The organism is Bacillus sp. ISL-34 (assembly GCF_018613325.1).
Lineage (GTDB): Bacteria > Bacillota > Bacilli > Bacillales > DSM-1321 > Peribacillus.
The window spans coordinates 115344-173014 of record NZ_JAGGQJ010000025.1; the positions used below are offsets into that span (position 1 = coordinate 115344).

The following is a 57671-nucleotide window of genomic DNA, read 5'->3' on the forward strand; positions in this document are numbered from 1 at the left end:
GTCACGTGTTTTAGGATCAAAACAACGGACAGTCCCTTCAATAACGGCATTTTCTGCAATGACATTAAATCGTGTGCCAACGGCCATTTTTCCAACGGTCAAAACAGCGGGATTTTGTGGGTCTACCGTTCTTGATACGACAGACTGTACATTCATGACGAATGAAGAAGCAACAATAGTTGCATCGATACAATCCTGCGGCATTGCACCATGTCCCCCTCTACCTTTAAACCTTACTGTAAAGATGTCTGCAGAAGCGAATGAAGGGCCTGGAGTACAAGCAACCTTGTTTGTTGGCATTTGCGACCAGATATGTATGCCAAAAACATTATCAACACCTTCGACAGCCCCTTGTTTAACCATTTCCCTTGCACCTGTTGCTACTTCTTCAGCTGGTTGAAATATTAATCGCACATTCCCAGGTAATTCTTCTTTTATTACGTTTAGTGCCTTCGCTGCAATTAATAGCATTGATGTGTGTGCATCATGACCGCATGCATGCATTTTTCCTTCTTCTTTTGAAGCATACGGCAAGTCTTTATTTAATTCTTCAACAGAAAGGGCGTCCATATCCGCTCTTAATGCTACCGTCTTTCCTGGTTTACCGCCTTTAATTTCTGCAATGACACCTGTTGGTTCTGCTTTGCGGTAAGTAACCCCTAATTTCTCAAGGTATTCACAAATAAAGGCAGTTGTTTTTTCTTCTTCCCATGATAACTCAGGTTCGCTATGAAGTTTTCTGCGTATTTCTGTTAATTCATCACTATAATTTTGAATCGCTTCTTTTATCGTTTGGTTAATCATTCTTATTCTACCTCCGTTAAACTTTTAGCCACTTCGTAAAATATTTGCACTCCATTTGCTAAATGACGTGCATCAGACCATTCCTCTGGACAATGACTTAGTCCTGCTTTACTTGGAACAAAGAGCATGCCAACATCAGTCACATCGGAAAAAACCATCGCATCATGACCTGCTCCACTATTAATGGAACAGTATGGAATTTCCAAATCAGAACTTTTATCTTTTAATAAAGCTTTAATCTCATTACTCAATACCTTTGGCGGCATATATAACAGCTGTTCCGCCGTTGTATGGATCCCCTGTTCATGATGGGATTCGATTAATACTTTCATCCGCTTGATGACATTGTTAATATGTTCTTCCTTGCTGGATCGAATATCTACCGAAAATACCACTTTATTCGGGATGACGTTTGCCCCATTTGGTAAAACATGTAGTCGTCCTGTCGTGATAACCGTTCCTTCTCCTTCCTCTATTGCAAAGCTCGGTAATTGAGAAATAATTTGGGCGGCAGCAACCAATGCATCCGTCCGGCGATCCATTGGGGTTGTGCCTGCATGTCCTGCCTTTCCTTCAATGGTTACTTCGAATTGAGTTAAACCAACAATAGCTTCAACGACACCAATGGGGATATTCTTCTCTTCAAGGATTGGTCCTTGCTCTATATGCAATTCGAGAAATGCTTTAATGTCTTTGGGGTTTCTCCTTTTGGGAAGAGAGAAATCCAGTCCGATTTTTGACATCGCTTCAATTGTTGTGATACCTTCTTTATCTCTTAAGTTTTTAAAACTTTCCTCACTAAGTGTTCCCACTATTCCTCTCGACCCCATTAATCCTCCGCCAAAACGGGCACCCTCTTCTTCAATCAGGGCAACGATTTCCAATGGATATTTAGGTGTTAATTGATTTTCTGCAAATAGGGCAGCCACTTCAAGAGCAACAATTACACCTGCTGGTCCGTCATACGCACCCCCATTTGGTACGGAATCAAAATGTGAACCGATCAAAACGCTTGGTGCATCTTTTAAAGCACCCTCAAGCTTTCCAAAAATATTTCCAAATCCATCTTCCTGTACTTTTAGACCGTATTCCATCATTTTATTTTTAATATAATTACGTGTAAGTAAGTCTTCCTTGCTAAACGTAAGCCGTGTAGTCCCTTTTCCTGGTGTTGAAGTAAATTCGCTCAAATCATTTATTTGCTTTTCTATACGTTCGATAAGACTCACTAAGAATCCCTCCTACTTTACAAGAATTGTACGAATATTCCTGCCAATATAACCGATACGATTGTAACCGATATAAATCCGCCTACAAGCATTGGCGGCAGCATATGGCTTAGCAATGCTTCTTTTTCATTTTCATCTTTTGTTAATGAATTGACGACTTCATTGGTGATGATGTAATCAGCCGGAAACCCGTATAATGCTGTTAAAGATACAGCAAAGGCCATTTCTTTGCTGACTTTCAACAATTTCCCTGCTATGAATGAGAATATATACATGCCAATAACAGCTAAGAAAATGCAAACAACAAGTGGGTAAAGAATCTCCATCATCATACTTGGTGTTGCATTTTTTAATCCATCAAAGACGAAAAGCATAAGGGCCATGATGGCAAATCCAAATCCATTTGCTTTTTGAAGAGTCTGTTTTTCCAAGAAACCTATACTTTTTCCGACAACCCCGAATAATAAGCAAAGAACAAATGCATTTATTGATATAATCGGCGCTAATCCAGTCGAAACAAGGTAAGCGAGAAAAGCAACGACCGCAAGTCTTAAAAATTTAAAATAATCCGTATTATATTTTTCAGGAAGTTTTTTAAACAGTTTTAGTTCCGTCATACCTTCTGCAGCGGATGCAGTATCACTCTTTTTTACCGTTAATTTTCCATTGCGATATTGCTCCAAAAGCTTCTTCCCTTCTTTCTTCAAGACAATTGAAGTTAAAGGATAACCAGCAAAACCTTGCATTACATAAATAACGATGGCAAAAACCGATAAACTCGTAAGTCCTGCATCTGCCGCTCCTTCTGACATGATTATTGAAGATACCATTCCGCCCACTAAAGGTGGAATCGCTACAAGGACAGTTTGCAGATCAAATATAAATATGCCAATTCCGAATAATAGTGCAACAATACCAAGAATACCAGATAAGGAGATGACAATCGTTTTCCATTGATTCACCAATTCTCTTATTGAAAGCAATGTCCCCATATTCGTGATCAATAGGTACATCATCATGGTTGCCACTACCGGTGGAACACCTGCTATTGAAACGATGTCTTTCGGGAAGAATGTCCAATAACCACATAGAAATAGGATCGCGGAAATGAAAACGGAAGGTACCCAGGCTTTTGTTCGAACCGCCACTATGTCTCCTACAAATAAAATCAGAATAACTATAACCAAAGCCAGCATCTGTGACATATGAGTTCCCTCACCTTCCAATTTAATAGTTTAAATATTCTTATAATATAATAACACTGAATAATTTAAATTTAAAGATAATTCTATATATTCGGGTATTTATACACAAATAACAGGAAATGTAAGTGTTTTAATTCCGATTTTACACACCAAATATTCTCAAATAAATAGATGGTTGGATATATCGAAATAATTTTAATCTAAAAAATATCTTAGACTTTTTATCTCCTAAAGTGACTGAATTATTTAAACACCGACTAAACTAACCTGTACCTTTTATTTCAAAAAGAAAAAGCCGTCTATGGACAGCTCTCAGTTTTGTAACCAAAAGGGGTTCGGAATTAAAAAATAAACATGGAAGAAAGTGGAATTACAATATATTTTCATGAATGGGAAATGGATTGCAGATAATGTTCAATTAATCGGGTAATAAGGGGGAAATTCTCTTAACTTTTTGTTTTCAGGAATATTATTCCGTTCGGAACTTGCGTAAAAGTAAATGTAGGTCGTGAACGTTTGGACGTTTCTCACTTAAACGAACGTTGAAACTGGCTTTTCAAGAAATTGCACCGTTCGTGAAAGATACTTTTACGAACGGTAAATTTGTTCTTTTGATATCTGATTTGATGCGTTGGGAACTTTTCGTGTCTTATAATTAATCATATTTGAAGAGTAAACCATGATACTTACCATTCCTCCTTGCGTTGTAGCTCGGATTAGAATAGGTTGATTGTATGTGTTTTTAAAACTAAAATCAGGACCATACCAGCTTACTGTAGCATCGCGGCCAGATGGAACATACGGAACGCTCCTAGTATGGGAATAGCGTTGAATGGTTTGCAACCCTGCATTGTCGATAGCATTAAACAAGGTGGAAGACACCTGACAAATCCCTCCACCAATTCCTTCAGAAAATTCTCCTTTAACGATAATTCGAGCGAGCAAATATCCTTTATCTACTGATCTCTTGCCAACGGCTTGGTTAAACGAAAACATCTCTCCTGGAAACACGACATAATTATTAATGGCTTCTGTAGCAAGTGAGATATTATTAGAACGATTTTTATTGTTCACATTAAAATAGGTTCTATATTCACCGATCTTTTTTTCACGGATCTCCGCAAGTAATTCGCTGTCAACTTTTGGATGAATAGCAAGCAAAGGTACTTCTAGTTTGTATGCTCTACTACTGTACAAAAAGGAATAAAAGTGCTCTTTAAATGCTTGATGGTATAGCTTGTAACCTACCCGCCCAGGAAGAATATTACCTTGTTTGTCTATTGTGGCATTTACAGGTTTTTGGTACACTTGTCGGTCTATTTTTTCGACAAATGGATTGTATTTATCCACGTCCATGATCGGAACATCTAGAAAGGGCATAGTAATATCAGCATGGTTGACACTGGCAATCGTTTGTCCTTGGTGAATTACCGATAAGCTTTCAGAAATATTCACTTGTTGAACGAATAGTAAAAGTCCGGCAATCCATGATAATCTCATTGAATGCACCCCACACTGGATTAGAGTTTAATTTTTAAATCTTCATAAATCTTATTTTAAGTCTGCATGAATGGCATCTTGATCAATAAACCAACGATCAGTCAAACTCTCCCTTCGGATCATAAAATGGATGATCTTCTTTTCACTGCCTTCTCTCTTTTTATAAATTTTCACTTGAACCGGTACATCCACGAGTATTAAACCGTTAGCGTCTTCAAGTGGTTGTCCTGAAAAATCTCTAACCGCAAAGTATGTAATTTTTTTTGCAAGTTTATTGAAACGATCGGAATGATCATGATTTGATAAGGTCAGTGTTAATAATTTTCGATCTCCTTGATTTATGGCAATGGCAAAAATATGAATAAGTTCGTAGGGACCTACCGTGCCTAAATATTCATCAAGCTTACCGGCCGCTTTCAATATCATTAATTTATGAGAGGGATCTTCGTTTTTTAAACGATGTGTTAAACTTCCATAGAAATGAATACAGAAGTGACCTGAAAAACCATTTTGAAGAGAACCGGCACCATGTGGCATTCCATTCATAGAGGCAGCGATCATTTGATTATTAATTAATACAATAATGGCTCTTCTTTTCCAACTCCATTGATTATGATAAATTTCCTTCATAATCTGAGTATCTTCCTTGGTTAGTGGCTGAGCATCGACATGATGACTACCTGCTCTCCGTTGAACCTTAAATGATAATCCCGTTTCAATGTCTATAATGGTGAAATTTGTTTTATTAGGAATAGTGTTGTTTACTATTTCCCAAGGTAATATCTCAATTTTAAAGTTTATAGGCCCTTCTTCATCTTCCCATTCAAGTGCATAGACCGAGTGATTCATCATTAAGACAAATATAAAAATAGCGATACATATTTTATAACATTTTTTGCTGTTCATATGGCTTCTCCTGCGTTTTTCTTATTATTTCAGGACATAACCAATTGAATACATTCAAATAATTGTAAATTTATGTTGTAAAGGTTTGGTGAATCAGCTATAAAGGCTTAAAATGGCTCAAGTTTCTTAGGAAAATTGTTACCGAACTTAATATCAATGTTAGTAAACCCACGAATACCACGTATTGTGTGCCTAATTCTGATATAAAAACCATTATCTATTTAAGATCAGAATGGCTCCTCAAGGATAGGGGTTTATCGAAAAGCAGTCGCAGAATTGCAAGTACTTCCAATAATTATGTATTCAAAAAAAGGCATGCTCCCTTCTTCGGGAATCATGCCTTTATGTTAGGAAAATAGATGTTGAAGCAAGTAACTGCCCTTTTTCTTTTAACTAATTCTAATTTAAATTAAATGTTTGACTGTGTATAGTATACTTATTGATTTTTTCCAAGCTTGGTTCATAGCCAATTCCAGGCAATTCCGGAACTTTGATTATTCCGTTTTCCACTGTAACTTCAGGGTCAATGATATCTTCTGCCCAGTAGAGGGAGGAAGCTGCGGTATCTCCCGGAAGAGTGAAGTTTGGCAGTGAAGTGATTGCAATATTATGCGCTCTCCCAATGCCTGATTCCAGCATACCCCCACACCATAGCGGAATTTCATGTTCAAGACATAAATCATGGATTTTCTTGGATTCAGTCAAACCTCCGACACGGCCAATCTTGATATTAATAATTTTACAGCTCCCTAATTTAATAGCTTTCCTTGCATCCTCTAAGGAGTGAATGCTTTCATCCAGGCAAATAGGTGTTTTTAACCTTGACTGTAAATCTGCATGGTCAATGATATCGTTATAGGCAAGCGGCTGTTCAATCATCATTAATTTATAATCATCCAAGACGGATAGCCGGTCTATATCTTGTAAGGTATATGCTGAATTTGCATCTGCCATGAGGGGGATTTCAGGATATACTTTTCGGACCTTGTCTATTAATTCAACATCCCAGCCCGGTTTGATTTTTAGTTTAAAGCGTTTATAGCCTTCACCGAGACGAGCTTCAATCATATCTAGGGTCGAATCGATCGAGTCCTTTATTCCGATGCTTACTCCCACTTCAATTTTCTTTTTTGTTCCACCTAACACACTTGAGAGAGAAGCATCTTGCTTTTTAGCATACAGATCCCATACAGCACCCTCTAAAGCTGCTTTTGCCATATAATTACCGCGAATATGGGAGAAATATTTTTCAGAGAGTTCATCCGGATGCTTGATTTCATTTTTAAGAATAATTGGAATTAGATAATCCTCGAGTATATGCCAATTTGTTTTTAAGGTCTCTTCATTATACAGAGGGTCGAGCATCGCAACAGATTCAGCCCAACCGGAAATGCCATCATCGCTTTTGGCTTCTACAAGGATAAAATCCCGATTGTATTCCGTCCCAAAGCTAGTTGTAAAAGGTTCAAGCAAGTCTAACTTAAGATGCCTTAGAATAACTTGTTTAATTTTCACTTGGAAATTCTCCTTTTGGGGATAAAAACTATTTAACCCAGTCTTTTTAATAGTTGACGCAGCTTATTGTTAATTCATATTTAAAAATAAACATGCTTATTTCCTTGATAGCACATAAAACTGAACGGGAATTTCCGTCATGGAATTCTTTATGAAATCTGTTACCTGCCATCCTTGCTGAAATAAAGCGGTAAAAATATCCCTGGTTTTCATCCGCCATTCATTGGCCGCTTGACTATTTGTGACTCTTATTGTTTGGAAGTCCTTTGGGATGGCCACTAAAGCTGTATCACATTCTTGTTCAGGCAGCGGAAGAGTGAAAGAAGGAACAGGCAATCCCTCTTCAATGTTATCCCATTGAATAAGCGAGTTTTCCATCACAAAGTCCAGCGGTATTCCCTGTCCACTAGAATCCGTTTTCTCCTTTTTACCAATATGCCATTCGACAAGAAAGCGGTCAGAAGGAATTCCACTGTTTAAAAGATCTTCCATTTCACCATAGCAGTTTGCAATATATGTGGAACATCCCCCACCAAGCTTGGCTATATTCAAATACCCATTAATACTTTCTAAAGGATCGTATGTCCAGGTAATAAGGGAATAGCCGAGTTTTAACGCTTCCTCACGTTGTGCTAACTTTAACTTCTCCCCTATACCTTTGTTGCGAAATTTCTTATCTATTCCTAGAATATGTGAACAAAGATAGACTGATTGCCCATTGAATCCCGGAAAGCTGTATTGAAATCCAATCAGCTTCTCCTCGCAATATGCTCCAATAACCAAACCGCCGTTTTTCACAGCAGTTATGGTTTGGTGTGAAGGGATTGAGTCGGTTTCTCCCCAAATGGCGGATTCTAGCTTTCTTACTTCCTCTAGCTCTTCAATTCGATGAAGAGAACGAATTGCAATTTCATGTGTATTCGTCATGGTTAACCTCCTATGAAAAGCACAAGCGCCTTGATCGACCCAACATAAGATGGACAAGTAAGTTCCACAGCTGACGGCTTATCGTTGCTAGGCACTGGAGCTATCATTTAAATACTTTATGTTTAAAACGAAAGACTCTCCTATTTTTTTAAAAAAGATATCATTCCACTTTACTGAAATCAGCTTCTTGCAATGGAATCATTTTTGTTCGCTTTACGATTTTATAGCCTAGAAAAGCCAGGAGAAATAAAGGAAGCCCGATATAAGAAATTAAAATTCCATACCAGTCAATCTCAGGGCCAAAAAAAGCAGAGTAATTTTGTCCCAGGATAGCCGTAACACATAAAATTGTCGCTAATATTGGACCGAAGGGGTACCATTTTGATACATAAGGCAAATCTTTTAAATCTCTTCCTTGTGCAATATATGCCTTCCGGAATCGATAATGTGTAATCGAAATTCCTAGCCAGGATAAAAAGCCGGATAATCCTGCAGCATTCAATAACCAAGTATAAATCGTGCCTTCACCGAAAAGAGAGGTCAGGAAAGCTGCCATCCCAACGATGGTAGAAAAGTACACAGCGTTCACTGGTATGCCGCCTGAATTCACTTTTTTTAGAAACGAAGGGGCTTTGCCTTCTTTCGCCAGCACCCAAAGCACACGAGAAGCTCCGTACATGGCGGAATTGCCTGCAGAAAGAACAGAAGTAAGAATGACTACATTCATAACGGAGGCAGCGATGGCAAGCCCAGCGTTTTGAAAAACTAAAGTAAAGGGACTTACCGCAATATCTTCAATATCCGAGCTTAACAAACGCGGATCATTATAGCTGATTAAAAATCCAATCACAATTATCGCCAATACATAAAACAAGAGGAGTCTCCAGAAGATTTGCTTAATGGCCTTGGGTATATTTTTTCTCGGATTTTCACTCTCGCCTGCCGCAATTCCTACTAACTCGGTGCCTTGAAAGGCAAATCCAACCACCATAAAGACACTTATAACGGATAAAAAGCCTCCTTTAAACGGTGCCTCACCTTTGGTGATATTTTCAAAACCTACGGCTTCCCCTCCCATGATTCCTACAATCATTAATAACCCCACTGCTATAAAAATGATAATCGTGAAAACCTTTATAATGGCAAACCAGAATTCTGATTCTCCATATCCTTTTACCGATAGAATATTCAGGCCAAATATGACTGCAAGAAATAATGCGCTCCAAATGATGCCCGGGACAGAAGGCAGCCAATATTTCATGATCAGGGAGGAAGCTGCTAATTCCAACGCGACTACGATTGCATTGTTATACCAATAGTTCCATCCGATCGCAAAACCTAAAGCCGGATCGACAAACCTTGATGTATATGTACTGAAAGAGCCTGTAATAGGAATAAGGGCAGCCATTTCGGCTAAGCTTGTCATCAGAAGGTAAACCATGATTCCGGCAATTATATAGGCAGCTACAGCTCCTCCAGGACCCGCAGTATGTATAATGGAACCGCTCGCTAAAAATAGTCCCGTTCCGATGGTTCCGCCGATTGCAATCATGGAAAGATGCCTTGGTTTGAGTTTGCGCTCCAGTTGTTTTTCATCAGTAGCTGTTTGGTCCCTGGTTTGTGATGTTTGTGCGGTATTTTCCATAAAACACCCCTTCAGTAGATTTTTCATTGAAAAATTTTATTCTCCTGCCGTCATCATTACTGTGGTAATTAAAATTTTCGTTCCATAGATAAGTGCTTGTAAGTTAAACTTCATATCCGGATGGTGCAGACCAGGCGTTAAATCGCAGCCTAACCCTATCATGGTTGCTGTTAGATCAGGATTTTTGGCTGTATAAAAATGAAAATCCTCGCCTCCTTGAGAAACACAGACTGGAACGACATTTTCCGTCCCGAGGATATCTCCTATTGCGGCCTCAGCCAGCTTTATCGCTTTTTCATGCAAGCTCGCAGCTGGGACAAATTCTTCCGAAGACCAGGAGATCGATGTTTCCGATTGTTCCATTGTTTGGTCAAAAGCTTCCTTCGTTAAGCGATTTAGTTCATTCATTACATCATTTGACTGCGCTCGGGCATCAATAGCAAAGACAGCTGTTTCAGGAATAACGTTTGATGCTTTGTTGTTTGTTTCAAATTGAGTCATTTTGATGGAATAAGGAATTTCGGTTTCCAGATTAATCTGCTGTAATTTTTGGACAAGCAAAGCTGCTGCCTCGATTACATTTATTCCATCTTGCGGACGGGATGCATGGGCCTGAATGCCTTTGATTGTTCCCCTTATTGTTTCGGCAGAGCCATGGACAATGACGGGGGAAGCCTTCATATAAGGAACCTCCGTACTGGGTCTTACATGTACCCCGAATAAATATGTAACATTCTCCAACGCGCCATCATTGATCATTTGAAGAGCGCCTTCTCCTTTTTCTTCCGCAGGCTGAAATATAAATCGCAGAGTGTGTTTAGGCCGGATTCCGCTGGAGGCAATGGCCAATGCTGTATATAAAACCATTGTGCTATGTGCGTCGTGTCCACATGAATGATTGGCCTTTACAATTCCATCTACTTCCTGAACAAGCGCATCCATATCAGCCCTTAATGCCACAACCTTTTTTGAGATGCCTGGAATCTCGGCAATAATTCCATAATGGCTCTGAAATGTTTTTAGGGTTATTCCCGCTTCCCTAAGACATTTTAAAATATAGCTAGACGTTCTTTCCTCCTGCCAGCTTGGCTCAGCCAAGGAATGAAGGTCATGGTAGGACGTTAACAATAATTCTTGATGCTGATCAACATATTGAATCGGGTTCAAAATGATGCACCTCCTCCATTACATTTAAACTATTCATTAAACACTTCATAACTTGAATACAGCCTTTCTAATTTTTGCTGATGGGTATATATCCGTTTTGCGTCTTTTTGATTTATGCCTGCAATAACCAAGTCCAATAAGCTAATGACGGAAGCGATTGAATTCGTTCCGGTTTCTGCGTTTTCTTCAGTTGTCAGTGCAATATCAGCGATGCGGCCAACAGGTGACAGAAGGCGGTCTGTAACTGAAATTAAACAAACTCCTTGTTCTTTGGCACACTCAGCAACTTTTAATGTTTCATTCGCATACCTCGGAAAGGAAAAAACAACCATCACAGACTTGTTAGTGAGGTTACAAAACTTTTCATAGAAGTCACCAGTTGGTGAACATAAACTTACATTTTCCCTTAATGAACTTAGCGTATAGGAGAACCAATAGGCGGCGGCATGGGAAATGCGATGCCCTGCAATTAATATTTGGTCAGCTTGGATCAAGACATCAACAGCTTTCCATATATCCTGGACGTTCGTATGATCTAATAGATGTCTTAAAATATGTACTTCGTTTTCTATCACTTTGGTAAATGGATCTTGCTTGTCATCAACGCTAAGAATGGAATCACTATTGGATAAATCCATTTGATTTTGGTGCAGCAGCTGTTTTTGAATTCTGTCCTGCATTTTACTAAACCCTTCAAATCCTAATGAATAGGAAAACCGAATGACCGTCGTTTCACTGACCTCCGCTTCCCGACCTATTTGAAAAGCCGTTTTAAAGGCTGCTTCATCCATATTTTCAATCAGATAAGCGGCAACTTTTTTTTGACCTGTCGATAAATGGTCAAATTTTTCTTTCACTAATAATTTAAATGGGAGATGTTCCACAATATCACTCCTTTCTGATGAATTAAATACTTCTTATTATTAAAATGATGAAGGATATACTTCTTTGTTTTATACACTATCACAATTTAATTAGAAAAAGAAGAAGATTTTTGACTTTTTTGATAATTATTGATTTCATATTCAAGGCCGCAATTTTCCATCCAGATAGGAAGCAAAAAAAGACTATAAGAAGGTAGACTGTAGACAAATATGAAGAATCGCCAGTTTGCCTACAGTTTTTTCTTTAAAAAAACATTCCAGTTTTGATTTCAGAAATCCGCTCCCTTTCCGCCGACTGTCTGCCAAGCCTCATCATAGCAAGCGCCTGCGGGGTCTCGGCTAGCCAGTTATTCGGCAGGAGTGTCGCAAATTTCTTCAATCCAATAAAGGTTTCATCCATATAAAAAAGTAAAATAAGATGAAGGATAATCTAGTGTTGTTTTAAAATCATGGTTCGAGATGAGACCGTTCCGAACCCCCTTTTTAGACAAAAGGGCCTCTATCTGATTTTTTCAAAAAATGTTGATTGGAACGGAAGGTGCGAGACTCCTGCGGGAAAAGCGCGTCTAGGGAGACCCCGGAGGCGCAAGCCGAGGAGGCTCCCGGGACCGCCCGCGGAAAGCGAGTACCTGGAGTGGAAATAACGCTCAAACATTCCAGTTGATTTCATAAATCCGCTCCCTTCTTCATTTTTAATTTACTTTATTTGTAAAGTTAACAACTTCATTGACATCAAGATATATGTTAGAATATTCAGTAGTTTCAATTTATTAAAGGGGGGCTATTTTATGGGGGAATCATTTAAAGGAAACGAACTTTTACAAGTATTAACAGAGGGAAAACAGCCTCCGAATTGTGATTTAACATTACAGATTGAAGCAAATTATGCCCAGGATGGAATTGCTAGGGGACTATGGAAAGTAGATGAAAAATTCATCAACGGAAATGGGGTAGCAATGGGGGGATTTGTCACTTCTGCAGCAGATATTATAATGGCTTATGCGATTTCATCTAAATTAAGTATCGGACAATCCTTCGCATCCATTGATTTACATACTACCTTTCATCGGCCAGTAAGATTAGGAGACGTACAGGTTGAAGCAAAAGTGGACCGGATCGGAAAAAAAACAGCTTATGTACTTGCAGATTTATTTCAAAATGATAAAAAAGTGGCAAGCGTTGTATCATCAGTTATGGTCCTTTAAACCGGATAAAAAAGCATGTTGCACAAAAAAGCCCTTCGTAACATGCTTCTTTCATTTAGATAATTCGATGAAATCTCTTCACCGGTTGCAATTAGATAAACTTAATTCTTGGAATTAGTAAACTCTGAAGAATGGCTCACACAATTCACCGCTTCGACTAATCACTTCATTGTAATCTCCAAACTCCCCTCCTTTTGACATAGCCATAATTCCTTATTAATTTTATTTGCCCTTTTAAAATGCCACTTTTTCTTCAACTAACCTACAACTGTTAGTTGAAGAGATTATTACACTGTCCAATATGGTAAAGATCAGATAGGAGCAAGTTATAAATTAAAAAGGAAAGAATTGCAACCTAATTTCACTTCCCTATTAACTAACTATTAAATTATTTCATGTACTATTCCTAAACTCAATCCTTCGTCATTTGCAAACATGTACCATTCTTCATCTCCCTTTTCAGTATACAATTCTTCTGAAATGTTGGTATTTTCCACAATAAAGTTCTTAATACGATTATCTAAACGATCATAGAAATTCATTGTATTTTTAGCCTTCTTAGAAGTTGATTGAACAGACATACTTCCATCATGAATAAGAATTACTGTATTGGGATATGCTTTTCTATAATGTCCACTAATCAACAGTAACGCACCCATAGAAACACAAGATCCCACACCAATGGTTTCAACTTTCGTTTTACTTGATTTAATAGCATCAATGGCAGAAAAACCTGCCACTACATCCCCACCATTAGATGTTATATAAATTTGTATTGTCTTTCTTTTATCTATTGGAATATTTAATTCTTCATCTTCTTGATTCCATTCTTGAATCCAATAAACAATTTTATTGACAATGGTTGTATCCACATCAAAATTAAAATAAATTTTCCGTTCTTTCAGTCCAAGGTAAAACTGATACTCCTCAAGAGAATCAGGTAAATTTCCGATTAATTCCAAATATTCTTTATTGAATTCAACTTTTTTCATTATAAAATCCCCCTTAATAATATGTGGATATACAGGAAGGAAAAGGGTAATTGCACAATCATATCTATTTATTAATTTATTCAGCAATCACAATCGCTGCAACAGCATTCATCATCATTTTAAGTCCATTATTTCTTAGAACATAGTTAAGTGAACTAAGGAAACAAAACAAAAGGAATTAAAAGAGCTATTCCTTATTTTCTGGTATGATTATTCAACATAAGTGAAATTAACTTTGTATAAATTGATAATTTTTTTATTTTTTTATGCAACTTAACCAAAGACTAAGAGGAATGCAAGCGGTTTATTAGCAAAGGAAGTGAAAACTTCTCATTATTTTGGCTTTCGAAACTTCCTCCATAAACCTCTCACAAAATCCCCAACGAAACCCATCCTTTCAAAGCTTATTAAATTTGTTCCTTTTAGTCCATTTGCTATGCTAGATCCCAGGATTTTAACCATAGGAGCATTGCCTTAGGAGTAGCATTCATTGAACAGATATTAGATCGATGGGGTGCGATTGATATTGCAGATCATTTTGAAAAGGTGATGCGTATTATTTTGCCTGTCACATTTTATGGAGCCTTACTTTACTTCTTTGCGACATTCATGTTTTGAGGGGGATTCATATGTTCGACAAAGTTGATTGGAACGAAAGATGCGAGACTCCTGCGGGAATAGCGCGTCCAAGGGAGACCCTGCAGGCGCAAAGAGCGCCGAGGAGGCTCCCGGGACCCGCCCGCGGAAAGCGAGTGCCTGAAGTGGAAATCAACGTTCGAGTGTGTCTACAGTCTTAAATAAGATAAAAGGAATCTCTTGTTCTGCTTTTTATAAATAATTAATATTAACAGTCATAATTAACAATTGATGTTTGTTCTGGTCAGCAATCATTCTTTTTTAGTCTTTAATAGTTTTTTCTATGTCACTATTTTTTATAGACTGCTGCTTCAACAATTCTGTAACGGTAATTCAAGTTCCTTTTTTTTGCTACGAACAGTTTTGTTTTATAGTGCAAATCAGCATTTAATTTTACTACCTTTGTTACTCGAGCTTTTGCCTTATTTAAGAAGTTATCGTTTTGTTTTCATCTAAAAAGCTCATAATATTTCCATCTTTTTGTACCATTTATTCACCTTAAGGAATAATGGATTTGAATTCTCAAAAAAAGACTGCCATTAGCAGCCATAATTTATCAATCATATATTTGGATAGAACCATATCAAACTAACCAGCGCAGCACAGGGCTTTTGAGATCCATGGTGAACAGACCATAATCAATGACAACCATTTCATCATTCTCATTATATCCGACATTATCTAAACGCAAATCTATTGGTATAATACCGTACCTCAGGAATTTTAATTCCAACTTGATCAGTTTCGTATATTCCTTGATTGCAAACGGCACTTTCGTGTCCACCTTCTTCATGATAATCCAGCCCGTCCCATGCTCCTTAACCGGACAAATATACTTTTTGACTTCCTCATTACAGTTATTATATATATAAGCCTCATTTGCATTGCTTATTAAGCCTACTTCCGAAAATGCAACTTTTAATATATAGCCATTATTTAAATCATAGACAACTCGGTTAAATCCATGCCCAATGATATTATACTTGAACTTTAGCGTTTTTCTGGCAGTAGACATTTTCTGTCCAGCTGTTTTATAAAATTGGAATTTCCCCATTTGAGATATCCAGGACTCAATGGCTTTTATCTCTTGCCGGGACAGCATTGTACTTTTATTCGGCTGATGTATCCTTTCCTTACCATTGTTAATTGGCCATAACATTCCCTAAACGTCTCCTTTTTTAAAAAATTTGTTACTAGAGAGATGGGTTTCCAGGGATGAAAAAACGAGTACATAGAAGAATCAATAAAGGAAAAGATTCAGCTCAGGTTGATTTTATTGATACAAAAATAATGTCCTTGAAAGAGCAATTGCAGCAGTTTCATGAACGGCAAATAATATAAGTAAAGAAATTTGTCGTTCCCAAGCCGTATTCATCATCTCTGAATCCATTACCAAGCATGTTTTCAATTTCCCAAGATTTCCCCTTCGTAATATGATATGACTATAATATAAAACGGCTTGTACTGTAGCTGAAAAATCATTATCATGGACAGGGAACTTCGAATTAAATGGAGGAACATGGCAATTGTACTAGAATCAAAAGGGTCATCCTTCAGGTACTCTTCTTTCCTTCATTTGCAAAAAAAAATGGTATATTATACTTTGACATCAATGGTTTAAGACAAGGAGTGATGAAGTATCCGGAAAAGAGCGATCATTTCAACAATTGTTGGATTATTGCTTATTTGTTTAAGTGTAATTGCCTTCAATTATTTCGAGATCGAAGCCAAGGTGTCCAAAATTCCTGAGGTGGAGGAATATGGCGGGACCCATCTTAAAAAAGTCGGCGATACGGTTCGCCAAAAAGATTGGGGAACATTCACATTACTGGAAACGAAGTCTATTAATGAGTCATTTGAATTGGCACCGATGGTCATCACAATCAAGGATATCCGCAGGATTCAATTATCATCACTCACAGATGAAGTAAAGGAGGAGCTCAAGTCCTATACGGGATTGAGTTTTGAAGAGGCCTATTCGATATATTATAAAGATAATTTATCCATGGAGGAAATCGATCAATAGGCTGCGTTGTCTAAAACGGATATCGATGAAGAGGTTTCTTATCTAGAGATAACTTATTCTGTGGAAAATAAAGATTCAAAGGAACTTCAGTTCTTCAGCATGGAAAATGTTACTTTCAATGATGATCTTACATATGATGTGCCTTCTAAAAATTTCATCCATTCCGGAGATACTTTTATAGGGACAAAAAAAGTAAGCCGGTCAGATTACCAACCAGGAGAAATGGGAAAAGGCACAATTGGTTTATTGGTTGATCCCGAGGCAAACTTCGAGGGGCTGGATTCCTTTTCATTCACTACCGATGATATAGCGGATGGTGAGTCTCATGAATTATTGGTGGATGGGACTTCATTGAAATTCCCCTAAAAGGAAAGTAGTTTTATAGTCTTTAAACCCTAAATAAGGGGAACCTCGAAAAAAGGTTTCACTTATTTAGGGTTTCATATGAGTTCCCTAACGATAAATGAAATGCTTATCTCTCCCCGACAGTAGGGTTCTGTGTTACTTCCTCCATTAATATTCTGCGCAATATTTTCCCGACAGCTGATTTTGGCAGTTGTTCCCTGAACTCAAAACTTCGCGGCACTTTGTATCTGGCCAATCGTTGGACGCAAAACTCCCTGATTTCCTGCTCCGGGACTGACTTTCCTTTCTTTAAGACAATGGCCGCTTTTACCGTTTCCCCACGGTATGAATCCGGAACCCCATATACACATGTCTCTTTTACGGCTGGATGCTGATAAATAATATCCTCGACTTCGATTGGATAAACATTATAACCGCTTGCAATGATCATATCTTTTTTCCTGCCTACGATATAAAAATATCCGTTTTCATCCATCGTCGCGATATCCCCAGTGTAAAGCCATCCATCCCGCAAAGCTGTTGCCGTTTCCTCTGGATTTTTCCAATATCCCTTCATTACTTGCGGACCTTTAATGATCAGTTCGCCTCTTTCACCTGCTGGCAATTCATCAATGCCTGTTTTCAGGTCGACGATTTTAGCGTCGGTATTTGGATATGGGATTCCGATGCTTCCTGGTTTTTTCTGTCCTATGACTGGATTGCGGTGGGTAGTGGGTGAAGTTTCCGTCATTCCAAACCCTTCGAATATTGTAACCCGTAATTTTTTTTCGAACTGATGAATGATTTCTATCGGGAGCGGGGCTGAACCACAGCTGCAGTACTTAAAGCAGCTTAAATCGTCCGCCGTTAAATCCGGGTGATTCAGTAAAGCAATATACATGGTCGGGACACCTGGAAAAATGGTTGGCCGATGTGTTCGAATCAAATCCACCACCTTGTTTATTTCAAATTTCTCTAATGTGATAAAAGTCGATCCGGCATATATGGCACTATTCAAACGTCCATTACCAAACACATGGAATAATGGGGTCAATCCAAGCATCCGTTCCCCAGGCCTTTGGATTTGAAGGGCATTTGCCGTAAAGGCAAAATCTTGATAAACATTCGAGATCAAATTAAAATGCGTGAGCATAACCCCTTTTGATTTCCCTGTAGTTCCCCCTGTATATTGAAGAACAGCCACTGCTTCCTTGGGATCGATAGCCATATCAGGAAGTTCCTTATCTTTCCTTGATAAATCCGTTCCAGTTTCCGTTAATTGTTCGGAGGATATGAACGTTAACCTATCAGAAAAACTTGTTAGCTCTAATTTTTCCCGTTGTTCCTCACGCCCAATGAACCAATTGGCTTCGGAATCCCGTAATATATAATTCAATTCACTCGACTGATACAGTGGGTTCACTTGAACGACCACACCTCCCAAACGAAGGATGGCATAATAGGCAATGATATATTCTAGACAATTTGGCAGCATGATTGCTATACGATCGTCTTTTTGAAATCCACGGTTGTCTAAATTCACAGCAAAACGATCTGAGGCACTTTTCAATTCCATATATGTCATTTCACGCTCCCCATCTATAACAGCTTTGCAGGTCGGGTAAAGTCGGGCTGAACGTTCAAGGAGTCCATATAATGACAATGATGGAATGTCAATTACAGCAGGAGTTTCTTTCGGATAAAATCCATGCCAAGTTCTAGTCAATTTTTTTCACACCTCATTCTTTTCTATTAAAATGGAACATAGGCAAGCCAACTTTGATCATCCTTGCCTCATTTATCACGAATGATTTTGAAAATTCCTGTTCCCTTTGCAATGATGCTGCCTTCAGTATCTTTTATTTCTCCTTCAGTAAAGGCAATTTTGTATCCTTTTTGAAGAACTTTTGCTTCCGCAAATAGTTCACCGCTTGATATGCTGGCTAAATAATGTACAGTTAAGCTTGTCGTCACGACTTTGGATTTTGTAACGGAACGAGTCACCATTCCTAGAATGGTATCCAGCATTGTAGCATGAATGCCCCCGTGCAGTGTTCCATTAACATTAAGTAAATGTTCTTCAATGCTTAGCTTTATCGTTACATTCCCTTCTTCGAACCGAATGATTTCAAACCCTATATGTGAAAAGAATGCACTACTTTCGAATTGATTCCGAATATCCTCCACTTCAACTGGCAATCTTTCTCCCCCTCACTTATGCGCGATTCAACTTATATACGGAAAGGAGCAGAAACGTATGGGGTTTCCACTCCTTTATCGTTGGCCTATATCGTTTCAATCATGATAGCCATTCCCTGTCCGCCGCCAACACAAAGTGTAGCGACTCCATATCTTTCTTTCCTGCGAATCAGTTCATATATTAGCGTTGTCACGATTCTGGCACCCGTCGATCCGACTGGGTGCCCAAGTGCAATGGCTCCCCCATTTACATTAACTTTGCTTTCATCTAGCGATAAATCCCTGATTACTGCCAATGCCTGTGAAGCGAACGCTTCATTTAATTCGAAAAGCCCAATTTCTTCGACTTTTTTCCCGGTGCGCTCCATAAGTTTTCCAACGGCTGGTACTGGACCAATTCCCATCACATCAGGAGAAACTCCTGCAGTCGCCCAATCGACAATCTTTGCGATTGGCTGTACTTGCAACCGTTCTGCTTCACTGGCTTTCATTAATACCAATGCAGCTGCCCCGTCATTACGGCCACAAGCATTCCCTGCAGTGACGGTTCCATTTTCCCTGAATGCCGGTTTTAAGCTTGCTAGCTTTTCCATTGTGGTGTCCGGACGTGGATATTCATCCGTTTCAATGGTAACCGTACTCTTCCTGTCAGGGACATGGACAGGAACGATCTCATCCTTGAACTTTCCTTCTTCCATCGCTTGCGCCGCTCTTCGTTGACTTTCCACTGAAAAGGCATCTTGTTCTTCCCTGGATATGTTGTATCGCTGTGCGACATTTTCAGCGGTGATACCCATCCCCAAACTTTTTCCATAAATCTCCTTAGGCTGCTGTCCAGCTTCAGTATTAGAATCCACTAGTTTGGTCCTGTCTCCCCCAAAACGGGCACTTCTTAAATAAAGCGGTGCGCGGCTCATGCTTTCCGTACCGCCTGCAACGACTATATTTGCTTGACCTGAGCTTATCTGCTGTGCTGCTGAGGCGATGGCCTGCATTCCGGATGCACATAACCGGTTTACCGTAAAAGCCGGTGCAGAATCGGGAATTCCTGAGCGCAGTGCTGCCACTCTCGCGACATTCGAGGATTCGGTCGTTTGCCTAACCTCCCCTAAAATGACTTCATCCACTTGTTCAGCTGCAATATTCGCCCGCTTGATCGCTTCTTTAATGGCAATGCTCGCCAAATGACCGGAACTAATCTCTTTAAATGCTCCACCGTACCTTCCAATTGGTGTTCGTACAGCACTCACGATCACGATTTCTTCTCCCATTTTGTTCCTCCCCCTTAAAAAACCGGATACATGGGCAAAGTACTACCTGCCCGAATAAAACAGTAAACACTTAACACTCTTCCAAGACGTTCCTTGCAATGATTAAACGTTGGACTTCATTCGTTCCTTCATAGATTTTCGTTATGCGGGCATCCCGATAAAAACGTTCAACTGGATATTCAGCCATATATCCCATCCCGCCATGAATTTGTACCGCTTTATCCGCGACCCGATTAAAAACATCTGAAGCGAACAGTTTTGCCATTGATGCTTCCTTGATCACTTTTTTCCCTTCATCAATCTTTTGTGCCGCCATCATCGTCAATGCCCTTGCGGCTTCCGTTTCGGTCGCCATATCTGCAAGCATCCATTGAATTGCTTGGTTGTCCGCGATTGGTTTACCGAATTGAATGCGCTCTTTTGCGTATTTGGCTGACAATTCAATTAATTTCCCGCTTGATCCCACTGCTCTTGCAGCCAAACCGACACGCCCTTCACCTAAAATTTTAAGGGCAGAGATATATCCCATTCCCACTTCGCCGATAACATTTTCTTCAGGTATGATACAATCCTCAAAAATGACCTGTGAGGTATATGATCCTCTCAACCCCATTTTTTTGTCCTTTTTGCCCACAGTCAAACCGGGAAAATCTCTTTCTACTAAAAAAGCGGTAATCCCTCCCTTTGCCCCTTTATCTTTATCCGTTAAAGCGAATACGGTATAAACATCAGCTATCGGCCCATTCGTGATGAAATGTTTCGTCCCGTTCATCACCCAGTAACCACCCTTTTTTTCTGCACTAGTTGCTAAATTGGTTGCATCCGATCCCGCGCCGGGTTCAGATAAAGCAAAGGCCCCAATTTTCGTGCCTGCTGCCATTTCAGGCAAGTATTTATTTTTCAAATGTTCGGATGCTAGCTTAACCAGACCTGTACTGCCAATCCCGGTGTGGGCGCTTATTAATGAAACAAAACCATTATGGGTCCTTCCTAACTGCTCCAATACGGTAGCCTTTCCCACCGCATTTAAGCCAATTCCACCATATTCTTCGGGAATGCTTATCCCGAATAAGCCAAGGTCTTTTGCTTTTTCCACCAAATGCTCCGGGATGGCATCTTCTTCTTCAATTTGTATGGCGTACGGCTCCACTTCCCTTTCAACAAAATTACGGATCATTTCCTTCATTTGCTGCATTTCCTTGGTTAAAGTGATTGTCATGAGTTTATTCCTCCTTAGGTCTGGGCATGTATAGCAGCCATTGACAAGTTTTCTTCATAAAGCATATAGGGCTGAATGCTATGTTTTCTAATCATTTAACGAAATTCATTGTATTCTGGTAAACACATTTATAAAAATCAGGCTTCACGCTCAAGTATCGTAGCAATTCCCTGTCCGCCTCCAATGCAAGCTGTAATGAGAGCAAATCTTCCGGCAGATCGCTTCAATTCATAAACCGCTTTCGTCATGAGGATGGCACCCGTCGCACCTAGTGGGTGTCCGTGTGCGATGGCTCCCCCGTTCACATTCACTCTGGAGGGATTCATGTCAAGCTCCCGATTGCAAGCAATGACTTGAGCGGCGAAGGCTTCATTAATTTCAATGATGTCCATTTCATTTAAGGAAAGCCCTGATTTCTCCATTACCTTTCTTATAGCGGGAACAGGTCCTATTCCCATATAATTTGGATCTACCCCTGCAACGGCCTGTGCCCTAATCAAAGCTAAAGGCTTAATCCCCAATTCGACCGCTTTTTCCCTCGACATTATGACCAATGCTGATGCGGCATCATTCAAGCCCGAACTATTGCCTGCAGTGACGGACCCGCCTTCTAAAAACGCAGGTGTTAATTTGGCTAGCCCTTCTTTCGTTATTTGCGGCCGTGGATGTTCATCCAATTTAAATTCGATATCTTCACCTTTTCTGACGGGAATGTAAATAGGAGCAATTTGCTCATTGAAACGGCCCTCTTCCACGGCTCTGGCCATATTTTTTTGGCTTTGTAAAGCGAATTCATCTTGTTCTTCCCTGCTGACCTCATATTTTTTTGCTAAGTTTTCAGCCGTGATTCCCATCGGGGGATCACCAATCTCTCTCGGGGACAATCGTGACTTTCTGAACTGCGGTGGCTTTGCACTGTATGCTTTTTCCGGACGATCCATCAAATATGGCGCCCTGCTCATGCTCTCGACCCCACCAGCGATATAGACATCGCCTTCGCTAGCCCGGATCGCTTGTGCAGCCAAGTTGACAGCATTTATTCCCGAGCCGCATTGACGGTCGACAGTCAATCCCGGAAGATGAATCGAGAGACCAGTTTCCAGCGCAGTTAACCTGGCAATGTTTCCACCCCCGCTTAATACATTTCCCATGATTACATCATCAATCATTCCAGGTTCGACATTCGCTCGTTTCAAGGCTTCTTTCATCACTTCTGCTCCAAATACGTGGGCAGGAACCGATGCAAGTGCACCTCCCTGTTTTCCAATTGCTGTTCGAACTGCAGAAACTATTACGGCATCTCTATTCATTTCCCATCCGCTCCTTTTCCTTTATTCACACCATTATTTGAGAGCATTCCTTCTCTTCACTAGTTCATTGAATGTAAGCAGGTTCGACCCTTGCTTATGAGGATTTAAGGTCAAAGTTATCCGAACTTTTATTTTTATGTTTCCCTTTTGATTTGACAGGTTTAACGAATATCGCAAACAATATGCCAAAAGCCAGGACAAGGATGGCCATGAACAATATGGATAAGTTATAACCCAATACTTCATTTCCTCCTGCTAAACTTATGATATAGCCAGTTAATAAAGGTGCAATGATGCCCGCTATATTACCTGATGATGTTAAGATGCTTGTCATCAATCCCCCCCGTTCCTGCATTTCATTGATCATGATCGTTGGTCCAATCGGTAAAATGGCATATGTAAAGCCCTTTGCTAAACACATGGCGACTATCACCCAGATTGGATTTTGAAATACCATGATTGAAGAAAAGAACAATGCACCAAGAATCATGGCGCCCCCGACGACGAATACCCTTGATGACCGCCAATTCTGATTCTTCTTGAATAAATGATCTGACACCATCGAAACACCCATATAAATACATACGGAAACGACTCCGATTATCGCTACGCTGGTTCCCATTTGACCTGGAGTCATTTTTACGGCTTCCACTAAATAAATCGGGAGCCAAACAGAAAACCAAACAACTAAAATATACGTTGAAAAATAAGCGAGTGTAGTAAACAAAGCAGTAGGTGAAGCCAATAGCAACAAAAAGTCTTTCACTTTTATTTTTTCTAGTTTTACTTTCTTTTTCTTTTGTACGTTTTCGTATACTTCAACTGGATTTTCCTTTGTTAAAAATTGAAAGAGGAAGAACCAAACAAGGCTTGCTGCACCAAGGGCGGCAAAGGCAACCTTCCAGCCGAATATCGTAATTAAGGAAACGAGGATCGGTGCCACGATCATCGCACCAACGGTTCCTCCGCCAACCACTACCGAATTGGCAAAGCCTTTCAGCTTCGGCGGAAACCACTTATCGGCATGACTGTAAGCAATTGGGCTATAAGGCCCTTCGAATGCGCCCAGTAAAATCCTGTATAGAATTAATAATGGAAGAGCGGTAATGGCTAAGACGCCGAATTGCAAAACAGTCCATGTCAGCATGATGAACCCAAGCACTTTTTTAGCCCCCAACCGATCAGCCCACGCTGCCCCAAAAATCCCTGTCACTGGGTAGAGCCAATAATAACTGCTCCCAACAAGCCCCCACTCCGCATAAGAAAGATTGAATTCCTTCATGATGGGAACAGCTGCGAGACCCACGATCGATTTATCTGCAAAATTGATGACGGCTCCAAAGAATAATAGAATGAGAACAACCCAACGCATATGAATCCCTCCTCTTCTTTATTTTTGTTCATAAACTGGCATACCATCCAAAGTAGGTTTCATCATAGATGGTTGAATCTACATTCCCCCTCTTTCAATCCTTTTCCAATTCCTCTTTAACTAACAATCTTTTTAATAGTTTACCCACCGTATTTCGCGGAAGTTCTTTTCTCAATTCAAATACTTTAGGTACCTTATAAGGCGTCAATTGGGAATAACAATATCCTTCTATTTCTTCAAGATCCACGGAAGCGCTTTCTTTAGGTACGATGAAAGCTTTCACAATTTCGCCTTTTTCTTTATGGGGGATGCCCACCACAGCTGCCTCTTTAATTGCCGGATGTTCATACAGAACCCCTTCTACCTCCTGCGGGTAAATATTGAATCCGCCGACGATGATCATTTCTTTTTTCCTGCCGACTATATAGAAATATCCTTCGTCATCCATCACCGCAAGATCGCCAGTATATAGCCACTCATTCTGTAAGGCCTTTTTGGTTTCGGCTTCGTTATTCCAATAACCCTTCATGATTTGCGGGCCTTTTATGAGCAATTCCCCGACGCATGTGTTAGGCACTTCATTATTTTCATCGTCAATGATCATACAGTCCGTGCCAGGAAAAGGGATGCCAATGCTTCCTATTTTCCTTTTTCCGAAAGGCGGATTACGATGAGTGGAAGGTGAAGCCTCCGACAAACCGAAACCCTCTCCGATTTTGGCACCTGTCAGCTCCTCAAATCGCTTAATTACTTCAACCGGCAGGGGCGCCGATCCACAAGAACAACTCTTTAAACAATTCAGTCCATAGTTTTCAATTCCAGGATGATTGACGAATGCATTATACATTTTTGGAACTCCTGGAAAGAAAGTCGGACGATACTTTTTTATTTTTGCAAGTACATCTTCAAGTTCGAATTTAGGAAATAAGAGGATGGCAGCACCAGTATAGATACCTAGATTCATTGCACTTGTCATGGCATAAACGTGGTAAAGAGGCGTAGCTGCCAAAACGATTTCTTCGCCAGGTTTCAAGGAATCCCCATACATTTCAAAGCTCTGCACAACATTGGAGGTTAAATTGTGGTGAGTGAGCATGACACCTTTCATCTTCCCAGTGGTGCCCCCAGTATATTGGATGACTGCAGTATCTTCATGCGGGCTTATCATTTCGGGCTTCTTAATGGCGTCCCCGGTTTGAATCATCGTTTGAAGGGAATAAGAGCCGTTTTGATCATTTTCTGTATCAATGCAAACATCAAATTCATATATCGCTTTCGTTTCTTCGATTGTATTTGCGGCCGTATGGTCAAAAACAATATTCTTGGTATCCGAGTCTATTAAAATTTGCAATAGTTCCCGCGGTTTATACATGGGATTAATTTGTACTACTAACAGACCAAGTGCCTGGGCCGCGTAATAACTGATAATGAAATAAGGGTGGTTGGCCATCATCAGACCAATCCGTTCACCTTTAACAAAGCCCATTTCTCTCCATTTACCAGCAAGTTTGTCTACCTGCATTTTTAAGTTCTCATAATCCATTGACTGGTCTTCATAAATGATGGCTGTATGGTGTGGAAACTTACTTGCCGTTATATCAAGCAGTGAATAGACGGATATTTCCGGCAGCTTCATAGATTTCATTCTTTCAACATACCACTGCTCCCATGGTTTATTTATCGTTTTTCGCACCATTATCCCTCCACACATAAACGAATTTCATATCGTGCATGTTTGATTTATACCTATTATTATGCAACTCGCATGCCAAGTCCTACTTTGGTGTAATATCGCTTAGTATCAAGAGCATTCGATTCATTAATGAATTTTATTCACATATAATGCCTTTCTGTAGAGGATTCACCGAAATACCGATAATTCATTTTTGAATTTTAAACAAACTCTGATTGGTTTTCTAACGATAGTGCAAAATAGGTTTTTACCATATTATAGATTATAACTACTGACAAATCGAAAAGCCCATCTGGCTAAGGATGGGCTTTTGCAATATTTATTGAGTGAATTATTTATCAAGTATTCCTAAAATTGCAGTTCCCCGGGAATTTTTGATGAGCCACATTAACGAAAATCAGGCTGCCGTTTCCCCGAAATACATTGGTGAAACGGCAGCCCCGCTAGCCTACTAATCTACGCTTTCATTTCTTTTAATAAGTTCGTCATGGATATGGAAGGAAATAAGATTTCATCGTTTTTCACATCGTATAGCCCAAAGGGATTTAAACGAAGCCCAGGAAGAAAGTCGCAAGTTAAAAATAATAATGTATACAAAATGTCGTGAAAAGGATAGCCTCTCGCTTGAAGCGTCTTTAATAATTTATCATTAAATTCTACTGCCCTATCAAATGAAGGATCATAAGTCATCATTCCCGTAAGCTGTAATGGAATTTCAAGTATTATTTCATTGCCATCGACAATTACGATTCCTCCTCCCAGTTCATGGACTCGAGAAGCCGCTTTTGCCATCGCCTCTGGATTTCTTCCGATGGTGAGCAAGTCAGTCGTAGTATTAAAAGTCGAGGCCATCCCATCTAAATCCAACGCAAACTTTTCTAAAATACCTTTTGTAACCCACTCTCCCTTTCTATCGATAAGAGCTGCATACAATAGACCCTCTTGCGCCGAAAGATCGACATAACCATCCCTGACTGGGAGCACCAAATTTTTCCGTTCGGTAATTACATTACTAACAAAATGAATAACAGGGACGAAATCATTTGATGAGGTGTGTGGATATAGATACAAATCATGATTTACCAGAATTCCTCTTGAAAAGGAAAATGCATTTTCAGGTATATGCGTATCCCAATCCAAATCTGGCAGCTGGATCGTCAATTCTCCATTTTCTGCAACAATTCTCCCGTTTGAGATCACTAAGTCTGGACGAAACTGCACCAAATCAGGCAACAATAATATATCCGCTTTTTTACCCGGTGCCAATCCGCCAATATAATCGTCCTGTTTAAGGTATGTAGCCGCATTGATGGTGACCATCTGAATAGCTTCCATAACCGGGACTCCATGTTCCACAGCATGCCTGACAAGTCCATCGACGAATCCTTCTTTTTCAATGAAAGACGGATGCGGACCATCTGTAGTCATCAAAATCCTGCCCGTACTTACTTGTCCATCTGTAATCAGCTTAATTACTTTTGACAAGTCCGGACGAAGCGAACTATTTCTTAGGACTGTCCATAAACCCAGCCGTAAACGATCCAGGGCCTCTTCAGCCGTTATCGCTTCATGACAGGCACTTATACCAGAAGCTGCTATAGAATTTAATTTTTCATAAGAGCACCCCGCATTATGCCCATCAGCTACTTTCCCCATTTCTTTAGCTGCATCTATAATATCGAGTAAAACTGGATCCCCTTTGTATAGTAAAGGCCAACGAGTCACTTCTGCCGTTCCAAGTACTTCTTCAATCGAAAGAAGGTCGATTATATCCTCTTTGTTGAACCAGTCCCTTTCACCTGGATATCCAGCCTGTGAAACTAATCTTATTAACCAGAAGAAATTTCCTGGCAGTTTCTTCAACTCGCCTAGAAGCCTTTTAAAGCCCGAGTGACCTAAGTGCAAATAAAAAAACAAATTATCATTTACTGTAGTGGTAGTCCCCAACGGCAATACTTTTGCGGTGATACTTATAGGATTGTATATAACCCAGGGATGGGCATGAGTCTCGATGAATCCTGGAGACACATACATACCATTGGCATCTATTACGGTCGTGTTTTCATTTATCTTCACTTCATTTTCCCCTATATATGCAATGCAATCTTTATACAGCGCAATATTTTGCTGAAGAAATTCACCAGAATAAACATTAATAACCGTTCCGCCTTTAATGAACATATCGGCGGGTCGTTTTCCTTGCGCCACTTCGACCAATTCATTCCGGGATGCTCTTGCCTTCACTTTTCTCGCCCCCACCATTCAAATGACATGAACATTTTTTCATGCTATTACTGTGGACATTCATTTTGAGTCCACATTCAAGGAGATTGAAACTTTCTTCTTGTTTACGATTGTGAATTGATCTCTGGCTCTCTTAATTTAAATCTTTGGATCTTTCCTGTCGTAGTCTTTGGCAACTCGTTCACGAATTCAATGTCGCGAGGATATTTATACGGCGCTAACACTTTTTTGACAAACCCTTTTATTTCTCCTTTTACTCCTTCACCTGATTCCGCACTTGCTTTTAATACTATGAAGGCTTTTGGCTTTATTAAACCATTTTCATCCTTTACAGCTACAACAGCAGTTTCCAGTATATCGGGATGTGATAAGAGCGCGTTTTCTATTTCTATTGGCGATACCCAAATTCCATTTACCTTCATCATGTCATCATTGCGGCCCGCGTACCAATAGAAGCCATCTTCATCCTTAAAGTATTTATCTCCTGTCACCAGCCAATTACCGATAAACTTCTTTTTGTTTTCCTCATTAAGATTCCAATAAGAGGCTGCAATGCTTTCTCCCTTAATTAAAAGGTCTCCCACTTCATTCACCTGAGTTTCATGACCTTGTTCATCCACTATTTTAGCTTCGTAACCGGGAACGATTTTTCCTGTGCTTCCTTGCCGAATATCATCTACTTGATTGGAAAGGTATATATGAAGTGATTCGGTCGAACCAATTCCGTCTATAATATCCAATCCAAAAACTCTCTTCCATTGTTCAATATAAGAAGCCGGCAGTGCCTCTCCTGCTGATACGCAAAGTCTGACTGAAGAAAGATCAAAGGCTTCCTTCGTCTTCTCAAGGTAATTGAGCATCGATCCATACAGAGTCGGGACACCAAAAAAAATGGTTGGTCGATACTTCTCTATCGTCTCGAACACCTTTTCTGCAGTCGGTCGGTCCGGCATTAAAACAGTGGTAGCCCCGGCTCCAAAAGGAAAATACATCGCGTTTCCCAAACCATAAGCAAAGAAAAGCTTAGAAGCCGAAAAAGTAATGTCATTTTCGGTGATTTGCAAAATGTTTTTGGCGTAGTTTTTGAAAGCTTCTTCCATATCGGTTTGAAGGTGTATAACTCCTTTTGGCTCACCAGTGCTTCCTGATGTATAGAGCCAGAACGCTTGATCATTAATGTTGCTAAAACAAGGAGGCAGATCTTTATTTTGTCTGCGAGTAAGATCCTGGAAAGAATGTTCATTACCTTCCTTGAAGTTGTGATCATCCCCATCAACCAAGATGACATGCCTTAAGAAAAGTAATCTATTTTTAACAACCTTTAGCTTCCCCCACTGTTCACAAGTAGTGACCAACACTTTTGAACGGCTATTATTCAAAAGATACTCATAATCCTTTGTGGGCAAAAGCGTATTGGATGGAATCGGGATTGCCCCAACTTTTATTGCACCGAAGAAACTAATGATGAATTCTGGAGAATCATGTAATAAAAGCAGGACGCGCTGTTCCATCTCCATGCCCAGTTCTTTTAATGCCGCACCAAATTGATTGCCAAGGGTATCGATTTCTTGATAGGTATAAGATTGATTTTCATAATAAATGGCGGTTTTATCCCCTCTGCCTGCTACAATGTTTTTCTGGAAGAAATTATAGGAAGCATTGTACATCGCGCCCAATCCTCTAATTTTACATTCGGTTTTTATCACACATTTACCCTCCTCAAAAAGCTACTGGTTTTAAAAGCGTCATCCCACCGTCTCCTTTATTCCATAAAGAAGACGGCTGCCATTACAAAGCCGGATAAATTCCCTAACCTTCCATTTTCAAAATCTCCTTTTGTGGAAAAAGGCCATTCATTTGGAAACGCTATACGAACTAATTTGAGCGAATTCCCTTACTGGCAATTCTCTTTTTCATTCAGTAACCGCTTTCAAATCAGTCAAACCTCCAAACAAGGGTAAGTGATTCCATGAGGCTATGAAACTTATATTCTGATATCCACCCCAATATTTTACACATTCACAAGTGCAAAATGCACTTGAAAGGCTTCTGATAAGCCATCCCCCTTAACAAGTAATGATTACCGGTTCAGATCAATTGGCTCATGAGGTCGATCAGTAGAGGAAGAACCTTTCCATCGTATACTTTCAAAAACCGTTTTACAGTTTAAGCAATAGTATTGCCTAACGAGCTGTGCAGTTCCGAAGGATGAATATAATTCCACATTTTTTCCATCACAAAATGGACATGTCGGATTTTCCTTTTCAACGGGCATTTATAATCTCCTCATCCCTTAAACGCGGAATCAAAGCATCCTTATAGGAATTCACTAGATTACTATTTTCAGGAAGGATTTCGTTTTCAATAAGCACGCTATTGTTTTCCACTTGTTTCAACCAAGTGATTACTTCTTGTTCACAAAGTTTAAAAGCTCTCCCGAAACGGGCAGGAATTGAGCCTTCATCATTCAGTAACTTGAGGGCCCAGTTTTTCGAGTACAAAATATGCTCTAACTGTTCTCTTGCCAATTTATTGAATTGCAGTTCGATTTCACTGCCCTTTTGTTGGCTGGTCAAAGCATTTATCAATATATTGAGTGCCGTATTCATGGAATAAAGTCCCGCAATAAGTTGTATCCACTCCCCGATTTGAACAATGCTGTCAAACGCTTTTCCCGTTTGTTCCTTTACTTCCTTTTTGCTGCCTTTTCCGCTCTTCAGATTCGTTCCCCAGTTATAGAGAAGGCGGGCATGACCTAGTTCCGACTGGGCCATTGCAATTGCAGCAAGGGTTGCTTCCAAGTCTGGACCACTGACACCCACCTCAACAAGACGATCTCCTAAAACGAATTTATTATCAGCAATCGTTTCTATTAAGGTAATTAATTCAGTGTTGCCATTTGTTGAATTCACCATATTAAATCACCCTTTTCTTAAAAAATGGTTCTGCTTCTCTAATGCAAATCATGTTTTCCCGCTTGACTATAAACATCTCCATCCATTTTTCTTCATCATAAATATAACGGGCATATACTCGTGCCAACTCATCGCTATTTGCCTCGACTGTTCCAATATGCATTAAGTCATCACCTCGATTGATTCTTGAAAGCACTTCATATTCAAAGTTTTGGACATTATCACTCATTTTGAACTGACCCCCCAGGACTTTAATGTCTGCCTGCCTGCTTCACTCATTTGGTCGACCGTCCAAGCAGGACTCCAAACCACCTCTATTTCCACAGCATGAACATCTTCTTCTTGAAGAAGCCTGTTTTTTATATCGCTCTCAATCCACTGCATGCATCCGCATCCTGTTGAAGTATAAGTCATCGTTACATACGCTGTATGCCCTTGCTTTTCTACGCCATAAATCAACCCCATTTCCACGATGCTTATAGGGAATTCAGGATCGGAAACCTCTTGTAACGCATGAATTAAAACCGGATCTTTATATAACACCTCACCCATCTATATCGCCTCATTTCGATATGCATCCAGTAGCTGGTATCCTTTTTGAATCCGGTTAACGAACTCCTGATTTTGTGGACCACGCTGCTTAAATCGCTTGATGACGTTGTCCCAGGTATCCGGTTCATCATATTTCCACCGCTTGTTTTCCACATCGAATTTACATGGAAAGGGAACATTCAATTCATACCTTCCAGTCCCTTCATTGTAATGAGCAGGTAGTTTAAGTCCAAGGGATTCACAGAAAGGAACGGCGGTCGACATCCATTTCTGCCTTAATTCATCATTAGTCTTTCCTTTCAATTTGTAATCCAGCTGGGCTGACCTGCTTTTTAAATTATCGGCTACACCGAAGAATTCCAGGGACATAATGAACATCCAATCAATCGCTTCTTGAACCTGCTTAGCCGTTTCAGGATCTTTCATGGCTGCCTTCATTATGATTTCTCCGTTTCTTAGATGGAATAGTTCTTCCTTATCAACTTTTACCAATGCACGCTTCCAAGGTCCGTATGATGTATGTTGGTGCGCATCCCCCAATAAGGTGTAACCTGCCCGATCAAATAATCCGTTGAAAACTCCTAGTTCAACCCAATTATCCAATTTAAAATCAAATGCATATGGATTCTTCCACCTATTTGGTGATCGCTCATATAACATGAATTGAACATTTTCTCCTAAATCCTTTAATAACCTGTACGCAATATGAGCATGCCCGATTTCATCCTGCATAACTGCAAGTGCTGTGATTTTGTAATTTAAGTTAGGGGCATCTTTATAGACAGTCAGAAGTGGCGGAACACTTAATAATTCTGTATCCGCAACTATCATCAAAGTTTGCTTCAATGCCTTTTTATAGTTTTCATCCATATCTTCCAGTCTCTCAACCACAAACCCGGCTTGGATCTTTCCCATCAAATCATTTGTAAATCCTGTCATCTGTCCCGCTCCCATCATATTATGTTTTTTAAACTATCGTCTTATATAAGTAATATAATAATTTACTTTATCTGGTTAGTCAACACTTTATCAGATTTTTCAGAAAACAAGTAAAGCGGGATGCACAAAAGTGCATCCCGCTTTATTTGTTATAATTCGTATCTAAACATTCCGTTAATTGAAATTTTTTGTATTCTTTTTTCTTCAACTAAATATTCCAGATGCGCTAACGTTTCCGCAATGGCGAATCGCCATTGATGATCAGTGAGCTTCTTATGTTGAAAAAGCTTTTCCGTAATCTTATACGCCACTTTATTTGATTCCAGAATGGTTAAAATGACAGCTAAACGTTCATTATGGTGTTCAATGATTTCCTTAGCCCGATGGGCAAGATTTACTATTGGTGTTCCATGGGCAGGATATGCAATGCTCACATCCTGTTTAACAAGTTGAGACAAAGTTGAGAAGTAACTTCTTAGTGGATTTTGATCGGAATTGGGCCAAAGACTAATATTCGGAGTGATCTTATTCAAGACTACATCGCCTATTAACATGATTTTCTGGGTCTCTTGATAAAAACATAAATGTCCCTCCGCATGACCACCATATGTTTTGACGCTCCATCTTCCTCCAGGACTATCTATATAGGATTCTTGAAAAGCCTTAATCTCAGGAAGTGGATTCACTTTATTCGAGAGAAACAATACGTTTTCTTTCACTTTAGTCAACAAAGGCTCAGGAACGGAATGTTTACCAAATAATTCATAAGTTGCTTCAGCCTGTTTCGTATTACCGCCAAAGACAGTTTTAATCATCTTTGCTTCCACATCACTCATATAAACGCGAGCACCGGTTCTTTGCTGCATCCAGCCGATTAAACCAGTATGATCGGGATGAAAATGGGTCAGGATAATCTTTGATATATCTGTTGGTTTAATGGACAACTCTTCAAGGACTTCTTCCCAATACTTCTTGGCGACTTCTGTTGGAAACCCAACATCCACCAGTACGACTTCTTCCTTCATTCGAAATAAATAACAATAAACATGCTTCATGGGGAATGGAACTGGAATGCCTATGCGAATTAAATAATCCGTTATTTGTTGATAGTTCCCTGATGGCTCAGTAATGATCATCACTCCCTAAAACTGGTGTCCACCTTTGTTGAATGGCAAGCATTGCTTCCTTTCTATCCCCGGTTCCGATTGTTAATCCATGCGATTTTTGATTCAATGGCAATGCCTGTCCGTAATTCAGAGCATCCCCCTTATTTATCGCAAATTTCTCATGATCAAGGCCATTCAACTCTTCCAAACCTTTTTCTGTAACATGGATTTTTTGCTGCATAAAAACCTCTCCTCTTAATCATGATAGATTCCTGAAAAAGGGTTAATGGCCTTCTCACGATTAACAAATCCCGCTTTATCAGGAGGATATTCCATGATCGATTCAAAGTATTTCACTGCTTTGACCGAGGTAAGCTGATGAATATTCCAAAAAAGCTCCCTAGCCTTGATCCCATGCCAGTCTTCAGGTAATAAATCTAGCGGGAAACCAGGGTCCAGAAAAAGGAACTTCCTATATTCGTGAACAAGCCGGGTTCGTTCATAAAAACATTCTTCATTTGAAATGCTATCCTCCCATACAGCCTGCTGCATGTCATGAAGCTTCGTTTCATATTGCTGTATGAAAGTTAAATAGTTTTTGTTAATTTCGTTTAAATTCCAACAAGCACGTAAAATCTCTTCATTTGAGTGGGTGATGACTTGACTGGAACTGAAAATAATCAAGTAGTCCTTTAAATCATATGTATCCATCAAGGTCAGAACCTGTTTTTCCAATGGATTGGGACTGACCCAAATACTATTGGACAAAAGCCCGAAACCTGTCCAGCTCAATTCCTTACGCACTTGATTCCTCAGCACTCGCTTCTCCTCAGGGATGGAGTATGTAACCACTCTCCACAAACCATCCCAATGATTATTCCGGATCGTATAAACACGTTTGACACCATCATCCATATTGCGTTTCCCTTTTTGAGTTAATGAATAATAGCTTTTATTGCCTATTTTCCGTCCAGTTATCAAATCCTGTTGAACGAGACGCAGAATCGCTCCACGAACAGAGGATTCAGAAACACCAAAATGCCCCATCATTTTAATAAGTGTCCCAATCCATACTTCCCCACCGTAGAATTGGACGAAATCACCAAAAAGAGTATACAATAATGACCTTGGTTTCATGTTGATTCTCCTGTTCTCATAAAGCCTTTTCTTCTTAATGTAATCTAAATTGGCTCAATTTTCAAACTTGTTGGAGATAACTTCTTATCGCTATATAACTTTTAATATTCTTTTTATATTTTCTGGAATTGGTACAGCCTTAAACCCATCATCCCCGATGGAGGTCCAAGCGCGAATTTCATAACCATACCCGGTCCTTTTTTCCCCACAATAAACTTCATGATGAAACCGAATGGTCTTTGTTTTCACCTCATTCACATGAGTATATACTGTCACTTCATCGTCATAGTACAGCGGTTTTTCAAAAGTGCACTTCGCTTCGAGTAACGGAATGATGATTTTCTTCTCTTCTTCCAAATATTTAGGGCTCATTTCTATAGAACGAAAAAAATTATGCCCCGCTAAATCGAACCATTTATAATAATTCGGATAATAGACAATTCCTGCCCGGTCTGTATCACCCCATTGAATTTGAAATTTCGTTTCGTTCACGCGCCTTTTCAAATGAGTTTCTTCCATTATGAATACACCCTCCTCCTGAGCAGCATTCGTAGTAAAAAAGCAATATCGGCAGGAACCGATATTGCTTTTTCTTTTTAAAGGACAAATCAATCATTTACCTTTCCACTGTGGTTCACGCTTTTCAAGGAAGGAAGCTAAACCTTCTTTAGCATCTTCAGAGCGGAATAAAAGATTCTGTATTTCCCCTTCATAACGGATCGCTGCGTTTAAAGGCATTTCTTTACCGTTCATTATCGATAGTTTAATGTTTGTTACTGCATAACTAGCTTTACTTGCGACATTTTTGGCATATTCCAATGTTTTTTCACGTATTTCATTTTGCGGGAAAACCCGATCCACTAATCGTATTTCCTTAGCTTCCTGAGGTGAAACAGACTCCCCTGTGATATTCAGGTCGATTGCCTTGGAGTGCCCAACCAATCTAGCCATACGTTGTGTCCCCCCTGTACCTGCAAGGACCCCAAGGTTAACTTCCGGTAAACCGATTTTCCCTGCTTTATCACCCATAAAGCGAAGATCACAACCCATCGCCATTTCCAGTCCCCCACCTACTGTGTGACCTTCCAGGCATGCAATCCAGATTTGCGGTGAACGGGCAATTTTATCAAGAGTTTCATTACAGAATAAGCAGAATTGTGTTTTAAAAACGGGATCAGCCGCTTTAAGGAAGTTAATATCCGCTCCGACCGAGAAAAATTTAGGCATATCACTCATTAATACAGCTACTTTCATATCTGGATCAAAACGAATATCATCAATTGCAGCATTTAATTCTTTGTAAAAATCAAGCGTATAGGCATTGGTCTTATTAATATGAAGATGTACCTCTGCTACCCCAGTTTCTTTGTTCTTTCGGATTGTAAGCGTTTGCTTCGTTTCGACTGCTGTACTCATTCATCAACACTCCTCTGTTTTAGTATTACGTTTTATTTCCTTCCGTTTATATTACATAATATACTATTAAATTTTCAGAATTGCAATTATTTTTGGTAAATTATTTAAAAAATACATTTTATACGTCCGCTATAATTGTATTAACTTTAATGGCAGTAAGGTACGAGCATAATCGAACAACATTATGATTTATAAAAAAAGACCAACTCATTTTGAATTGGTCATTACTTTTATTAACTTCCCTTTAATCCCCACAAACCCATCGTTTCTTTGCTTTGATTACCTTTCTAAATGCATTTTTTGAACCACTTTTCCGGAATCTTTTTATCATCATCAATTACATTTTTTCAATCACCATTCTTCATGCTCCAACATATAATACCTCAAAGGAAAACCGGGGGTATCAACATGCAAGACAATCAACATGGATCGCAAATGAATGAGGTTGAAAAGTTTGATGAATGGGTAAAAAGTTTTTTTCTGGATCCGGAAACTTGTGCGTTGGATCATCAACTTTTTTCAATTGATATATACGAAAGTGACGATGAGTATATGGTGGAAGCGGTTTTGGAAGATCATGATGTGAAAGATATTAAAGTTTGCCTAAGTGATAATGAGCTATCGATCATCGTTGACGATACTGATAAGCCATTTCTTGAAAAAAAAGAAGATAAATTACCCACACAGAGAAAAATCCCTTTCCCCTTTTCGATTTGCTCACGAAGAATTACCGCTGAATTCTCGAATCCGATCTTGGTGATTCGCATCCATAAGTTTTCCCCCGGAAAAACAGTTGAAGATATTAACATTGAGTAGTCCGTTCATTAAAAATAAAAAGAATGGCCAAGGGAAACTAACCCTTAGCCATTCTTTTTTCTTGATTATCCAGCAAAATAAAAGGACGTGCGACTTCCTTTTTGTGTCGAAATGACTTGAAGCTGGGCATCGATTCTTTCTTTCAATTCAGGGACATGGGAAATTATCCCAACCAATCTCCCGGTGCTTTGTATATCCATTAATGCTTCAATCGCATGATCAAGAGATTCAGGGTCGAGCGTACCGAAACCTTCATCGATGAACATCGTTTCAAGTGAAATTCCGCCCGCATTCTGCTGGACAACATCCGCAAGACCCAAGGCAAGTGCAAGGGAAGCCTTAAAGCTCTCGCCTCCCGAAAGGGTTTTGACATGTCTCTCATGTCCTGTATATTGATCATACACAGATAACTCCAGACCGCTCTGAATATTCCTGCGTGTAGGATCAAGCTTTCGCAACAGCTGATATCTGCCGCTTGTCATTTTCAGCAGCCTTGAATTGGCTTCTTTGAGGATATCATCTAAAAAGGCTGCCAGTACATAACGTTCGAAAGTTATTTTGAAGGAGTTTTGACCTTTGGAAATCTCAGACAGATGACCGACGATACTGTACCTTTCATCCAAACTTTTCTGATCTTCCCTGATTTGCGCCAATTTCCTTTCGATTTCTTCGTTCGTCCGTTTTTCAGCCTGCAGCTCATTCTGATTTTGGCGTAACGACTCCAATTCTCCATCTATGAAATCGAAAGTCTTTTTCAATCCTTCAAGATCCGGTTTGGTCACATCTTTTAACTTCATTTCCAAATCATGAAACAGACTTAAAACACTTTGCCAATTTTGATTATACTGCTGTACCTGGTCCTCCAAATTTCCAAGAGCCGCTTCCGATTTTTTTGCTGCCGTATATTCTTTATAATTGGAAAAGCCTTGATTGTTCATATCCGTAATAAACTTTTCCCGTTCCTCTTTCAATTCTGTATTGAAAGCCTCTATATTACCACTTAACGATTCTTTTTTTGCAATGATGGCCGATTCTCTTTCCTTCACAAGTTGAAGGGTTTTTTGTGCATCTTCCAAGGCCGATTGTAAGTGTTTCTGTGTTTTTACAGCCATTTGGTAAGCTGCATTATATTCTTCCTCTGTCCGTATTCCGTCTGGCAGGGAATCGGTTAATCCTGTTAGTTTTGTAGAGTTTTCAATATACCTGGTTTTCCCTTCGTCCTCTTTTCTTTCTAAAGAGATCAGATTCTCCTTAAGCTGAGAAGCTTTCTCTTTTAATTCCAGCAACCTACTTTCCAAATCATTGAATACAGACTTTTTCCGCATCAATTCTTTGAGCTGCTCTTGCAGCACTTTTCCTTTTTGTACATACTGTGTCAAATGCTCATCAATATCCTCAAACCTAAACTCCGGCATGTCATTTTGTAAGTCACTAAGCTTTTCTCGTGAAGACTCTGCCAGTGCATCATATTTGGATTTCACTTGATAGTATTCACTTTCCGCTTGGCTTTTTTGTTGTTCTGCAGTTTTCAGCTTGTTTTCTTGCTCTTTCAGTTCCAAATCCGTCGGCATATGCTCATGCATTTGCGCAGGTTTTGGATGACTTTGCGAACCGCATACAGGACAATTTTCGCCGGAGTGCAGCATGGAGGCAAGCATACCCGCTTGCCCTGATCGCCAGTTTCGGTTCAGGGTTTCCAGTTTTTCCTTCTCCTGAATTTGTATTTTCTGTATTTCTTTGAACCGAATATCCTTTTCATCCAGAACCCGTTTCGTATTCTGGATTTCATGAAGAACTTCTTGAAGCTTTTTAATTTTCGATAACGATGAATTATTTCTTTCTGCTTCAATTTCCATATCACGATAAAGGACAGCCGCTTTTTCCGCTTCTGTTTTTCCTAGAGCGACTTTCTCTGCTTCCGCTTCAATCGACAGATGTTCCGAAACAGTTTTTTCACGAAGCCGTTTACTATTTTGCCACTCTTTTTCATCTAAAGTAACCTGTGCTTTCAAGCTTGCAAAAGTCATGACAGCCTCTTTTACCTGCTCAAGCTGATGAACAGTACGTACAGCCTGCTCTCTTTCATATTCCTTCAACATTTCCTTATCATAGGAATCCTGCTTCTCAATGCGCTCAGCCCGTAACTTCTCGGACTGCTCACTTAACTTTTGAAGTTCGGCATTCGCATCTTGTACTTGTTTGCCAATTCGTAAATAGTATTGTTCCTGCTTTTCAAGGGAAGCCGCTTTGTGTGCCATTTTTATTTGTACTTTCATTTGTTCCATTTCTGGGAGCTTTGCTTCAAGGGCTTCCTTTTCTTTTCGCAGTTCTTCTTTTTCCGAAAATCGATTTAATAAATCGACGGCTTTTGAAAGTTCTTGATTTACTTGATCACGAGCCTTTTGCTTTTCCTGTATTTGTTTATTTATATACTCATTTTTTTCTATTGCTTGCGAAATGACTTCCTGTAACAATGGTAAGACCTGCTGTTCATTAGGCTCTTCCCCTTGTAATTGTCGCTGCAATTCTTCATGATTGCCAGGCTGGATGCCTTTCATTAATTCAATTCGCCGCTGGGCACTTTTTTCGCTTTGCTTTCTTAGGATGGAAGCCTCTTCTTTTAATTTTTCTTCTATACGTTTATAAAGTTCAGTATGAAATAATTTCTGGAGAATCTGTTCTTTATCCTTGCTGTCGGAAGTTAACAGTTTTCGGAATTCATTTTGTGGAATCATCAGGATTTGCCGGAATTGATTCGCATCAAGTCCAATGAGTACTTTTATTTTTTCTTCAACTTCTCGTACATTTGCACCGAGCAATTTTTTTCCTTCGGCTAATATCTCATATAATTCAGCCTTTGCTCCAACCGTAGTTGTTCCTTCACCTGCTTTTTTCTTGCGTTCCTGCTGCGGCGACCGGGTCACCAAATACGTTTTTCCTCGCAGGGTAAATTGTAACGAGACTTCCGTCAACATATCATCTTCAGCAAACTGACTTCGCAAATCTTGCCCGCTACGATCTTCACCGCTGGCTTTACCATATATCGCAAAACTAATCCCATCAAATATCGTTGTTTTCCCTGCGCCTGTCTTTCCAGAAATGACAAACATGGTCCGTTCTCCAAGGGAATTAAAATCAATGGTTTCCCTTCCTGCATATGGTCCGAATGCCTGCATCGTTAAAATATCCGGTCTCATTTCAAAGCCTCCTCTTTCTTAACAGCTTCAATTACTGAAACCATCAAATCCTGCTTTTTGGAATCAAAGTCCCGATCTGTCATTTCTTGATAAAACGTCTCGAACAGGTCCAATTCTGATTTACGTTCATCTTTTATAGAAGTGAAGGAATTTTTTCTCCTAAGGTCAGTCAAATCCCATTTTCGCTCCAGATGAAGTACGTTCGGATAAATCTGGCGCAAACGATTAATAGGATCGATGAGTGCCCCCTCATCATTTAGTGTTATTTTTAAATAGTCATCCCTTTTTTGCGATTGATAGAAAGAGGAATCAAGCAACTCTTCCATCGATCCGGTTATTTCCCTCATATCGAACTTGGGTGCCAAAGAACGATAGCGTATATCAAAGCTTCCATCTTCTTGCATATCGACGATGGAAAGCGACTTATTTTGCTTGGCCTCGGAAAAAGAATATTTTAATAGTGATCCAGAGTAAAACACCTTAGGATGACGTATCGCGTCTGGACTATGTAAATGCCCAAGTGCCGTATAATCGAACGCATCGAATAAGTCGGATGTAACACAGCCGGAACCACCTACCGACAAGACCCTTTCCGAATCGCTCGTTTTTCCGCCTAATACAAAAGCATGTCCTACGAAGACATTCGGCTCATCCTTATTGAAATTCTCAGCAATCGTTCCGGTTATCCGCTTCATCGCTTCTTGATGGGAATGGATACTATCATCTTCAAAAAGATGGCGAACCGTCCCAGGTTCTGCATATGGAACACAATAAAAGTTCACGCCCTTGATGCGAACCGGCTCACATGTTTTTGTCAATTTCCCATGAATGTATAACTGACTATGACGATACCATGATGAACCGAATGCAAGCCTTTCCGCGGAATCATGGTTTCCCGATATCGCAACGATCGGAGTATTCATTTTCACATTGATTGTATAAAGGATTTCATCAAGAAGCTCTACCGCTTCAGTCGGCGGAACGGAACGATCATATAGATCACCGGCGATCACAACCGCATCCGGTTTTTCCTCTTCGACAATTTCTATGAATTGCAAGAGCGCATGCCTTTGGTCATCTGTCATATGTACCCCGTGAACGATTTTCCCTAAATGCCAATCAGCCGTATGGATAAATTTCATAGTTTCACTCCGTCCTAATTTTTACTTACTATTATTATATCAAAAATTTTACGAATAGCATGGTTTGGGTACAGACGTTCTAATTTTTACCACACTGCACCATTCTTTTGAATTATTCAGAATAAAAAAAGCAAACTCCAAAAGAGTCTGCTTTTTTCATCATTAGCTGAATAAGTGTTCATATGGACCCATATTCACCTTTCTTTCAGCTAATTTTTTTTGTAAAAATTTATGGTCACGTTTTGGTGTGGCAATGATATAGCCGCGTATCACTAAATCTTCCGTAATATCGCCCGCTTTTTCCTTTAACGCCAACTCTCCGATTTTCCCCGCGATTTTATGACGTGCAACATCACGAAAAAGTTCTGGCACAGGGCTCACTAAATCTTCTAATAATTCCTTTTGCTGCTTTGACCATAAGTGCTTTGTTTGTTCCAAATAGTATTCTTCCCAATCCATATCGGATTTCCCATCTTCTTTGGGAAATCTTTTCAGGAACTTCCGAAACATGAAAAAGCCACCTATGCTCATCAATATAATTAAAAGGGCTACCCAAAATAGAATAAACCATAAAAACCATCCGCTAAGCAAAGTACCACCTCATATGTATAGAATGATCGACACTATTATTATAGACAGTAACCCATATCTTTACAAGACTGGCAATGGAATCATTCTTGACCGTTCACTTCCAGCAAGACGAGCGAAAAATCCCCCACCGCATTTTCTTCATATAGATTCGTGACCGAAGTTGCATAGTTAAAGATCTCTGCTCTAAACTCCTCGTTTGACTGTGGAATCTTTAAATCAAATACCATTTGATAAAGCAATGTAGTAATATCATGATATTCACTATGTGTAACCTTGAAATTGAAACTGACTTTCCTGATTTCCTTACCTTCAGAATCCTTTACATTTTCAGAAAGAAAATCAGTAACATGAAGTGGAACATCGTTTATAATGACCTCGTCTACCATTATCAACATCTCCTTAAAAAAAGTGGTTAAAGCCATGTTATCACTAGGAGCTTCCAGCGCCAATCATTCAACCTTGTAAAATAAAAAAAACGTGCACAGGAAACCCGAGCACGTTTTCTTCCAATCAATTCACTTTCCCTTTTTCACGATTATCCGCCATTTAGCGTCATCGATTTGCTCAAACTCAGTGATTTCATGACCTTCGGTTGCAGCCCAACGCGGAATGCTCTCCGTTGCTTGTGTGCAATCGAAATTAATGATCAATTCCTCTCCTTTTGCCATATCCACTATCGCTTCTTTTGCTTCCACTAAAGGGAATGGACATACCATTCCAGTCGTTTCCAATACCTTTGCCATTTATATTCCACTCCTTGATTTTAAAATTTTCGACTTCTATCTTAAGCCGCTTTGGATGCAGCCGCTGTCTGCTTTTGTTTACGGATGATCGTAAAATAAGTTGCCACCCATGTACCCAGCAAGAAAAAGACAATCGCGATCCAACCTTGCCAAGCAAATAGCGCCGAGTTCACAAGACCATTTCCGATTGTGCATCCCCCAGCAACACTTGCACCGAATCCCATGGTTATACCGCCAATTGCATTGTTACGTAACGTTCTCATATCAGGCAAACGCCAACGGAATTCCCCGCTCCCTTTGGCAGCAATGAAAGCGCCGAGGAAAATACCCAATACTAAAAACGTACCCCAATCGATTAACGCATCATCTCCCGTTATAAGGAAAGTTAAAATGTTTGCGGAAGGCGCTGTAATTCCAAGTCCGAACATTCGGCCTGTCATTGCACTTAGCGGCCATGCCATGATTGCAATAAGGCCAACCAATAATGCAGTAACAAAAGGATGCCATCGTTTCTCGAATAAGATATGGTCCAATCCCGTTTTTTTCGGTTTCATTTTAAAGATTGGCAGTTTCGATTTTCTCAATTCACGAATCACCAATATGCCAACCAAGAGTGTCACAATAATCACAAGCACCCAAGGCGAAACATTTAGCGTTTCATGAATATACGTATCATTTGTACGATAAGATAACAGATTATCTCCAGCCACTTTCCATACACCATATTTCGTCATTGCTGCCCCTAGCATATATCCAAAAAGGGCAACCCAACTTCCGATCATGCCCTCTCCTGCACGATACCATGTACCAGTGGCGCAACCACCTGCCAGAACCATACCAATACCAAAAATAAATCCGCCCACGATTGTTCCCAACCATGGAAAACCATCATTTCCAAACTGAATGACCCCTGTACCATTCAATGCATAAACACCAATACTCTGTATCGCTATAACAACAAATGTAGCCAAGAACATCCGTCCATCTTTAGCTAAAATCAAATCACGATATGCACCAACAACACAGAAACGGCCTCTTTGAAGCACAAATCCAAGCAGTAAACCACAAATAATTCCGAACATAATCATTTGTAACATGAACCGTTTCCTCCTTAAGTAAAATATTATAATACTAATATAATATAATCCGGATAAAATTACTAGGTTTTCGGATGAATTTTTTTCCCCTCATAAAAAGTTCCCAGGCAAATGAAAAACCTGAGTCATTTATCGACTCAGGTTTATTGATTGTTCCTTTGATTAAATCCTACAGTACATGTATTACACCATGCTACTTCTGCCGAAACTGGCTGCTTTAACTTTCTTATATTGGTAAAGCATGGCGATTCTCCACGGAACGATCATCGCAAAAGCAAGTAAGAAAAACATTCCGCTCAATACACCGATTTCAATCGTACTTCCCAGCATCAGTTTTGCCACCAGTCGAATCACCATGAGACCAATCAATATGAATATGAACGCTTTAGATCGCAGAATATAAATTTTTTCATCTCTTACTTCAAATTTAGATGTTTTAATCAATAAGATGGAAAATAACATCCCTGCAACAAGAGCCTCCAACAATTCGTATCGAGTCACACGGAACATCGGGAAAATAAACATCAAAGCACCCGTACTCATAAACAGCGGCGGTAAGATGATTTTCTTTTCATTCACTGGTTTTTTCGTTTCCTTCATCCGTAATATGAAAACACCTATAGCCATCACAATCGCTATACCTGTTGATATATATATCATCTCTTAACCATCCCTTTAAACTAAAAATAGGTAAGTACCATTAAAAATTATATATGACTTCAATTTATAAACAAAGTATATATTACCTATTAGAGATAAACAAGGAGGTGTTATTAATTAAGCGCCCTTTTGATGCTTCCAATACCCTGCCCTCGTCAAAAGGCTTGACGATAAAATCTTGCGCCCCGGCTTCCATAGCTTTCTACAACCATTTTTTGCTGACCCATGCCAAGAGCACATTATAACCTTTACAGCCTGAAATTCCTTCTTGACCTGACATTAGACCCAATATCAACGAAATTGACACCGTAAAACTTAATAGTAGGGAATCCAACTAGAATATTATTGAAAAAATAACTTAATATGGACTAAAAACCCGTAAAGCCACCGAATAGTCTAGACAGGACTGCGATTATTTTGGTCATCCAATCAAAAAACAAAATCACACCCATTACAATCATTAAATATCCGCCAATCTTCATGATGTATTGGCTGTACTTTTTGATCCATTTCAATTTTCCGACAAAGAAGGATAATATGAAAAACGGTATGGCAAATCCTAAAATATAGGCAGTCATATAGCTCATGGCAGCACTAGGATTAGTTGCACCCAGTGAAATGACAGCACCTAATAGCGGACCTGCACAAGGGGTCCATCCAGCCGCAAAGGCAAGTCCGATAAGAATGGAACCTAAATATCCGCTAGGTCGGTTCTTAAATTCAAAACGACTGTCTTTCATCAAAGATTTCGGCTTAAAGACTCCTACAATGAATAAACCAAAAATGATAATCAGGATGGCACCAATCTGACGAATTAATTCTTTGTAATCCGAGAAAAAAGAACCTAGGTATGATGTGCTAAAACCTATTGCAATAAAAACCAGAGAAAACCCAAGAAGGAAGAATAAAGTATGCAGCATGCTTCTTCTTTGGAGCATGGCGTTCTCGGATTTGATTTCACCAACACTCATACCAGTGATATAAGATAAAAAGGCAGGATATAGCGGTAAGCAGCATGGCGAAATAAAACTCAGGAATCCCGCACCAAAAGCTAAAAACATATTAATATCATTCAAATAAGCTCACTCCTATGTATGTCAACCTATAAACATTGTAACAAATAAGATAAAAAAATACATTTATGGAACTTTGAATATTTAGTGACAACCAGTGGCTTAATACGGAATGGCTGACGGTTTGATTTTCAATAAGTTAACTTATTTGAATTCATTAGTCCAAGCCGATATAATTGTTATATTCATACAGATTTTACAACGAACACATAAATTAAGGGTACCATGAAAAAATGTTGGGGCCAGAAAGGAAATATAATGGCTAAAAAGAATGAATTTCTCGAACAGATTGAATTAAAGAGAAATGAACTTATCAAGATTGTCGCTAAAGATGGTTTAAACTCACATGTTGCCGTTGAATACAGCCAGCAACTTGATCAATTATTAAATAAATATAATGAACTTTTTTATAAAACAGGTACAGATTTTTAACTCAGTACATCTCCCATTGATAACCACATATGTTATTATATGATTTATTTTGCTGTCAATCTCCCCTCTTTACATTTTTCTCAATTTGAATACATAGGCATGCCCTTTGCTATATAAAAAAACAGGCTAGCGCTATGGGCGCTGCCTGTTTTCCTGTTTTTTCATATAAAATAATGCATATGAATCATGTTGTAATACCAACATCGGATCGCACGAGGATCCCAAAAAGAATCATTTCTTATGAATTTTACGCTATTGCAAATGGCTGCCAACGGATTTATGAAGAAAAAGACGGAATAACCGACATAGAAAATCAGGTAATACTGGATCCATCAAAGGTTTCCTATACGAATATATTCATAAATGGCGTATTACAGCCCCATGATAATTACACCGTTGAAAAGGGAAAACTTAAATTGAATACGATTGATATTCCAATAAAAGGGACACCAATCATATTACAAATATTCATTATTTAAACGAGCGGCCTGTTCCTAAACGATTCCTTAATTGCACTTCCGGGTCGGCGCCTTCATAAAATTGAACTCCAGTATAATTGTGAAATTCACGAGTAAATCAGCAAAACTCACGAGTAAATCAGTGAAATTCACGAGTAAATGTATAAAACTCACGAGTAAATGTGCGGAAGTCACGAGTAAACCAACAAAACTCATGAGTAAAGTGAAATTCACAAGTAAAAGTGCGCAATTCACGAGTAAAAGCGTGAAATTTAAGAGTAAACGCGCGAATTTCACGAGTAAATCAGCAAAACCCATGAGTAAAGTGAAATCCACAGGTAAAAGTGCACAATTCACGAGTAAGATAGATTTAACAGGAGGGCGTCCGTTTGAAGACCCTAATTGCTACTGTGAAATTCATGCTGAAGGCCACCTACAGTACAATAAAGGAATGTGTTACGGTTCTGATTTATTGTTTCGCTCCAGGCTGAGCTCACCTGTTTTCAAAAACATTCCCTGTTGAATAAGCCTTAAGAGATAAAATTATGTTTGACAAATCTCTCAAAACATATTATCTTTAATTAAAGATAAATTAATTCGAGATAACACTCCTTATTTTTTTAATAATAATCTCGAATTGAAGATATCTAAATTCAAAATAAATTCCAGGAGGAATCATAAATGATTGGTATAGGTTTATTAGTTATACGTGTAGTAATCGGTTTATCGTTTGTTGGTCATGGGGCTCAAAAATTATTTGGTTGGTTTGGCGGTCATGGCTTAAAAGGTACAGGAGGCTGGTTTGATTCGATTGGCATGAAGCCAGGAGTTACCATGGCCCTATTTGCTGGTCTATCAGAGCTTATTGGCGGAGCTTTATTTGCTTTAGGTCTCCTTACACCCTTTGCAGGTATATTAATTGCACTTACAATGCTCGTTGCAATCGTTAAAGTCCATGGAGCAAATGGCTACTGGGCAACTCAAAACGGTTATGAATATAATCTTGCCATCCTTGCAGTGGCGATTGGCATAGCGCTAACCGGAGCTGGCCCATACTCACTTGATTCCTTTCTATTTTAAGAAATCGCTTGGATATGCTAATCTCAATATGAAACACGGAGTTGGATTAATCCACTCCGTGTTTTTTCTTTTTCCCCATTGCTAAAGGTTATCCTATATATAAATTAGATGGTTTCAATATTGAAACGCCTATGCATCCCTGTTAATCGATAGTTTTTTCACCAAAAGCGCTGAATTAATGAATCCGATTCATTCTGTTCCTCCATTTCCAATTTGGAGAATTTCATAATTCTAGTGCCTATATAAATGTCAAAGATGGTATTCATATACTGCAAACAAAAGTACCAAATTTGTAATATCATGTCTAAAAACTAAAACCTAAATTCAGGAAAATTAGCGTACAGTATTAATGAGAAAGATCATAACCTCATGTTTTTTATCTCCGGAGTGTCCTCAGTGAAACAAAAGAACCGCTATTTTTAATAGAACTAAGTTAAATGCTCTCAGAGACAGTTAAAGTGCTCTTATCCCATCCTGAGGATAATAGAAATCAATGGTACTTTAATTCTATCAGAATACAAACGATAGATATTTAGAATCCAGTAAAAAAAAATACCAAGATAAACATTATACATCCCCGAGTGATGACATTATCTCATTTACTATTTATTAACCTTACTTCGAGGAATATTCTTTAACTCTTGAAACCAGAAAAATACAGTTATAAAAAGATCAAGGAAAATGGTACAAGCGTTAGCGGAGAAAGACTGACACCAGAAGAATTGGATTATCTTGCAAATGAAGTCGGCAATACTCATGAAGAATCCGAGGATTTACCTATTGAAGTTTCTAGACGATTAATTGAATAGGAGGCTCAAGTAATAGTTTCTGGATCGGAATTTATCATTATATATGATCCAGTTACTAAACCAGGGCATATCAGCACTTTTGCATCTATTGCTGCAACAACTTTAAAATTAGGTGGAACTATATATAAAGTAAAAAGTGATCGTTCAAAAGAAGATAAATTTTATATATACGGTAATTTTCAATGGTTAAAAACACTGACAATTGGTTTCTCTTCAAGTTCAGGACTGTACCTGCCAACTAGTGGAGGGAAAGTAAAACAACACCTGCACAGATATTCTCAAGATCAACAAGGAAATGGACGTTGGATTGATTATGCCATCAAGTATTTTCCAAGTAATTGGGAACCAAGTGCTAGTGTGGCTGGTTCATATGATATAAGGGCTTCTACTAGTAAAACCAAGCATAAAGGGTATATTGGACAATACGTATATGTTCATTCTTTTAAGGATGCAATTTGAAATTCTCACTCATATAAATGATGCCTCCATAATCATAAAACCCCCGGATAAGAAGCACTTTATCTGTGTTCCTTATCCGGGGTTATTTGAAAACCATCATGCATTTTTTACTTCACTACGTTTATTTATTCTATCCCTGGAAACCATCCTGGAGAGTGGATGATCGCTTGCCATAATGGATCCGGAATATCAAGTTGCTGCTGATTATCTTTATTTATTTTTGTCACGATGTCTGCTTCCCTGCCTTGTTCCACTTTTTGTACCCATTCAGGATCGATTATGATTTCACGGCCTAATGCGATTAACGGAATCCCGGATTGCAGTGCTTTGATCGCATCATCCGCTGTATAAATGGAACCAACACCAATGACGGGAACTTGATCTCCGATACGTTCTTTTATAATTTCTATCCGAGGTCGGTCAACGTCGGCTCCCCGTCTTGCTTTCGACCAGAAATCCATTAATGAAACATGAAGATAATCCAGCTCCTTTGTTACAAGTCCATCAATCAATGCAAGTGTATCATCCATGGTGATTCCTGGTGTTTCCGGCTCCTCCGGTGAAAAACGATATCCTACGATGAACGGATCCTTGGCATGTTCAGCAACAGCCTTTTTCACTTCATCCACAACCGATAATGGAAAAGTCAGGCGCTTTTCAAGGGAACCGCCCCACTTGTCTTCACGACGGTTTGAATGAGGCGAAAAGAATTGCTGAAGCAAGTAACCATTTGCACCGTGAATCTCGACACCGTCAAATCCCGCTTCAATGGCACGTCGGGTGGTTTCACCAAAGTCGAGAATGATCGATTCTATCTCCTTTTCAGATAGCGGACGCGGAATTGCTTTCCCTTCGCCTTCCGACGGGATATTGCTTGCACTGACAACATCACCATTTACTAATTCCGGTGGAACCTCACGGCCGCCATGAAAAATCTGGAGAATTGCCTTTGCCCCTTTCGCTTTAATCGCTGTTGCCAAACGACTTAAACTAGGTATCAATTCATCCTGATCTCCGCCAAATTCCCCGTGAAAACCTTTTCCATTAGCCGTCACGTAAGTACATGCCGTTATAACCATGCCGACCCCGCTTGACCGACGTTCATAATAATTAACTTCTGCGTCGGTAACAGTCCCGTCAGGATTGGAAGAGAAATTTGTCATTGGCGCCATCACCAATCGATTTTTCAATTCTATTCCCTTTCCTAAATTGTACGATTCAAAAAGTGGCGTATATTTAGAATTCATTTAGTAATCCTCCATTTAGTTACCTACCCTGTTGGTTGGTATAAGTTGATAAATAACATCCGTAAATTATTATAATAATCATGCATGCTTTGCGATTAATGCCGAAATGGCTTCTTTTGGCTGGAAGCCAATAGCTTGATCTACCTTTTCCCCATCTTTGAAAAGAATAAGAGCTGGAATTCCCATCACTCCATATTCACTTGTCGTATCTGAATTCTCATCCACATTAAGTTTTACGATCTTAACCCGATCACCCATTTCCACATCGATTTCATTAAGCACTGGGGCAATCATTTTACACGGACCGCACCACGGTGCCCAAAAATCAACCAATACTAAACCTTCCTTTATTTCACTAGCAAAATTATCATCTGTTACATGTTCTATTGTCATGTTCATTTCCTCCTTATATTATCCGAAATATTTATGGTCTTTACTCATCATCTATTTAAATCAAGTTTTGTGATTCTATTTCCCGGGATAAAAAACCCTGATTTTCTGGCATTCATTTTCGGATGGATTTTGATGGATTCCAATTTACCGGATAACTCCATAAACCATGTTTCATCTTTAGAAAGTAAAGCCAACTCAATTAAGGCCAAAAGATGAGTTTCGTTACTGATTTCCAGATCCGGCAGTTTTTCAGTCCATTTACTCGGAATCCAAATCGATTTCCCAACCGCTTTTTCATTGTCACTTTCCACAACATTCACTTTAACAATTTCACGATTATCGCTTACGTTTTCAACGAAACCATGGATAAGTTCTCCATCTCTTGATTTTCCCTGTACCCAGTCCCCATTTTTGAAAAGATTGTTTTCAACCATTTCCTTAACACCCCTTTTATATTCATTTGATAATAAAACTATAGTTATTAACTGTATTAATAAAATATACATTTTGTGCAAAGAAAAAACTAAATCAATATCACGGACATTGTTTAATTTTTTCCAAAAAAGTGCTGAGAGTTATGTCTTCCAAATATTTTTCAAAATATAATTCAGCTTCATCGAATATTTGATCCATGACTACCTGGGTATTGGAAGATATGACACATTTTTTCTCCGGATCACCTGTACACCACTTTGGTTTCAAGGTTCCGTGTGAGACCGTTATATAAATATCTGCCAAACTTACCTCTTCAGGATTACAGTCTAGAATATAGCCTCCGCCCACACCTTCTTTAGTTTTAACAAATCCCTTTTTCCTTAAGCAGCTCATCATTTTCCGAATCCTTGCCGAGTTTGTACAAACGTTTTCTGCGATAGATTCACTGCTTGCCATATGATCTGGTAGATAAGCTAAATAGACCAAACTATGCACAGCTATTGTAAAATCACTATTCACTTTTCGCATCCTCCTCAAGGAGATTACTGTAATTTTAATATTTACAGTTGATAAAGTCAACTCAAAAAACCTCAACTGAGTCCTCAACTTTGTTGATTACTTTATGATTGTAATGAAATCCCCCCTAACACAAAGGATTGAGGGAATTTCATTAATTTATTTGGGAAACTGATAATCTCATCGTTGAGAAAGATTCAATGCCGTATTAGCCGCTTTTAGATTCACCTGCGATTGCTCACTTATATCCTGAGGATGATAATAACCTTTTGAAACCATATAATCACTTATTAACCCATGTGTTTCTACAGCAGACCTCAGCTGTTCCCGTAATGCAGCCCTCAATTCAGGTGAAGCTGTTTCTGTTATGGCGAAAGCCGTATTTCTTATTCCAGATTTGGCAGAATTGAGAAAGTCAGTAGCAATCACCTGATCGGTCATACCGCCCATACCCGCCATATTTTGCAAAATGTTAGTCATTGTCTTCCCTCGCCTTGATTTACCAGGATTTCCTGTAATTTTTGAATATGCTCTCTTCCGTTACTCATGTCTTGTAAAAGGATGTTTTTTAATTCCGTATCTTGGACTAACCCATTCATTGTAGAAGATTTTGATAGACAAAGGCTTTTGAAATTCAATAATTCATGCAGTTCTAACGTTTCATGCAGTCCCAACTTTTCCACTAGAAGCATCTCTCCTTTCATTAACAATCACTTCCTTATCTTTCGTTGTTCGAAAGCTCTTATTCATTTTTTTAGAAGGTTAAAACCACTAGAAAAACAACATGTAGTCCTCTGTATACCTGAGTGTTGAATAGGGAAAATTACTTTTGTTACATAATCTTAGGAGGTGAGTTAATGGAAAATGAAAAGCTCGCATTTCACGAGACCATGGAAACCCATGAAATATTAAATCTTAAAACAATATGCTTAATGAAATCCAAATTAATGCAAGGAATTTGTTTTGACAATGATTTAAAGGCATTAATGGAAAAAGACGTACAGCAATCCATAGTAGCCATTAATGAACTTAAGACTTTTTACGAAAGTGCACGAACAAACTATAAACAATGAGGTGAGCTTTAATGGAAATGGACTTTTTAGATCCCCAAGGTGCTGAACATATGCCTGAAATGGCAGATTCCGCTATTGCCTTGGATTTCCTCCTGTCGGTCAAAAACGGGATTCATACGTATGGTATTGCTTTGTCAGAAACGGCAAGTCCAGAATTGCGTAAAACCTTGTACCAGCAAATGGAGCAATCCATTGATCTGCATGCTGAAATATCCGATTTAATGATAAGTAAAGGCTGGCTTTATCCAAATGATGTAGGAAAACAAGTTGAATTGGATTTGAAATCAGCCGTTATGGCCGTTAGCATCGCTGGGATGAAATTGTTTCCTAACGATACGGATAGACTCGGTATGTTCGCAACGCCGAATAAATAGAGGAGGAAGTTTAATGAAAGCCGTAACTTACCAGGGCAATAAAAATGTGCAGGTCAAAGAGGTTAAAGACCCCAATATCAAAAATTCTGATGACATCATCGTAAAAATTACTGCTTCGGCCATTTGCGGTTCGGATTTGCACTTGATTCATCAAATGATACCCAATATGCCAACGGATTATATTATTGGTCATGAGCCAATGGGGGTTGTGGAGGAAGTTGGTCCTGGTGTAAATAAATTAAGAAAGGGCGATCGTGTAATCATCCCCTTTAACGTTAGCTGCGGAAGCTGCTGGTATTGCGACAACGACCTTACAAGTCAGTGCGATAACTCGAATCCTCATGGGGAAATGGGCGGATTTTTTGGTTATTCAGAAACAACTGGCGGGTATGCTGGAGGACAAGCAGAATACATGCGGGTTCCTTATGGGAATTTCACTCCTTTTAAGATTCCAGAAGACTGTGAGATTGAAGATGAAAAATTGATATTACTTGCCGATGCAGCTTCAACCGCATTTTGGAGCGTTGACCATGCAGGAGTAAAACCAGGTGATACTGTAATCATCTTAGGCTGCGGTCCCGTTGGATTACTCGTACAAAAATTCGCTTGGTTCAAAGGAGCGAAAAGGGTCATTGCCGTCGATCATCTCAATTATCGTCTGGAACATGCAAAACGGACAAATAAAGTCGAAATCGTTAATTTCGAACATTATGAAAACGCAGGGGAATATCTCAAAGAAATAACTAAAGGCGGAGCTGATATCGTAATTGACTGTTCAGGCATGAGCGGAAAAATGACTCCTATGGAATATCTTGCAACGGGGCTTAAGCTTCATGGCGGTGCTATGGGTGGTATTGTAATCGCCTCCCAAGCGGTCCGTAAAGCAGGAACCATTCAAATAACGGGTGCTTACGGAGGGCGTTATAATGGCTTTCCGCTAGGAGATCTATTTCAAAGAAACGTGGAAATCAAAACCGGACAAGCTCCTGTGATCCCTTATATGCCATATCTTTATAATCTTATATCTGAAGGGAAAGTTGATCCTGGCGATGTCGTAACCCACGTACTGCCATTGGATCAAGCTAAACATGGTTACCAAGTATTCGATACAAGGACAGACGGATGCATTAAAGTGGTGTTAAAACCATGATTATTATATGAAATTTGAATGGCCAGGCACTCAAATTCAGGAACCTTACATGAAATATATTAAGTTTCTGAATTTGATGAATCCTGAGTAGTATCATGAAAGTCTCATGAACTAATTCTTTCTATTTTAAACCTTTCAAGCCCCCTTGCTTTATCCCCTAACAACACAAAAAAACCCCTCTCTCTGATTTAGAGTTTCCACCAGAGAAAGAAGTTTCGGATTAGTAAATGAAAGATAAAGCAAAAACAAGAAAAATTTATGATGAAAGATTCACTCTTCATGGTAGTTATGATTTGCTTATCTTATAATTGCTATCTTATTTTGTTTGTTGTTTATTCATGGCGCTCATCATTTGATTAATTTTCTTTTGGGATGGTTTCATACCCATTTGCATCATCATCATTTTCAACATCTGTTCGTTAATTGGCGGATTTTTCTTTAAGTAATCCATCATGTATTTACGAGCGATGAAAAATCCCAGCACTACTCCAGCAATCAATGCCAGTACGCCAACTAGAATGTAAACCCACATACTATTTCCTCCTTCGTGTTGTCTAACATCAGTGTACTAGACCAAAGGTTATTATACAATACCCGCTACTGAAAAGTCCCCCATTTAGACAAATTTTCTTTCTTTTATCGGTTTTAACCAACCGTATTTTTCATGTTCAAAATCAATGGCCAGAAAACTCGCTTCATATTTTCGAATGCTTTCAAAGAAAGCCGTCTCCGCTTCATAGTCTCCTTCAGCTTTAAGGGTAATGGAATCATTCTGAATGATTAAAACGGCTTTACTTGATCCGTTTGTTTTTTCTAAATAGTATTTTCCATTTTGAGTCCAATAATTCATCTTTTTTTGCAAACGTTGTTCAATAGCTAACTGCAACTGGATAATCGGGACTGTTTTGGTGACATATTCGATTTGTTTTTGCAAAATACTCTTCAGTCTGCCCCTTGCTTGAATATACTCCAAAAACAAATTGAAAAATAGCTTTTCTCTTCCATAATAATGATGGGCAAATTCATCTTCGATTAAATAAATTTGATAGGTTCTCATCAGCCAATACCTCCTAGCTTTCCTATTTTGGTCACGAAAACATCTAACCACCAGGACCCTCTCCACTATTTTCCATATTGATGACTTTCCCCTTTAATTGACACATTTAAACGAAATTTATTTATTCTCATTATATATTGACAAACTAAAAAGATATGTTGTTTGCTGGAGAAATTTTCTTCTTTTTTTGTCGAATAGGAGATTTCCTTTAGAATAGGAGCACGCAATATAAAATAGGATTGTTTTGATAAAAAAACTGACACCAAACTAGTTGGTGTCAGTTCTCCATTACTATTATTTAAGCATTTCCTTTACACGAGCAACTACATTTTCTACAGTGAAGCCGAATTCCTCCATGATCTTACCGCCTGGTGCAGAAGCTCCAAAATGATTGATGGCCAATATTTCACCCTCATCACCTGCATAACGATCCCAACCAAACGGTGAAGCCACTTCGATGGCTAGACGTTTTTTCACTGCCGGATTGATTACGCTTTGTTTATATTCTTTAGATTGAGTTTCAAATCGATCCCATGATGGCATGCTGATTACCGAAACATCAATTCCTTCGTTCGCTAAAGCTTTCTGTGCTTCCACAGCCAAGTTCACTTCGGAACCAGTCGCAAGAAGTAATGCATCAGCTACTTCTTTCTTAGCAGCAGAGATGATGTACGCCCCTTTTGAAACACCTTCATACGCAGTTTCGGAAGTGTCTTTTATTGTTGGCAATCCTTGACGAGTCAGGACAAGGGCAGTTGGTTTATTTGTAGACTCCATAGCCACTTTCCAGGCTGCTGCCGTTTCATTGCCATCAGCTGGACGGATCACACCTAGGTTAGGCATTGCACGCAACGATGCCAATTGTTCGATTGGCTCATGAGTCGGTCCGTCTTCTCCTACAGCAATGCTGTCATGAGTGAATACATAGTTTACAGGCAGTCCCATTAGTGCTGCCATTCTTATTGCAGGACGTAGATAGTCAGAGAATACGAAGAATGTTCCTCCGTATACTTTTAATCCACCATGAAGTGCCATTCCATTTAAAGCCGCACCCATAGCGAATTCACGTACACCGAACCAAATATTACGGCCACTGTAATTACCAGGCAATAGATCAGTCTCACCTTTGATGGCAGTATTATTAGATCCGGCTAAATCCGCAGAACCCCCAATGAAGCTAGGGACCCTTTTGGCGATCGCATTTAGTACTTCCCCACTTGAAGCACGGGAAGCTAATGTCTTACCTTCTTCATAGACCGGAATTTCCTGATCCCACTCAGCAGGCAGTTCACCTTTGATGGCCAGCTCCAATTGCTGTGCTAGTTCAGGATGTGCTTCTTTGTAATTTTTGAACAATTCATTCCAAGCTTCTTCTTTTTGAGCGCCTGCATCAACTACAGCTTCATTGAAGTGTGAATACACTTCTTCCGGAACATGGAAGTCCTCTTCGAATGTCCATTTATATGCTTCTTTTGTCAATTTCAGCTCATCTGCACCAAGCGGAGCGCCGTGAACAGCAGATTTACCTGAACGGTTTGGTGAACCGTAACCAATAACCGTTTTAACCTCGATTAATGTCGGGCGTGCATCGTCGGTTTTCGCTTCTTCAATCGCTTTAGCGATTTCCTGAAGATCGTTCCCATCCTCAACGCGGATATATTGCCATCCATAAGATTTGAAACGGTCTGCTACGCTTTCACTAAATGATTGACTTAAGTCGCCGTCAAGGGAGATATCATTAGAATCATATAAAACAACAAGTCTTCCGAGCTGTAGATGTCCAGCTAATGAAGCGGCTTCTGCAGAAACACCTTCCATTAAATCTCCATCTCCACAAATGCTATATGTATAATGATCGACAACATTATAAGAGTCGCGGTTATAGCTTTCTGCCAAGTGGCGTTCTGCCATTGCCATTCCGACTGCCATTGCGATACCTTGTCCAAGCGGCCCGGTAGTTGCATCTACACCAGCCGTATGTCCGTATTCAGGATGTCCTGGAGTTTTACTGCCCCATTGACGGAAGCTTTTTAAATCTTCGATAGATAAGCCATAGCCTGATAAATGAAGAAGGCTGTATAACAGCATTGATCCATGACCAGCTGAAAGAACAAAGCGATCTCTATTAAACCAATCTGGATTTTTCGGGTTATGGTTCATATATTCGGTCCATAGTTTATACGCCATCGGCGCTGCACCCATTGGCATACCTGGATGGCCGGAATTAGCCTTTTCAATTGCATCAATTGATAATGTACGAATCGTATTGATAGAAAGTGCATCTAATTTATCTAACATATTGTAAAAACATCCCTTCCTGTAATGTACCTCTTTATATTATAGTGACAAGCATAATATCACAACTAAAATCACTATTTACTGCCCCAATATTAAAATTTTCTAGAAATAAGAGAAGTCCCCTATTTAGATTAAACTAAATAGGAGAATACATACATGAATGCACTCCCTTTTTACTCCTAAATGCTAATAGCATCCCCAAACGGAATGTT

60 protein-coding genes and 1 pseudogene (1 of these 61 only partly in view) are annotated in these 57671 nt (G+C 39.3%); 12 read left to right on the plus strand and 49 right to left on the minus strand.

Annotated features, from left to right (window positions below; all coding sequences use genetic code 11):
* From J7E52_RS17895 to J7E52_RS17940, 10 genes are all read right to left on the minus strand, one after another.
* A protein-coding gene (locus J7E52_RS17895; protein ID WP_214749413.1) for a M20 family metallopeptidase crosses the window boundary here: on the minus strand, positions 1 to 804 show its 5' portion. Its footprint begins 372 nt before the window's first position; the window shows 804 of its 1176 coding nt (coding positions 1-804); it begins with the start codon at positions 802 to 804; the stop codon falls past the left edge of the window.
* Positions 805 to 806: 2 nt separating this feature from the next.
* Positions 807 to 2033: a Zn-dependent hydrolase gene (locus tag J7E52_RS17900; RefSeq protein WP_214749416.1), complete on the minus strand. Its 1227-nt coding sequence runs from the start codon at positions 2031 to 2033 to the stop codon at positions 807 to 809.
* Positions 2034 to 2050: 17 nt separating this feature from the next.
* Positions 2051 to 3238 carry a hypothetical protein gene (locus J7E52_RS17905; protein WP_214749419.1) on the minus strand — a complete coding sequence of 396 codons (1188 nt, stop codon included), beginning with the start codon at positions 3236 to 3238 and terminating at the stop codon, positions 2051 to 2053.
* 588 nt (positions 3239 to 3826) lie between these two features.
* Positions 3827 to 4738 (minus strand): VanW family protein, encoded by a 912-nt coding sequence (locus tag J7E52_RS17910; protein WP_214749422.1) that lies wholly within the window; start codon positions 4736 to 4738, stop codon positions 3827 to 3829.
* 51 nt (positions 4739 to 4789) lie between these two features.
* A complete protein-coding gene (locus J7E52_RS17915) occupies positions 4790 to 5644 on the minus strand; it encodes a hypothetical protein (RefSeq protein ID WP_214749425.1) in 855 nt (284 codons plus the stop codon).
* 399 nt (positions 5645 to 6043) lie between these two features.
* The gene (gene menC / locus J7E52_RS17920) at positions 6044 to 7159 is read right to left on the minus strand and encodes an o-succinylbenzoate synthase (protein WP_214749428.1); all 1116 of its coding nucleotides are present in this window, start codon (positions 7157 to 7159) and stop codon (positions 6044 to 6046) included.
* A 96-nt stretch (positions 7160 to 7255) separates the two neighbouring features.
* The gene (locus J7E52_RS17925; protein ID WP_214749431.1) at positions 7256 to 8086 is read right to left on the minus strand and encodes a GNAT family N-acetyltransferase; all 831 of its coding nucleotides are present in this window, start codon (positions 8084 to 8086) and stop codon (positions 7256 to 7258) included.
* 160 nt (positions 8087 to 8246) lie between these two features.
* Positions 8247 to 9731, minus strand: coding sequence for an amino acid permease (locus J7E52_RS17930; RefSeq protein ID WP_214749434.1), 1485 nt, complete (start codon positions 9729 to 9731; stop codon positions 8247 to 8249).
* 36 nt (positions 9732 to 9767) lie between these two features.
* Complete coding sequence (locus J7E52_RS17935; protein ID WP_214749437.1) at positions 9768 to 10898, minus strand: amidohydrolase; 1131 nt, start codon at positions 10896 to 10898, stop codon at positions 9768 to 9770.
* A gap of 29 nt (positions 10899 to 10927) precedes the next feature.
* On the minus strand, positions 10928 to 11782 hold the full coding sequence (locus J7E52_RS17940; protein ID WP_214749440.1) for a MurR/RpiR family transcriptional regulator: 855 nt from the start codon (positions 11780 to 11782) through the stop codon (positions 10928 to 10930).
* Positions 11783 to 12570: 788 nt separating this feature from the next.
* Between J7E52_RS17940 and J7E52_RS17945 the strand changes: the two genes are divergently transcribed.
* The gene (locus J7E52_RS17945; protein ID WP_214749443.1) at positions 12571 to 12987 is read left to right on the plus strand and encodes a PaaI family thioesterase; all 417 of its coding nucleotides are present in this window, start codon (positions 12571 to 12573) and stop codon (positions 12985 to 12987) included.
* 383 nt (positions 12988 to 13370) lie between these two features.
* Here the strand turns inward: J7E52_RS17945 and J7E52_RS17950 are convergent, their stop codons facing one another.
* Both J7E52_RS17950 and J7E52_RS17955 read right to left on the minus strand, forming a co-directional pair.
* The gene (locus J7E52_RS17950) at positions 13371 to 13979 is read right to left on the minus strand and encodes a ClpP family protease (protein ID WP_214749446.1); all 609 of its coding nucleotides are present in this window, start codon (positions 13977 to 13979) and stop codon (positions 13371 to 13373) included.
* 1219 nt (positions 13980 to 15198) lie between these two features.
* Positions 15199 to 15774, minus strand: a complete 576-nt coding sequence (locus J7E52_RS17955) for a hypothetical protein (RefSeq protein WP_214749449.1) — start codon at positions 15772 to 15774, stop codon at positions 15199 to 15201.
* Positions 15775 to 15830: 56 nt separating this feature from the next.
* Between J7E52_RS17955 and J7E52_RS27055 the strand changes: the two genes are divergently transcribed.
* From J7E52_RS27055 to J7E52_RS17965, 3 genes are all read left to right on the plus strand, one after another.
* The gene (locus tag J7E52_RS27055; protein WP_286197860.1) at positions 15831 to 15956 is read left to right on the plus strand and encodes a hypothetical protein; all 126 of its coding nucleotides are present in this window, start codon (positions 15831 to 15833) and stop codon (positions 15954 to 15956) included.
* A 391-nt stretch (positions 15957 to 16347) separates the two neighbouring features.
* Complete coding sequence (locus J7E52_RS17960) at positions 16348 to 16641, plus strand: hypothetical protein (protein ID WP_214749451.1); 294 nt, start codon at positions 16348 to 16350, stop codon at positions 16639 to 16641.
* A gap of 6 nt (positions 16642 to 16647) precedes the next feature.
* Positions 16648 to 17007, plus strand: a complete 360-nt coding sequence (locus tag J7E52_RS17965; RefSeq protein ID WP_214749453.1) for a hypothetical protein — start codon at positions 16648 to 16650, stop codon at positions 17005 to 17007.
* Positions 17008 to 17113: 106 nt separating this feature from the next.
* Here the strand turns inward: J7E52_RS17965 and J7E52_RS17970 are convergent, their stop codons facing one another.
* From J7E52_RS17970 to J7E52_RS18055, 19 genes are all read right to left on the minus strand, one after another.
* Positions 17114 to 18712: a long-chain-fatty-acid--CoA ligase gene (locus tag J7E52_RS17970; protein ID WP_214749456.1), complete on the minus strand. Its 1599-nt coding sequence runs from the start codon at positions 18710 to 18712 to the stop codon at positions 17114 to 17116.
* Positions 18713 to 18780: 68 nt separating this feature from the next.
* On the minus strand, positions 18781 to 19185 hold the full coding sequence (locus tag J7E52_RS17975) for a PaaI family thioesterase (protein ID WP_214749458.1): 405 nt from the start codon (positions 19183 to 19185) through the stop codon (positions 18781 to 18783).
* A gap of 86 nt (positions 19186 to 19271) precedes the next feature.
* Positions 19272 to 20456 carry a thiolase family protein gene (locus J7E52_RS17980; protein ID WP_214749461.1) on the minus strand — a complete coding sequence of 395 codons (1185 nt, stop codon included), beginning with the start codon at positions 20454 to 20456 and terminating at the stop codon, positions 19272 to 19274.
* Between the two features lie 70 nt (positions 20457 to 20526).
* Positions 20527 to 21675: an acyl-CoA dehydrogenase family protein gene (locus J7E52_RS17985; RefSeq protein ID WP_214749464.1), complete on the minus strand. Its 1149-nt coding sequence runs from the start codon at positions 21673 to 21675 to the stop codon at positions 20527 to 20529.
* Between the two features lie 137 nt (positions 21676 to 21812).
* Positions 21813 to 22985, minus strand: a complete 1173-nt coding sequence (locus tag J7E52_RS17990; protein WP_214749467.1) for a thiolase family protein — start codon at positions 22983 to 22985, stop codon at positions 21813 to 21815.
* 94 nt (positions 22986 to 23079) lie between these two features.
* Positions 23080 to 24357, minus strand: a complete 1278-nt coding sequence (locus J7E52_RS17995; protein WP_214749470.1) for an MFS transporter — start codon at positions 24355 to 24357, stop codon at positions 23080 to 23082.
* 94 nt (positions 24358 to 24451) lie between these two features.
* The gene (locus J7E52_RS18000; protein WP_214749473.1) at positions 24452 to 26053 is read right to left on the minus strand and encodes a long-chain-fatty-acid--CoA ligase; all 1602 of its coding nucleotides are present in this window, start codon (positions 26051 to 26053) and stop codon (positions 24452 to 24454) included.
* Positions 26054 to 26506: 453 nt separating this feature from the next.
* The gene (locus tag J7E52_RS18005) at positions 26507 to 28231 is read right to left on the minus strand and encodes an adenine deaminase C-terminal domain-containing protein (protein WP_286197884.1); all 1725 of its coding nucleotides are present in this window, start codon (positions 28229 to 28231) and stop codon (positions 26507 to 26509) included.
* A 167-nt stretch (positions 28232 to 28398) separates the two neighbouring features.
* Complete coding sequence (locus J7E52_RS18010) at positions 28399 to 29961, minus strand: benzoate-CoA ligase family protein (protein WP_214749730.1); 1563 nt, start codon at positions 29959 to 29961, stop codon at positions 28399 to 28401.
* A gap of 413 nt (positions 29962 to 30374) precedes the next feature.
* Positions 30375 to 30569: a PaaD-like zinc ribbon domain-containing protein gene (locus tag J7E52_RS27625; protein ID WP_483861541.1), complete on the minus strand. Its 195-nt coding sequence runs from the start codon at positions 30567 to 30569 to the stop codon at positions 30375 to 30377.
* Complete coding sequence (locus J7E52_RS18015; protein WP_214749480.1) at positions 30559 to 31209, minus strand: Phenylacetic acid catabolic protein; 651 nt, start codon at positions 31207 to 31209, stop codon at positions 30559 to 30561. The genes J7E52_RS27625 and J7E52_RS18015 overlap by 11 nt, the downstream gene beginning before the upstream one ends.
* A gap of 1 nt (position 31210) precedes the next feature.
* Positions 31211 to 31438 carry a hypothetical protein gene (locus J7E52_RS18020; RefSeq protein ID WP_214749484.1) on the minus strand — a complete coding sequence of 76 codons (228 nt, stop codon included), beginning with the start codon at positions 31436 to 31438 and terminating at the stop codon, positions 31211 to 31213.
* A complete protein-coding gene (locus J7E52_RS18025) occupies positions 31435 to 31761 on the minus strand; it encodes a metal-sulfur cluster assembly factor (RefSeq protein WP_214749487.1) in 327 nt (108 codons plus the stop codon). Before J7E52_RS18025 ends, J7E52_RS18020 begins: the two co-directional genes overlap by 4 nt.
* Positions 31762 to 32700: a Phenylacetic acid catabolic protein gene (locus tag J7E52_RS18030; RefSeq protein ID WP_214749490.1), complete on the minus strand. Its 939-nt coding sequence runs from the start codon at positions 32698 to 32700 to the stop codon at positions 31762 to 31764.
* Positions 32701 to 32849: 149 nt separating this feature from the next.
* The gene (locus tag J7E52_RS18035) at positions 32850 to 33836 is read right to left on the minus strand and encodes an MBL fold metallo-hydrolase (RefSeq protein ID WP_214749493.1); all 987 of its coding nucleotides are present in this window, start codon (positions 33834 to 33836) and stop codon (positions 32850 to 32852) included.
* Positions 33823 to 34047, minus strand: a complete 225-nt coding sequence (locus J7E52_RS18040; RefSeq protein ID WP_214749496.1) for a hypothetical protein — start codon at positions 34045 to 34047, stop codon at positions 33823 to 33825. Before J7E52_RS18040 ends, J7E52_RS18035 begins: the two co-directional genes overlap by 14 nt.
* Positions 34048 to 34061: 14 nt before the next feature.
* Positions 34062 to 34943, minus strand: a complete 882-nt coding sequence (locus tag J7E52_RS18045) for a PaaX family transcriptional regulator (RefSeq protein WP_214749499.1) — start codon at positions 34941 to 34943, stop codon at positions 34062 to 34064.
* A 90-nt stretch (positions 34944 to 35033) separates the two neighbouring features.
* Positions 35034 to 35462 carry an acyl-CoA thioesterase gene (locus J7E52_RS18050; protein WP_214749502.1) on the minus strand — a complete coding sequence of 143 codons (429 nt, stop codon included), beginning with the start codon at positions 35460 to 35462 and terminating at the stop codon, positions 35034 to 35036.
* 93 nt (positions 35463 to 35555) lie between these two features.
* The gene (locus J7E52_RS18055) at positions 35556 to 36359 is read right to left on the minus strand and encodes an enoyl-CoA hydratase/isomerase family protein (protein ID WP_214749505.1); all 804 of its coding nucleotides are present in this window, start codon (positions 36357 to 36359) and stop codon (positions 35556 to 35558) included.
* A gap of 408 nt (positions 36360 to 36767) precedes the next feature.
* On the opposite strand from J7E52_RS18055, the gene J7E52_RS18060 reads away from it, so the two are divergent.
* Positions 36768 to 37175, plus strand: coding sequence for an Hsp20 family protein (locus J7E52_RS18060; RefSeq protein WP_214749508.1), 408 nt, complete (start codon positions 36768 to 36770; stop codon positions 37173 to 37175).
* Between the two features lie 65 nt (positions 37176 to 37240).
* Here J7E52_RS18060 and J7E52_RS18065 read toward each other — a convergent pair whose 3' ends face one another.
* From J7E52_RS18065 to J7E52_RS18100, 9 genes and pseudogenes are all read right to left on the minus strand, one after another.
* Positions 37241 to 40372: an SbcC/MukB-like Walker B domain-containing protein gene (locus tag J7E52_RS18065; RefSeq protein ID WP_214749511.1), complete on the minus strand. Its 3132-nt coding sequence runs from the start codon at positions 40370 to 40372 to the stop codon at positions 37241 to 37243.
* Positions 40369 to 41514: an exonuclease SbcCD subunit D gene (locus J7E52_RS18070; protein ID WP_214749514.1), complete on the minus strand. Its 1146-nt coding sequence runs from the start codon at positions 41512 to 41514 to the stop codon at positions 40369 to 40371. Before J7E52_RS18070 ends, J7E52_RS18065 begins: the two co-directional genes overlap by 4 nt.
* 162 nt (positions 41515 to 41676) lie before the next feature.
* The gene (locus J7E52_RS18075) at positions 41677 to 42105 is read right to left on the minus strand and encodes a DUF2621 domain-containing protein (RefSeq protein ID WP_137018029.1); all 429 of its coding nucleotides are present in this window, start codon (positions 42103 to 42105) and stop codon (positions 41677 to 41679) included.
* 80 nt (positions 42106 to 42185) lie between these two features.
* Positions 42186 to 42491, minus strand: a complete 306-nt coding sequence (locus tag J7E52_RS18080; protein ID WP_214749517.1) for a DUF3219 family protein — start codon at positions 42489 to 42491, stop codon at positions 42186 to 42188.
* Between the two features lie 129 nt (positions 42492 to 42620).
* Positions 42621 to 42848, minus strand: a complete 228-nt coding sequence (locus tag J7E52_RS18085) for a sulfurtransferase TusA family protein (protein ID WP_048685981.1) — start codon at positions 42846 to 42848, stop codon at positions 42621 to 42623.
* 41 nt (positions 42849 to 42889) lie between these two features.
* A complete protein-coding gene (locus J7E52_RS18090) occupies positions 42890 to 43945 on the minus strand; it encodes a YeeE/YedE family protein (protein WP_214749521.1) in 1056 nt (351 codons plus the stop codon).
* A gap of 183 nt (positions 43946 to 44128) precedes the next feature.
* Positions 44129 to 44605 carry a CcdC family protein gene (locus tag J7E52_RS18095; RefSeq protein ID WP_214749524.1) on the minus strand — a complete coding sequence of 159 codons (477 nt, stop codon included), beginning with the start codon at positions 44603 to 44605 and terminating at the stop codon, positions 44129 to 44131.
* Between the two features lie 82 nt (positions 44606 to 44687).
* Positions 44688 to 44854 (minus strand): annotated as a pseudogene (locus tag J7E52_RS27060) (response regulator); the annotation flags it as partial.
* Positions 44855 to 44973: 119 nt separating this feature from the next.
* A complete protein-coding gene (locus J7E52_RS18100; protein WP_214749527.1) occupies positions 44974 to 45681 on the minus strand; it encodes a cytochrome c biogenesis protein CcdA in 708 nt (235 codons plus the stop codon).
* A gap of 255 nt (positions 45682 to 45936) precedes the next feature.
* On the opposite strand from J7E52_RS18100, the gene J7E52_RS18105 reads away from it, so the two are divergent.
* The 4 genes from J7E52_RS18105 (at position 45937) to J7E52_RS18120 (ending at position 48457) form a co-directional block, all read left to right on the plus strand.
* Entirely contained in the window at positions 45937 to 46110 is a 174-nt protein-coding gene (locus J7E52_RS18105; RefSeq protein ID WP_192204353.1) for an aspartyl-phosphate phosphatase Spo0E family protein, read from the plus strand.
* 179 nt (positions 46111 to 46289) lie between these two features.
* Positions 46290 to 46589 carry a DUF4183 domain-containing protein gene (locus J7E52_RS18110; RefSeq protein ID WP_286197864.1) on the plus strand — a complete coding sequence of 100 codons (300 nt, stop codon included), beginning with the start codon at positions 46290 to 46292 and terminating at the stop codon, positions 46587 to 46589.
* 660 nt (positions 46590 to 47249) lie between these two features.
* Positions 47250 to 47648, plus strand: coding sequence for a DoxX family protein (locus tag J7E52_RS18115; protein WP_214749530.1), 399 nt, complete (start codon positions 47250 to 47252; stop codon positions 47646 to 47648).
* 641 nt (positions 47649 to 48289) lie between these two features.
* The gene (locus J7E52_RS18120) at positions 48290 to 48457 is read left to right on the plus strand and encodes a hypothetical protein (RefSeq protein ID WP_214749533.1); all 168 of its coding nucleotides are present in this window, start codon (positions 48290 to 48292) and stop codon (positions 48455 to 48457) included.
* A 584-nt stretch (positions 48458 to 49041) separates the two neighbouring features.
* Here the strand turns inward: J7E52_RS18120 and J7E52_RS18125 are convergent.
* The 6 genes from J7E52_RS18125 to J7E52_RS18150 all read right to left on the minus strand — a co-directional run bounded on the left by J7E52_RS18125 (position 49042) and on the right by J7E52_RS18150 (position 52211).
* A complete protein-coding gene (locus tag J7E52_RS18125; RefSeq protein WP_214749536.1) occupies positions 49042 to 50163 on the minus strand; it encodes an NADH-dependent flavin oxidoreductase in 1122 nt (373 codons plus the stop codon).
* 78 nt (positions 50164 to 50241) lie between these two features.
* A complete protein-coding gene (trxA, locus tag J7E52_RS18130) occupies positions 50242 to 50556 on the minus strand; it encodes a thioredoxin (protein ID WP_214749539.1) in 315 nt (104 codons plus the stop codon).
* 47 nt (positions 50557 to 50603) lie between these two features.
* Positions 50604 to 50990: a hypothetical protein gene (locus J7E52_RS18135; RefSeq protein WP_214749542.1), complete on the minus strand. Its 387-nt coding sequence runs from the start codon at positions 50988 to 50990 to the stop codon at positions 50604 to 50606.
* A gap of 100 nt (positions 50991 to 51090) precedes the next feature.
* The gene (locus J7E52_RS18140) at positions 51091 to 51510 is read right to left on the minus strand and encodes an RrF2 family transcriptional regulator (protein ID WP_101221650.1); all 420 of its coding nucleotides are present in this window, start codon (positions 51508 to 51510) and stop codon (positions 51091 to 51093) included.
* 177 nt (positions 51511 to 51687) lie between these two features.
* Complete coding sequence (locus J7E52_RS18145; RefSeq protein WP_214749545.1) at positions 51688 to 51987, minus strand: spore coat protein; 300 nt, start codon at positions 51985 to 51987, stop codon at positions 51688 to 51690.
* The gene (locus J7E52_RS18150; protein WP_286197865.1) at positions 51984 to 52211 is read right to left on the minus strand and encodes a hypothetical protein; all 228 of its coding nucleotides are present in this window, start codon (positions 52209 to 52211) and stop codon (positions 51984 to 51986) included. Before J7E52_RS18150 ends, J7E52_RS18145 begins: the two co-directional genes overlap by 4 nt.
* 153 nt (positions 52212 to 52364) lie before the next feature.
* Here J7E52_RS18150 and J7E52_RS18155 point away from each other — a divergent pair, with 153 nt between their 5' ends.
* From J7E52_RS18155 to J7E52_RS18165, 3 genes are read left to right on the plus strand one after another with little or no spacing between them, the layout of a single operon-like run.
* Positions 52365 to 52580: a spore coat protein gene (locus tag J7E52_RS18155; protein ID WP_214749548.1), complete on the plus strand. Its 216-nt coding sequence runs from the start codon at positions 52365 to 52367 to the stop codon at positions 52578 to 52580.
* An 11-nt stretch (positions 52581 to 52591) separates the two neighbouring features.
* The gene (locus J7E52_RS18160) at positions 52592 to 52954 is read left to right on the plus strand and encodes a spore coat protein (RefSeq protein WP_214749551.1); all 363 of its coding nucleotides are present in this window, start codon (positions 52592 to 52594) and stop codon (positions 52952 to 52954) included.
* Between the two features lie 13 nt (positions 52955 to 52967).
* Positions 52968 to 54104, plus strand: a complete 1137-nt coding sequence (locus tag J7E52_RS18165) for a zinc-dependent alcohol dehydrogenase (RefSeq protein WP_214749554.1) — start codon at positions 52968 to 52970, stop codon at positions 54102 to 54104.
* Positions 54105 to 54420: 316 nt separating this feature from the next.
* Here the strand turns inward: J7E52_RS18165 and J7E52_RS18170 are convergent, their stop codons facing one another.
* From J7E52_RS18170 to tkt, 3 genes are all read right to left on the minus strand, one after another.
* Entirely contained in the window at positions 54421 to 54636 is a 216-nt protein-coding gene (locus J7E52_RS18170) for a YneF family protein (protein ID WP_034312934.1), read from the minus strand.
* Between the two features lie 84 nt (positions 54637 to 54720).
* Positions 54721 to 55161, minus strand: coding sequence for a sporulation inhibitor of replication protein SirA (sirA, locus tag J7E52_RS18175; protein ID WP_214749557.1), 441 nt, complete (start codon positions 55159 to 55161; stop codon positions 54721 to 54723).
* A gap of 294 nt (positions 55162 to 55455) precedes the next feature.
* Entirely contained in the window at positions 55456 to 57459 is a 2004-nt protein-coding gene (gene tkt, locus J7E52_RS18180) for a transketolase (RefSeq protein WP_214749560.1), read from the minus strand.
* Positions 57460 to 57671: the final 212 nt, after the last annotated feature.

What these genes read in the sequence shown, in the direction of transcription:
- J7E52_RS18135 (WP_214749542.1), bottom strand. Translation starts at nt 50,990, where the DNA reads ATGGTTGAAAACAATCTTTTCAAAAATGGGGACTGGGTACAGGGAAAA.
- J7E52_RS18080 (WP_214749517.1), bottom strand. Translation starts at nt 42,491, where the DNA reads ATGGTAGACGAGGTCATTATAAACGATGTTCCACTTCATGTTACTGAT.
- J7E52_RS17930 (WP_214749434.1), bottom strand. Translation starts at nt 9,731, where the DNA reads ATGGAAAATACCGCACAAACATCACAAACCAGGGACCAAACAGCTACT.
- J7E52_RS18165 (WP_214749554.1), top strand. Translation starts at nt 52,968, where the DNA reads ATGAAAGCCGTAACTTACCAGGGCAATAAAAATGTGCAGGTCAAAGAG.
- J7E52_RS27625 (WP_483861541.1), bottom strand. Translation starts at nt 30,569, where the DNA reads ATGCCCGTTGAAAAGGAAAATCCGACATGTCCATTTTGTGATGGAAAA.
- J7E52_RS18045 (WP_214749499.1), bottom strand. Translation starts at nt 34,943, where the DNA reads ATGAAACCAAGGTCATTATTGTATACTCTTTTTGGTGATTTCGTCCAA.
- J7E52_RS18170 (WP_034312934.1), bottom strand. Translation starts at nt 54,636, where the DNA reads ATGTGGGTTTACATTCTAGTTGGCGTACTGGCATTGATTGCTGGAGTA.
- J7E52_RS18060 (WP_214749508.1), top strand. Translation starts at nt 36,768, where the DNA reads ATGCAAGACAATCAACATGGATCGCAAATGAATGAGGTTGAAAAGTTT.
- J7E52_RS17905 (WP_214749419.1), bottom strand. Translation starts at nt 3,238, where the DNA reads ATGTCACAGATGCTGGCTTTGGTTATAGTTATTCTGATTTTATTTGTA.
- J7E52_RS18145 (WP_214749545.1), bottom strand. Translation starts at nt 51,987, where the DNA reads ATGACTAACATTTTGCAAAATATGGCGGGTATGGGCGGTATGACCGAT.
- J7E52_RS17925 (WP_214749431.1), bottom strand. Translation starts at nt 8,086, where the DNA reads ATGACGAATACACATGAAATTGCAATTCGTTCTCTTCATCGAATTGAA.
- J7E52_RS27055 (WP_286197860.1), top strand. Translation starts at nt 15,831, where the DNA reads ATGAAAAAACGAGTACATAGAAGAATCAATAAAGGAAAAGATTCAGCT.
- J7E52_RS17945 (WP_214749443.1), top strand. Translation starts at nt 12,571, where the DNA reads ATGGGGGAATCATTTAAAGGAAACGAACTTTTACAAGTATTAACAGAG.
- J7E52_RS17955 (WP_214749449.1), bottom strand. Translation starts at nt 15,774, where the DNA reads ATGTTATGGCCAATTAACAATGGTAAGGAAAGGATACATCAGCCGAAT.
- J7E52_RS18010 (WP_214749730.1), bottom strand. Translation starts at nt 29,961, where the DNA reads ATGTACAATGCTTCCTATAATTTCTTCCAGAAAAACATTGTAGCAGGC.
- J7E52_RS17950 (WP_214749446.1), bottom strand. Translation starts at nt 13,979, where the DNA reads ATGAAAAAAGTTGAATTCAATAAAGAATATTTGGAATTAATCGGAAAT.
- J7E52_RS18025 (WP_214749487.1), bottom strand. Translation starts at nt 31,761, where the DNA reads ATGGGTGAGGTGTTATATAAAGATCCGGTTTTAATTCATGCGTTACAA.
- J7E52_RS18015 (WP_214749480.1), bottom strand. Translation starts at nt 31,209, where the DNA reads ATGGTGAATTCAACAAATGGCAACACTGAATTAATTACCTTAATAGAA.
- J7E52_RS18150 (WP_286197865.1), bottom strand. Translation starts at nt 52,211, where the DNA reads ATGAAAGGAGAGATGCTTCTAGTGGAAAAGTTGGGACTGCATGAAACG.
- J7E52_RS17915 (WP_214749425.1), bottom strand. Translation starts at nt 5,644, where the DNA reads ATGAACAGCAAAAAATGTTATAAAATATGTATCGCTATTTTTATATTT.
- J7E52_RS18030 (WP_214749490.1), bottom strand. Translation starts at nt 32,700, where the DNA reads ATGACAGGATTTACAAATGATTTGATGGGAAAGATCCAAGCCGGGTTT.
- J7E52_RS17990 (WP_214749467.1), bottom strand. Translation starts at nt 22,985, where the DNA reads ATGAATAGAGATGCCGTAATAGTTTCTGCAGTTCGAACAGCAATTGGA.
- J7E52_RS17995 (WP_214749470.1), bottom strand. Translation starts at nt 24,357, where the DNA reads ATGCGTTGGGTTGTTCTCATTCTATTATTCTTTGGAGCCGTCATCAAT.
- J7E52_RS18035 (WP_214749493.1), bottom strand. Translation starts at nt 33,836, where the DNA reads ATGATCATTACTGAGCCATCAGGGAACTATCAACAAATAACGGATTAT.
- J7E52_RS18095 (WP_214749524.1), bottom strand. Translation starts at nt 44,605, where the DNA reads ATGATATATATATCAACAGGTATAGCGATTGTGATGGCTATAGGTGTT.
- J7E52_RS18065 (WP_214749511.1), bottom strand. Translation starts at nt 40,372, where the DNA reads ATGAGACCGGATATTTTAACGATGCAGGCATTCGGACCATATGCAGGA.
- sirA (WP_214749557.1), bottom strand. Translation starts at nt 55,161, where the DNA reads ATGAGAACCTATCAAATTTATTTAATCGAAGATGAATTTGCCCATCAT.
- J7E52_RS18115 (WP_214749530.1), top strand. Translation starts at nt 47,250, where the DNA reads ATGATTGGTATAGGTTTATTAGTTATACGTGTAGTAATCGGTTTATCG.
- J7E52_RS18000 (WP_214749473.1), bottom strand. Translation starts at nt 26,053, where the DNA reads ATGGTGCGAAAAACGATAAATAAACCATGGGAGCAGTGGTATGTTGAA.
- J7E52_RS18160 (WP_214749551.1), top strand. Translation starts at nt 52,592, where the DNA reads ATGGAAATGGACTTTTTAGATCCCCAAGGTGCTGAACATATGCCTGAA.
- J7E52_RS18055 (WP_214749505.1), bottom strand. Translation starts at nt 36,359, where the DNA reads ATGAGTACAGCAGTCGAAACGAAGCAAACGCTTACAATCCGAAAGAAC.
- J7E52_RS17980 (WP_214749461.1), bottom strand. Translation starts at nt 20,456, where the DNA reads ATGGGAGAAGAAATCGTGATCGTGAGTGCTGTACGAACACCAATTGGA.
- J7E52_RS18110 (WP_286197864.1), top strand. Translation starts at nt 46,290, where the DNA reads ATGAATCATGTTGTAATACCAACATCGGATCGCACGAGGATCCCAAAA.
- J7E52_RS18040 (WP_214749496.1), bottom strand. Translation starts at nt 34,047, where the DNA reads ATGCAGCAAAAAATCCATGTTACAGAAAAAGGTTTGGAAGAGTTGAAT.
- trxA (WP_214749539.1), bottom strand. Translation starts at nt 50,556, where the DNA reads ATGACAATAGAACATGTAACAGATGATAATTTTGCTAGTGAAATAAAG.
- J7E52_RS17910 (WP_214749422.1), bottom strand. Translation starts at nt 4,738, where the DNA reads ATGAGATTATCATGGATTGCCGGACTTTTACTATTCGTTCAACAAGTG.
- J7E52_RS17985 (WP_214749464.1), bottom strand. Translation starts at nt 21,675, where the DNA reads ATGACAATCACTTTAACCAAGGAAATGCAGCAAATGAAGGAAATGATC.
- J7E52_RS18070 (WP_214749514.1), bottom strand. Translation starts at nt 41,514, where the DNA reads ATGAAATTTATCCATACGGCTGATTGGCATTTAGGGAAAATCGTTCAC.
- tkt (WP_214749560.1), bottom strand. Translation starts at nt 57,459, where the DNA reads ATGTTAGATAAATTAGATGCACTTTCTATCAATACGATTCGTACATTA.
- J7E52_RS18085 (WP_048685981.1), bottom strand. Translation starts at nt 42,848, where the DNA reads ATGGCAAAGGTATTGGAAACGACTGGAATGGTATGTCCATTCCCTTTA.
- J7E52_RS18020 (WP_214749484.1), bottom strand. Translation starts at nt 31,438, where the DNA reads ATGAGTGATAATGTCCAAAACTTTGAATATGAAGTGCTTTCAAGAATC.
- J7E52_RS18050 (WP_214749502.1), bottom strand. Translation starts at nt 35,462, where the DNA reads ATGGAAGAAACTCATTTGAAAAGGCGCGTGAACGAAACGAAATTTCAA.
- J7E52_RS18090 (WP_214749521.1), bottom strand. Translation starts at nt 43,945, where the DNA reads ATGTTACAAATGATTATGTTCGGAATTATTTGTGGTTTACTGCTTGGA.
- J7E52_RS18125 (WP_214749536.1), bottom strand. Translation starts at nt 50,163, where the DNA reads ATGAATTCTAAATATACGCCACTTTTTGAATCGTACAATTTAGGAAAG.
- J7E52_RS18155 (WP_214749548.1), top strand. Translation starts at nt 52,365, where the DNA reads ATGGAAAATGAAAAGCTCGCATTTCACGAGACCATGGAAACCCATGAA.
- J7E52_RS18105 (WP_192204353.1), top strand. Translation starts at nt 45,937, where the DNA reads ATGGCTAAAAAGAATGAATTTCTCGAACAGATTGAATTAAAGAGAAAT.
- J7E52_RS18005 (WP_286197884.1), bottom strand. Translation starts at nt 28,231, where the DNA reads ATGTTCATTAAAGGCGGAACGGTTATTAATGTTTATTCTGGTGAATTT.